Origin of the sequence: Streptomyces sp. NPDC057136 (assembly GCF_042670885.1) — a bacterium.
Classification (GTDB): Bacteria; Actinomycetota; Actinomycetes; order Streptomycetales; family Streptomycetaceae; genus Streptomyces.
In genome coordinates this window covers 56878-114548 of sequence record NZ_JBHUUV010000005.1, presented here as the reverse complement: position 1 = coordinate 114548, position 57671 = coordinate 56878, and the positions used below count along the sequence as shown (strand labels likewise).

51 protein-coding genes and 1 pseudogene (2 of these 52 only partly in view) are annotated in these 57671 nt (G+C 69.6%); 43 read left to right on the top strand and 9 right to left on the bottom strand.

Annotated elements, in window-relative coordinates:
* Positions 1-650 carry the 3' portion of a hypothetical protein gene (locus ACFT7S_RS08625; protein ID WP_382728821.1) on the top strand. Its footprint begins 607 nt before the window's first position, so the window shows 650 of its 1257 coding nt (coding positions 608-1257); its start codon lies beyond the left edge, outside the window; it ends in the stop codon at positions 648-650.
* Between the two features lie 94 nt (positions 651-744).
* Positions 745-2721 (top strand): threonine--tRNA ligase, encoded by a 1977-nt coding sequence (gene thrS / locus ACFT7S_RS08620; RefSeq protein WP_382728818.1) that lies wholly within the window; start codon positions 745-747, stop codon positions 2719-2721.
* Positions 2722-2750: 29 nt separating this feature from the next.
* On the opposite strand, the gene ACFT7S_RS08615 is transcribed toward thrS, so the two are convergent.
* Positions 2751-3428: a potassium channel family protein gene (locus ACFT7S_RS08615; RefSeq protein ID WP_382728815.1), complete on the bottom strand. Its 678-nt coding sequence runs from the start codon at positions 3426-3428 to the stop codon at positions 2751-2753.
* A gap of 66 nt (positions 3429-3494) precedes the next feature.
* On the opposite strand from ACFT7S_RS08615, the gene ACFT7S_RS08610 reads away from it, so the two are divergent.
* Entirely contained in the window at positions 3495-4067 is a 573-nt protein-coding gene (locus ACFT7S_RS08610) for an HIT family protein (protein WP_382728812.1), read from the top strand.
* Between the two features lie 54 nt (positions 4068-4121).
* On the opposite strand, the gene ACFT7S_RS08605 is transcribed toward ACFT7S_RS08610, so the two are convergent.
* Complete coding sequence (locus ACFT7S_RS08605; RefSeq protein WP_382729218.1) at positions 4122-5792, bottom strand: hypothetical protein; 1671 nt, start codon at positions 5790-5792, stop codon at positions 4122-4124.
* Positions 5793-5952: 160 nt separating this feature from the next.
* A complete protein-coding gene (locus tag ACFT7S_RS08600; protein WP_382728809.1) occupies positions 5953-8172 on the bottom strand; it encodes an elongation factor G-like protein EF-G2 in 2220 nt (739 codons plus the stop codon).
* A 288-nt stretch (positions 8173-8460) separates the two neighbouring features.
* Here ACFT7S_RS08600 and pgsA point away from each other — a divergent pair, with 288 nt between their 5' ends.
* From pgsA to ACFT7S_RS08525, 15 genes are all read left to right on the top strand, one after another.
* Positions 8461-9132 carry a phosphatidylinositol phosphate synthase gene (gene pgsA, locus ACFT7S_RS08595; protein ID WP_382728806.1) on the top strand — a complete coding sequence of 224 codons (672 nt, stop codon included), beginning with the start codon at positions 8461-8463 and terminating at the stop codon, positions 9130-9132.
* Complete coding sequence (locus ACFT7S_RS08590) at positions 9129-10052, top strand: phosphatidylinositol mannoside acyltransferase (RefSeq protein ID WP_382728803.1); 924 nt, start codon at positions 9129-9131, stop codon at positions 10050-10052. The genes pgsA and ACFT7S_RS08590 overlap by 4 nt, the downstream gene beginning before the upstream one ends.
* Complete coding sequence (locus tag ACFT7S_RS08585; protein ID WP_382728800.1) at positions 10049-11209, top strand: glycosyltransferase family 4 protein; 1161 nt, start codon at positions 10049-10051, stop codon at positions 11207-11209. The genes ACFT7S_RS08590 and ACFT7S_RS08585 overlap by 4 nt, the downstream gene beginning before the upstream one ends.
* Positions 11210-11359: 150 nt before the next feature.
* Positions 11360-11905: a hypothetical protein gene (locus ACFT7S_RS08580; RefSeq protein ID WP_185301889.1), complete on the top strand. Its 546-nt coding sequence runs from the start codon at positions 11360-11362 to the stop codon at positions 11903-11905.
* Positions 11906-12063: 158 nt separating this feature from the next.
* Complete coding sequence (pdxS, locus tag ACFT7S_RS08575) at positions 12064-12984, top strand: pyridoxal 5'-phosphate synthase lyase subunit PdxS (RefSeq protein WP_185301890.1); 921 nt, start codon at positions 12064-12066, stop codon at positions 12982-12984.
* 6 nt (positions 12985-12990) lie between these two features.
* On the top strand, positions 12991-13584 hold the full coding sequence (pdxT, locus tag ACFT7S_RS08570; protein WP_382728797.1) for a pyridoxal 5'-phosphate synthase glutaminase subunit PdxT: 594 nt from the start codon (positions 12991-12993) through the stop codon (positions 13582-13584).
* 61 nt (positions 13585-13645) lie between these two features.
* Positions 13646-14398, top strand: coding sequence for a YebC/PmpR family DNA-binding transcriptional regulator (locus ACFT7S_RS08565; RefSeq protein WP_382728794.1), 753 nt, complete (start codon positions 13646-13648; stop codon positions 14396-14398).
* Between the two features lie 132 nt (positions 14399-14530).
* Complete coding sequence (gene ruvC, locus ACFT7S_RS08560; protein WP_382728791.1) at positions 14531-15064, top strand: crossover junction endodeoxyribonuclease RuvC; 534 nt, start codon at positions 14531-14533, stop codon at positions 15062-15064.
* Positions 15061-15687 (top strand): Holliday junction branch migration protein RuvA, encoded by a 627-nt coding sequence (gene ruvA, locus ACFT7S_RS08555; RefSeq protein WP_382728788.1) that lies wholly within the window; start codon positions 15061-15063, stop codon positions 15685-15687. Before ruvC ends, ruvA begins: the two co-directional genes overlap by 4 nt.
* Positions 15688-15755: 68 nt before the next feature.
* Positions 15756-16850 (top strand): Holliday junction branch migration DNA helicase RuvB, encoded by a 1095-nt coding sequence (ruvB, locus tag ACFT7S_RS08550; RefSeq protein WP_382728785.1) that lies wholly within the window; start codon positions 15756-15758, stop codon positions 16848-16850.
* A 165-nt stretch (positions 16851-17015) separates the two neighbouring features.
* The gene (gene yajC, locus ACFT7S_RS08545; RefSeq protein ID WP_382728782.1) at positions 17016-17486 is read left to right on the top strand and encodes a preprotein translocase subunit YajC; all 471 of its coding nucleotides are present in this window, start codon (positions 17016-17018) and stop codon (positions 17484-17486) included.
* Between the two features lie 147 nt (positions 17487-17633).
* The gene (gene secD, locus ACFT7S_RS08540) at positions 17634-19379 is read left to right on the top strand and encodes a protein translocase subunit SecD (RefSeq protein ID WP_382728779.1); all 1746 of its coding nucleotides are present in this window, start codon (positions 17634-17636) and stop codon (positions 19377-19379) included.
* A 1-nt stretch (position 19380) separates the two neighbouring features.
* Complete coding sequence (gene secF, locus ACFT7S_RS08535; protein ID WP_382728776.1) at positions 19381-20493, top strand: protein translocase subunit SecF; 1113 nt, start codon at positions 19381-19383, stop codon at positions 20491-20493.
* Positions 20490-21041 (top strand): adenine phosphoribosyltransferase, encoded by a 552-nt coding sequence (locus ACFT7S_RS08530; protein WP_382728773.1) that lies wholly within the window; start codon positions 20490-20492, stop codon positions 21039-21041. The genes secF and ACFT7S_RS08530 overlap by 4 nt, the downstream gene beginning before the upstream one ends.
* A 172-nt stretch (positions 21042-21213) precedes the next feature.
* Positions 21214-23889, top strand: coding sequence for a RelA/SpoT family protein (locus tag ACFT7S_RS08525; RefSeq protein WP_382728770.1), 2676 nt, complete (start codon positions 21214-21216; stop codon positions 23887-23889).
* A gap of 108 nt (positions 23890-23997) precedes the next feature.
* Here the strand turns inward: ACFT7S_RS08525 and ACFT7S_RS08520 are convergent, their stop codons facing one another.
* Together ACFT7S_RS08520 and ACFT7S_RS08515 are read right to left on the bottom strand one after the other, a co-directional pair.
* Positions 23998-25227: a DUF349 domain-containing protein gene (locus tag ACFT7S_RS08520; protein WP_382728768.1), complete on the bottom strand. Its 1230-nt coding sequence runs from the start codon at positions 25225-25227 to the stop codon at positions 23998-24000.
* A 190-nt stretch (positions 25228-25417) separates the two neighbouring features.
* Positions 25418-26203 carry a peptidylprolyl isomerase gene (locus ACFT7S_RS08515; RefSeq protein ID WP_382728765.1) on the bottom strand — a complete coding sequence of 262 codons (786 nt, stop codon included), beginning with the start codon at positions 26201-26203 and terminating at the stop codon, positions 25418-25420.
* Between the two features lie 148 nt (positions 26204-26351).
* Here ACFT7S_RS08515 and ACFT7S_RS08510 point away from each other — a divergent pair, with 148 nt between their 5' ends.
* A complete protein-coding gene (locus tag ACFT7S_RS08510) occupies positions 26352-27038 on the top strand; it encodes an MBL fold metallo-hydrolase (RefSeq protein WP_362840153.1) in 687 nt (228 codons plus the stop codon).
* Positions 27039-27052: 14 nt separating this feature from the next.
* A complete protein-coding gene (gene hisS / locus ACFT7S_RS08505) occupies positions 27053-28327 on the top strand; it encodes a histidine--tRNA ligase (RefSeq protein WP_382728761.1) in 1275 nt (424 codons plus the stop codon).
* Positions 28328-28439: 112 nt separating this feature from the next.
* Here the strand turns inward: hisS and ACFT7S_RS08500 are convergent.
* Positions 28440-28839 (bottom strand): annotated as a pseudogene (locus ACFT7S_RS08500) (ATP-binding cassette domain-containing protein); the annotation flags it as partial.
* Positions 28840-28974: 135 nt separating this feature from the next.
* Between ACFT7S_RS08500 and ACFT7S_RS08495 the strand changes: the two are divergent.
* Both ACFT7S_RS08495 and ACFT7S_RS08490 read left to right on the top strand, forming a co-directional pair.
* Complete coding sequence (locus tag ACFT7S_RS08495) at positions 28975-29610, top strand: vitamin K epoxide reductase family protein (protein ID WP_382728758.1); 636 nt, start codon at positions 28975-28977, stop codon at positions 29608-29610.
* Positions 29611-29654: 44 nt separating this feature from the next.
* Positions 29655-31040 carry a replication-associated recombination protein A gene (locus tag ACFT7S_RS08490; RefSeq protein WP_382728755.1) on the top strand — a complete coding sequence of 462 codons (1386 nt, stop codon included), beginning with the start codon at positions 29655-29657 and terminating at the stop codon, positions 31038-31040.
* A 31-nt stretch (positions 31041-31071) separates the two neighbouring features.
* Here the strand turns inward: ACFT7S_RS08490 and ACFT7S_RS08485 are convergent, their stop codons facing one another.
* Entirely contained in the window at positions 31072-31773 is a 702-nt protein-coding gene (locus ACFT7S_RS08485; protein ID WP_382728753.1) for a DUF2470 domain-containing protein, read from the bottom strand.
* 193 nt (positions 31774-31966) lie between these two features.
* Between ACFT7S_RS08485 and rpsD the strand changes: the two genes are divergently transcribed.
* Entirely contained in the window at positions 31967-32581 is a 615-nt protein-coding gene (gene rpsD / locus ACFT7S_RS08480; protein ID WP_018960518.1) for a 30S ribosomal protein S4, read from the top strand.
* Positions 32582-32595: 14 nt separating this feature from the next.
* Here the strand turns inward: rpsD and ACFT7S_RS08475 are convergent, their stop codons facing one another.
* Positions 32596-34797: an ATP-binding protein gene (locus tag ACFT7S_RS08475; RefSeq protein WP_382728749.1), complete on the bottom strand. Its 2202-nt coding sequence runs from the start codon at positions 34795-34797 to the stop codon at positions 32596-32598.
* Between the two features lie 218 nt (positions 34798-35015).
* Between ACFT7S_RS08475 and ACFT7S_RS08470 the strand changes: the two genes are divergently transcribed.
* The 13 genes from ACFT7S_RS08470 (at position 35016) to nusB (ending at position 48175) form a co-directional block, all read left to right on the top strand.
* Entirely contained in the window at positions 35016-35465 is a 450-nt protein-coding gene (locus ACFT7S_RS08470; RefSeq protein ID WP_382729216.1) for a DUF948 domain-containing protein, read from the top strand.
* A 7-nt stretch (positions 35466-35472) separates the two neighbouring features.
* The gene (locus ACFT7S_RS08465; RefSeq protein ID WP_382728747.1) at positions 35473-35826 is read left to right on the top strand and encodes a DUF6167 family protein; all 354 of its coding nucleotides are present in this window, start codon (positions 35473-35475) and stop codon (positions 35824-35826) included.
* Positions 35826-38495, top strand: coding sequence for an alanine--tRNA ligase (alaS, locus tag ACFT7S_RS08460; RefSeq protein WP_382728744.1), 2670 nt, complete (start codon positions 35826-35828; stop codon positions 38493-38495). Before ACFT7S_RS08465 ends, alaS begins: the two co-directional genes overlap by 1 nt.
* A gap of 8 nt (positions 38496-38503) precedes the next feature.
* On the top strand, positions 38504-38977 hold the full coding sequence (ruvX, locus tag ACFT7S_RS08455) for a Holliday junction resolvase RuvX (RefSeq protein ID WP_382729215.1): 474 nt from the start codon (positions 38504-38506) through the stop codon (positions 38975-38977).
* A gap of 95 nt (positions 38978-39072) precedes the next feature.
* Positions 39073-40758: an endolytic transglycosylase MltG gene (mltG, locus tag ACFT7S_RS08450; RefSeq protein WP_382728742.1), complete on the top strand. Its 1686-nt coding sequence runs from the start codon at positions 39073-39075 to the stop codon at positions 40756-40758.
* Positions 40755-41582 carry a shikimate dehydrogenase gene (locus ACFT7S_RS08445; RefSeq protein WP_382728740.1) on the top strand — a complete coding sequence of 276 codons (828 nt, stop codon included), beginning with the start codon at positions 40755-40757 and terminating at the stop codon, positions 41580-41582. The genes mltG and ACFT7S_RS08445 overlap by 4 nt, the downstream gene beginning before the upstream one ends.
* A 146-nt stretch (positions 41583-41728) precedes the next feature.
* Positions 41729-42913: a chorismate synthase gene (aroC, locus tag ACFT7S_RS08440; protein ID WP_382728737.1), complete on the top strand. Its 1185-nt coding sequence runs from the start codon at positions 41729-41731 to the stop codon at positions 42911-42913.
* Positions 42910-44559, top strand: coding sequence for a 3-dehydroquinate synthase (aroB, locus tag ACFT7S_RS08435; protein ID WP_382728735.1), 1650 nt, complete (start codon positions 42910-42912; stop codon positions 44557-44559). The genes aroC and aroB overlap by 4 nt, the downstream gene beginning before the upstream one ends.
* Positions 44556-44996, top strand: coding sequence for a type II 3-dehydroquinate dehydratase (aroQ, locus tag ACFT7S_RS08430; RefSeq protein ID WP_173311290.1), 441 nt, complete (start codon positions 44556-44558; stop codon positions 44994-44996). Before aroB ends, aroQ begins: the two co-directional genes overlap by 4 nt.
* A 127-nt stretch (positions 44997-45123) precedes the next feature.
* Complete coding sequence (locus ACFT7S_RS08425; RefSeq protein ID WP_382728732.1) at positions 45124-45948, top strand: Pro-rich N-terminal domain-containing protein; 825 nt, start codon at positions 45124-45126, stop codon at positions 45946-45948.
* Between the two features lie 70 nt (positions 45949-46018).
* Positions 46019-47125, top strand: coding sequence for a M24 family metallopeptidase (locus ACFT7S_RS08420; protein ID WP_382728729.1), 1107 nt, complete (start codon positions 46019-46021; stop codon positions 47123-47125).
* 49 nt (positions 47126-47174) lie between these two features.
* Entirely contained in the window at positions 47175-47741 is a 567-nt protein-coding gene (gene efp / locus ACFT7S_RS08415) for an elongation factor P (protein ID WP_205021949.1), read from the top strand.
* Between the two features lie 2 nt (positions 47742-47743).
* Positions 47744-48175 (top strand): transcription antitermination factor NusB, encoded by a 432-nt coding sequence (nusB, locus tag ACFT7S_RS08410; protein ID WP_382728725.1) that lies wholly within the window; start codon positions 47744-47746, stop codon positions 48173-48175.
* A gap of 572 nt (positions 48176-48747) precedes the next feature.
* Here nusB and bldD read toward each other — a convergent pair.
* Entirely contained in the window at positions 48748-49245 is a 498-nt protein-coding gene (gene bldD / locus ACFT7S_RS08405) for a transcriptional regulator BldD (protein ID WP_328909047.1), read from the bottom strand.
* Between the two features lie 221 nt (positions 49246-49466).
* On the opposite strand from bldD, the gene pyrR reads away from it, so the two are divergent.
* From pyrR to ACFT7S_RS08370, 7 genes are all read left to right on the top strand, one after another.
* A complete protein-coding gene (gene pyrR, locus ACFT7S_RS08400) occupies positions 49467-50051 on the top strand; it encodes a bifunctional pyr operon transcriptional regulator/uracil phosphoribosyltransferase PyrR (protein ID WP_382728722.1) in 585 nt (194 codons plus the stop codon).
* A 94-nt stretch (positions 50052-50145) separates the two neighbouring features.
* Entirely contained in the window at positions 50146-51123 is a 978-nt protein-coding gene (locus ACFT7S_RS08395) for an aspartate carbamoyltransferase catalytic subunit (protein ID WP_382728719.1), read from the top strand.
* Positions 51124-51125: 2 nt separating this feature from the next.
* Positions 51126-52412 carry a dihydroorotase gene (locus tag ACFT7S_RS08390; protein ID WP_382728716.1) on the top strand — a complete coding sequence of 429 codons (1287 nt, stop codon included), beginning with the start codon at positions 51126-51128 and terminating at the stop codon, positions 52410-52412.
* Positions 52409-52987 carry a hypothetical protein gene (locus ACFT7S_RS08385; protein ID WP_382728714.1) on the top strand — a complete coding sequence of 193 codons (579 nt, stop codon included), beginning with the start codon at positions 52409-52411 and terminating at the stop codon, positions 52985-52987. The genes ACFT7S_RS08390 and ACFT7S_RS08385 overlap by 4 nt, the downstream gene beginning before the upstream one ends.
* On the top strand, positions 52984-54120 hold the full coding sequence (carA, locus tag ACFT7S_RS08380) for a glutamine-hydrolyzing carbamoyl-phosphate synthase small subunit (RefSeq protein WP_382728711.1): 1137 nt from the start codon (positions 52984-52986) through the stop codon (positions 54118-54120). Before ACFT7S_RS08385 ends, carA begins: the two co-directional genes overlap by 4 nt.
* Positions 54113-57421, top strand: a complete 3309-nt coding sequence (gene carB, locus ACFT7S_RS08375; RefSeq protein WP_382728709.1) for a carbamoyl-phosphate synthase large subunit — start codon at positions 54113-54115, stop codon at positions 57419-57421. The genes carA and carB overlap by 8 nt, the downstream gene beginning before the upstream one ends.
* Before the next feature lie 122 nt (positions 57422-57543).
* Positions 57544-57671: the 5' portion of a quinone-dependent dihydroorotate dehydrogenase gene (locus tag ACFT7S_RS08370; RefSeq protein WP_382729213.1), read on the top strand. The gene runs 982 nt beyond the window's last position; 128 of the gene's 1110 nt are visible here — the first part of the coding sequence; its start codon is at positions 57544-57546; its stop codon lies off the right edge, out of view.

Here is a 57671-nt window from a genome sequence, read left to right as displayed (position 1 = left end):
CCTCGGGGCGAGCCGTCGCCGTACAGCTCTACCAGGCCCTGCACGCCACCAGAGAGGCCATCGACTACCAGCGGGCCACCGGGGGCATGGATGCCTTCGACGCCGCTGTCGCCGCGGGCGTCAGCCGGGAACTGACCGAGGCGGTCATCACCCTGGTCCGGGGCTCCGAAGGAGCCAGGATCGCCCTGGAGTGGGCGCCTGCCGCCGGTACGCCCGAGGGCTGCCCCGCCCGCCCCGAAACCGTGGAATTCTCACCCGGAGACCTGCCGGCCCTGCGCCGGGCGGGCGCCCGCTACCTCCAGGACGAGCCCGCCGTCCCGGTGCGGATCACCGGCGCCGTCGTCCGGATGCGCCGCTCCGGGCCGCGCGGCGCCGGGATCGTACGGCTGAGCGTGCTGGCGGGCGCGGAGGTCGCCCACGTACGGCTGGAGCTCGACGAGGAGGCGTACCGCATCGCGGGCCATGCCCATCTGGTCGGGCTGCCGATCCGGGTGGAGGGGCGGCTGGAGAGCCGGGGCGGCTTCCGGCGCCTCACCGGTGCCTCGCAGGTGGCTCCCGTCCAGGTCGACGAGACGGAGCGGGACCGGCTGATGAAGTCGCTCCAGGAGAACCTGGACTTCTTCGAGGAGGCGTGCATGGGGGAGGAGTAGCGGTATCCCTTTCGCTAAGGGGGCCCCTGGCTCGGTACGATTCGACTTGCGCGCGCGATACGAAGCGCCGCACCCCCTCAGTCAGGAGAGACCGGTGTCAGACGTCCGTGTGATCATCCAACGCGATTCCGAGCGGGAAGAGCGCGTGGTGACGACGGGGACTACGGCGGCCGAGCTCTTCCCCGGTCAGCGCACCGTCGTTGCCGCGCGTGTCGAGGGCGAGCTGAAGGACCTCGCGTACGAGCTCAGGGACGGCGAGACCGTCGAGCCCGTCGAGATCTCCTCCGAGGACGGCCTGAACATCCTGCGGCACTCCACGGCGCACGTCATGGCGCAGGCCGTGCAGGAGCTGCACCCCGACGCCAAGCTGGGCATCGGCCCGCCGGTCAAGGACGGCTTCTACTACGACTTCGACGTCGAGAAGCCGTTCACGCCCGAGGACCTCAAGGCCGTCGAGAAGAAGATGCAGGAGATCCAGAAGCGGGGTCAGCGCTTCTCCCGCCGGGTCGTCACCGACGAGGCCGCCCGCGAGGAGCTCGCCGACGAGCCGTACAAGCTGGAGCTCATCGGCATCAAGGGCTCGGCGTCCTCGGACGACGGCGCGGACGTCGAGGTGGGCGGCGGCGAGCTGACCATCTACGACAACCTGGACCCGAAGACCGGCGAGCTGTGCTGGAAGGACCTCTGCCGGGGTCCGCACCTGCCCACCACCCGGTTCATCCCGGCGTTCAAGCTGATGCGGAACGCCGCGGCGTACTGGCGCGGCAGCGAGAAGAACCCGATGCTCCAGCGCATCTACGGCACCGCGTGGCCCACCAAGGACGAGCTCAAGGCGCACCTGGAGTTCCTTGAGGAGGCCGCCAAGCGCGACCACCGCAAGCTCGGCAACGAGCTGGACCTCTTCTCCTTCCCCGACGAGATCGGCCCCGGCCTCGCGGTCTTCCACCCCAAGGGCGGCGTCATCCGCCGGGCCATGGAGGACTACTCGCGGCGCCGCCACGAGGAGGAGGGCTACGAGTTCGTCTACAGCCCCCACGCCACCAAGGGCAAGCTCTTCGAGAAGTCCGGCCACCTGGACTGGTACGCCGAAGGCATGTACCCGCCCATGCAGCTCGACGACGGGGTGGACTACTACCTCAAGCCGATGAACTGCCCGATGCACAACCTGATCTTCGATGCCCGTGGCCGTTCGTACCGCGAACTGCCGCTGCGTCTCTTCGAGTTCGGCACGGTGTACCGGTACGAGAAGTCGGGTGTCGTCCACGGTCTGACCCGCTCGCGCGGCTTCACGCAGGACGACGCGCATATCTACTGCACCAAGGAGCAGATGGCGGAGGAGCTCGACAGGACGCTCACCTTCGTCCTGAACCTGCTCCGTGACTACGGTCTGACCGACTTCTACCTGGAGCTCTCCACCAAGGACCCGGAGAAGTTCGTCGGCTCGGACGAGGTCTGGGAAGAGGCCACCGAGACGCTGCGCCAGGTCGCCGAGAAGCAGAACCTGCCGCTCGTTCCCGACCCCGGCGGCGCCGCGTTCTACGGCCCCAAGATCTCCGTGCAGTGCAAGGACGCCATCGGCCGCACCTGGCAGATGTCGACGGTGCAGCTCGACTTCAACCTGCCGGAGCGCTTCGACCTGGAGTACACCGGCCCCGACGGCACCAAGCAGCGCCCGGTCATGATCCACCGCGCCCTGTTCGGCTCCATCGAGCGCTTCTTCGCAGTGCTCCTGGAGCACTACGCGGGTGCGTTCCCGGTGTGGCTGGCCCCCGTCCAGGCGGTCGGCATCCCGATCGGCGACGCGCACATCCCGTACCTCCAGGAGTTCGCGGCCAAGGCGCGCAAGCAGGGGCTGCGCGTCGACGTCGACGCTTCTTCGGACCGGATGCAGAAGAAGATCCGCAACCACCAGAAGGCCAAGGTTCCGTTCATGATCATCGCGGGTGATGAGGACATGGCCAACGGTGCCGTCTCCTTCCGCTACCGCGACGGTTCGCAGGAGAACGGCATCCCGGTCGAGGACGCCATCGCCAAGATCGCGAAGGCCGTCGAAGACCGCGTGCAGGTCTGATCCGCACACCGTGAGAGGCCCCTGGAGCGCTAACCGCGCTCCGGGGGCCTCTTCTCGTCCTCCCGCGTGAACACCTGCAACAGCCACGAGGAGAACGACCCCGTCACCGCCCCCAGCAGCGCAAGACCGCAGACCATCAGCAGGGCCGCGATCATCCGGCCGCCCGTTGTGACCGGGGTGGCGTCCCCGTAACCCACCGTCGTGAGGGTCGCGCACGCCCACCAGGCCGCGTCGCCGAAGGTACGGATCGTGGCGCCTGGCGCGCCGTGCTCCTGGTGGTAGACGGCGAGCGCGGCGGAGAATCCGAGCAGCACCGCCGACATGCCGGCGTACGTCATCACGCGTGCGTACAGGTCCAGCCGCGGGCGGTCCCGTCGGCCCTGGACCGCGGTGTAGACCCGGACCACCCGTAGGGGGCGCAGGAGCGGGAGTACGAGCACCACCGTGTCCAGCCAGTGGGTGTGGACGAATCGGAGGCCGAGGCCGCTCAGCCGGAGCCGCACCGCGTAATCCACGAGGAAGAGCAGCCAGGTGGCGCCGACCAGGGCGAGGGCGAGATCGCGCCAAGGTTGGGCGTCGTGGGGGGCGAGAACGCGGACCGCGTACCCGGCGAGGAAGAGCAGCGAGGCTGCGAAGAGGGGTACTTCGGCGCGTTTCTCCCAGTGTGTCAGCCTGCCGGGAGCGGAGTCGGTGGGGCGGTCGCTCATGGCCACAGCATTGCGGGCCGCTGTCGGGCCGGGCCCCGGCGACACGCGTCGCGGGGCCGAAGCAATATGCTGATCGGCATGACGAGTGAGCCGGAGCAGCAGATCGGAGTGGGAACGCCCGACGCGTTCCAGCGCTTGTGGACGCCCCACCGGATGGCTTACATCCAGGGGGAGAACAAGCCCAGCGGTCCGGGGGCCGAGGACGGCTGTCCGTTCTGTGTGATCCCCGCAAAATCGGACGAGGACGGGCTGATCGTGGCGCGCGGTGAGCGCGTCTACGCCGTGCTGAACCTCTATCCGTACACCGGTGGCCATCTGATGGTCGTCCCGTACCGGCATGTCGCCGACTACACGGACCTGGATGCCGCGGAGACCGCCGAGCTGGCCGACTTCACCAAGCGTGCGATGGTCGCGCTGCGGGCGGCCTCAGGGGCGCACGGCTTCAATATCGGGATGAACCAGGGCGCGGTGGCGGGTGCGGGTATCGCCGCCCATCTGCATCAGCATCTGGTACCGCGCTGGGGCGGGGACACCAACTTCATGCCGGTGGTCGGTCATACGAAGGTGCTGCCGCAGCTGCTCGGCGACACCCGCGCGATGCTCGCGGGCGCCTGGCCCGCCGTGCCGCCGGCTGTCTGACCCGAGGACGAACCGGCAACCGGGCGGGCCCGGTGCACCACTGCGGTCCCAGCCCTACGCGTCGTACACGTCGGCCTTCCTCGGGGCCACGTCCTGCACGAGTCCGCTGAGGATCATGGAGCGGTTGTCGAAGCGTTCGGTGTCGACGCCGTTCTCCTCCAGGACCCGGATCGCCGCGGCGTGCACGGCGCGCAGGACGGGGGCGGCTGCGCGCAGGGCGTCGTCCGCCATGAACCGGTGGTTCCACGGCTGCGCCGCCCAGGCGTGGCGGAGGCCGAAGGGCTCGGGGAGGACGATCTTGCCGCCCAGGTAGTCGAGGAGCGGCGGGTACCAGGTCAAGGGAGCGCGCAGGGCGAGCCTGACGACTTCGTGGGCCTTGACGAGCGGCAGGGCGATCTTGCGGGTCTCCCAGAACCTGACCGCTTTCTTGACCGTCTTGGTCTCGGCCTCCGGCTTGGTGAGGAAGAGCCCGTGTACCGGTCCCAGCGCGTGGCCGGTGACTTCGATGCGCAGGGTCTCGTGGAGCACGGTCACGGTGATCATCATGGTGATGACCAGCTGGCCGTCCCAGAGGGTGAACTGGACACCCAGGTAGTGCCGGTCGCCGCTGCCGAACTGCTGGTGGTTGCAGATGCGCTGTATCTCGTGCGGCTTGACCTGGAAGGTGGCGACGTCCTCGCCGTCGGGGCGGGAGACCGAGTCCGCGTTCTCGCCGACGGGGGAGACGATCCAGTGCTTCACGGACGGGGTGGGGAAGCCGCCGGTGTTGAGCGGGCCGCGCTCCAGCATCTTCAGCTGGTCGTGGATGACCCGTATCAGGTCCCAACTGCGGAACTGGTGGATCTCCTTGGCCGGGTCCTTGGCGACGAGGTTCTCGGCGAGCTGCCAGCTGCCCCAGCGGGTGCCCATGCCGAGGACGCCCTTGGGGCCCGCGTAGAAGACGGCGTTGGACTGCTGCTCGGCGGAGAGCTTCTCCAGCCCCTGGCGGAGCGCTTCGCGAGCGGTCTCGTTCGGGTTCTTGGGTACGGAGTCGGGGATCTTCGCGATGACTCCGGCGCCGGACAGGAGCCCTTCCCAGCGGGAGCGCATGTCCTTGGCGGAGGTCTCCGCGATCCGCTTGGCGAGGAGCCAGCCGATGACGGGCGCGATGATCATCCCGCGCAGATAGAGCGCGAGCATTCCGGTGACCGGAAGCTTTATGAGGAGAAGCAGGGCGCCGATGCCGAAGACGGCGAGCAGGACGCCGCCCAGGGCCCGGAAGGCGGCGTCCTTCGACTTGTTGAGGGAGTCGCGCAGCCGGAACGCGATGACCCAGAGCAGCAGGCCGGGGAGGAACGCGAAGCCGAACACCGCGGTGACGAGGGTCAGTTTGCTGTCCCGCGCCTTGCGGAGGCCGGTCGCGGACAGGCAGTGTTCGACGACGGTCTGCGGGTCGGTGCCGAACGACTGGATGAGCGCCTTGCGGTCGCCGCCCAGCATGCGTTCCTGGACGGCGCGGGAGAACGCCTCGCCGAGATTCGGTTTGAAGTAGGCGGACTTGAAGAGCTTGGAGTCGCCCTCTTTCACTTCCGACTTGTGCCACTCGTTATTGGCCTTGAGGATTTCCTCCACCGGGGTGTCGCGGTACGCGGCCGAGGCGAGGGCATTGGTCGCCACCGCCTGTCCGGCCGAACCCTGGAGCGGGATCTGCGCTCCGGGAGAGAAATCGAATCCGTCGTTGGCCACTGCCGCCCCCACTCGCCGCACGGTCTGCCCTTGGCGCCTTTCCCAACTACCGTACGCGGCACACCTTCTGAGCTGGGCCCACAGCGTATCGTTCTGACCGGATCGGCGTCCCCTGCCGTGCGGACGGGCGTGCCTACGCGTGGCGTCGTGTCGGCCGTGGTCAGTCCGGTACCCCTTCCCGTTCCTCACGGACGCGGTCGGCGAGTTGCGGCGGCATCGCTTCGTGACGGGCGTAGGAGCGGTCGAAGCGTCCGGTGCCATGTGCGAGGGACCGCAGGTCGACGGCGTACCGGCCGATCTCCAGCTCGGGCACTTCGGCCCGTACGACGGTGCGTCCGCCCGGTGCCTGCTCGGTGCCCACGACTCGTCCGCGCCGGCCTGACAGGTCGCTCATGACGGCTCCCACGTAGTCGTCGGGGATCAGCACACTGACCTCGGCCACCGGTTCGAGCAGTTGGATACGGGTGTCCGCCGCCGCTTCGCGCAGGGCCAGCGCCGCCGCTGTCTGGAAGGCCGCGTCGGAGGAGTCCACCGAGTGGGCCTTTCCGTCGAGCAGGGTGATGCGTACGTCGACGAGGGGGTGGCCCGAGGCGACTCCCCGGGCGGCCTGGGCGCGTACGCCCTTCTCGACGGACGGGATGAACTGGCGCGGTACGGCTCCGCCGACGACCTTGTCGACGAATTCGATGCCCGCGCCGGGCGGCAGCGGCTCCACCTCGATCTCGCAGATGGCGTACTGGCCGTGGCCGCCGGACTGTTTGACGTGCCGGCCGCGCCCGGTGCACCGGGTGGCGAACGTCTCGCGCAGGGGGACGCGGTGGGGGACCGCGTCGACCTGGACGCCGTAGTGGCTGCGCAGCCGTTCCAGGGCGACGTCCCGGTGCGCCTCGCCCATGCACCACAGGACGACCTGGTGGGTGTCCTGGTTCTGTTCGAGGCGCATCGTCGGGTCCTCGGCGACCAGCCGCGCCAGGCCCTGCGAGAGCTTGTCCTCGTCCGCCTTGCTGTGGGCCCGGATGGCGACCGGCAGCAGTGGATCGGGCATGGTCCACGGCTCCATGAGCAGCGGACCATCCGTGGCGGAGAGGGTGTCCCCGGTCTCGGCCGCGCCGAGCCTGGCGACGCAGGCGAGGTCTCCCGCGATGCACCGGGTGAGGGGCCGCTGCTGCTTCCCGAAGGGCGAGGTGAGCGCGCCCACCCGGATCTCGGCCTCGTGGGCAGGGCGCTCCCCGTGTCCCGGATCGGTGAGCCCGTGGCCGCAGATGTGCACCGTGTCGTCGGGGCGCAGAGTGCCGGCGAAGACGCGTACGAGGGACATCCGGCCGACGTACGGGTCGGATGCCGTTTTGACGACCTCGGCGACCAGGGGGCCCTGCGGATCGCAGACGGGGGCGGGGCGTGGTGCGCCCTGCGGGGTGGTGACGGCGGGAAGTATGCGCTCAAGCGGGGTGGGGAAGCCGCCGGTGATGAGCTCCAGGAGTTCGACGGTTCCGACGCCCTGGCGGGCGCCGTCGGCGGCGGGGGCGGCGGTGAGGACGGGGTGGAAGACGCCGCGTGCGACGGCGCGCTCCAGATCGTCGACGAGGGTCTTGATGTCGATGTCGCCGCCACCGAGGTAGTGGTCCATGAGGGTCTCGTCCTCGCTCTCGGCGATGATCCCTTCGATGAGCCGGTTGCGGGCGTCCCTGAGCGGTTCCCGCTCACCGTCGGCCGGCGGGGTCTCCTGCCGTTCGCCGGAGGAGTAGTCGAAGATCCGCTGCGAGAGCAGCCCGGTGAGCCCGGTGAGGGGCGCGTGGCCGTCCGGGGCCTGGGGGCCGCGTACCGGCAGATAGAGGGGGACCACGGCGTCGGGGTCGTCGCCGCCGAAGAGTTCGGCGCAGACCCGGGTCATGCCGTCGAAGGAGGTGCGGGCGGTGTCGAGGTGGGTGACGACGATGGCCCGCGGCATTCCGACGGCCGCGCACTCCTCCCACACGGCGCGGGTCGTGCCCTCGACTGCGTCCGCCTCCTGGGCGGCCGAGACGACGAAAAGGGCCGCGTCCGCCGCTCGCAGACCGGCCCTGAGTTCCCCGACGAAGTCCGCGTAGCCGGGGGTGTCCAGCAGATTGATCTTGTAACCGTTCCATTCGACGGGGACCAGCGAGAGCTGTACGGAGCGTTGCCTGTGGTGCTCGATCTCGTCGTAGTCGGAGATGGTCCCGCCGTCCTCGACCCGGCCGGCCCGGTTGACGGCCCCTGCCGTCAGCGCGAGTGCTTCGACCAGGGTGGTCTTGCCGGATCCGCTGTGGCCGACCAGCACCACATTGCGTATGGAGGTGGGCCGGTCGGCCGTCGCCGCCCTGCCGGCGGCCCCGGTGTGAGTGTGTGCCCTGTCGCCCATGATGTGTGCCTCCCGGTGGAGTGCGCGGTGCGCGGGGAGCGCTGCGCGGTGAGGGGAGATAGGTGTGCACGGGCACGGGGGAGCCGTCGCGGCGGCTTCGTCGACGCCCGCGGGTAATTCCGAGCTTTCCACTCACTTCGGGCGGCGTCCATACGTCGTACGTGAGCGGCCGGGACAGCAACACACTCCCGGAGCGGGTGCCCGTCCGGTGGACCACACACGTCGTGACTACGATGGGCCAGCCGGTGGCCGCAGTGGCCGCACGGCCCGCCGAACCTCGGGAAGGCCATGCTGAACAAGTACGCGCGTGCATTTTTTACGCGTGTCCTCACACCGTTCGCCGCTCTGCTGCTCCGACTCGGGGTCAGCCCCGACGCGGTCACGCTCATCGGCACGGCCGGAGTGATGGCAGGTGCGCTGGTCTTTTTCCCGATGGGAGAATTCTTCTGGGGCACGATCGTCATCACGATCTTCGTCTTCTCGGACCTCGTCGACGGCAATATGGCCCGGCAGGCGGGGATCTCCAGTCGCTGGGGCGCGTTCCTCGACTCGACGCTGGACCGAGTCGCCGACGGGGCGATCTTCGCCGGCTTCGCGCTCTGGTACGCGGGCAGCGGTGACGACAACGTGCTGTGCGCGGTGGCGATCTTCTGCCTGGCCAGCGGCCAGGTCGTCTCGTACACGAAGGCACGCGGAGAATCGATCGGTCTGCCGGTCGCGGTCAACGGTCTGGTGGAGCGCGCCGAGCGCCTGGTGATCTCGCTGGTAGCGGCCGGGCTCGCCGGTCTGCACACCTTCGGCGTCCCCGGGATCGAGATCCTGCTGCCGATCGCGCTGTGGATCGTCGCCGTGGGCAGCCTGGTGACGCTCATCCAGCGTGTGGTGACCGTGCGCCGGGAGTCCGCGGAGGCCGATGCGGCCGCCGCGTCGGCGGAGCAGGGGAGCGAGGCCGCCCAGTGAGCGGCACCGACGACGGTCTGCGGGAACGGCTGACGGACGGGCTGTACGGGCTCGGCTGGGGCGCGGTCAAGAAACTCCCCGAGCCCGCGGCGCGGGCGCTCTTCCGCACCATCGCCGACCAGGTGTGGAAGCGGCGCGGCAAGAGTGTGCTGCGGCTGGAGTCGAATCTGGCGCGGGTGGTGCCCGACGCGGACGCGGCCCGTCTCGCCGAGCTGTCCAAGGCCGGTATGCGCTCGTACATGCGCTACTGGCAGGAGTCCTTCCGGCTGCCGACGTGGACCCCCCGGCGGATCAAGGACAGCATCGACCTGCGGGAGGTCCACCGTCTGACGGAGGGCCTCGACGCCGGGAGCGGCGTCATCCTGGCCCTTCCCCATCTGGGGAACTGGGACCTCGCGGGTGCCTGGGTCACCACGGACCTCAAGATCGGCTTCACCACCGTCGCCGAACGCCTCAAGCCCGAATCGCTCTACGACCGGTTCGTCGCCTACCGCGAGGGCCTCGGCATGGAGGTCCTGCCGCACAACGGCGGCGCGGCCTTCGGCACACTGGCGCGGCGGCTGCGGGCCGGTGGCCTCGTCTGCCTGGTCGCCGACCGTGATCTGTCGTCGTCCGGTGTCGAGGTGACGTTCTTCGGCGACACCGCGCGGATGCCGGCAGGGCCGGCGCTGCTGGCCCAGCAGACCGGGGCGCTCCTGCTCCCCGTCACACTCTGGTACGACGGCACCCCGGTCATGAAGGCGCGCATCCACCCGCCCGTCGAGGAGCCCAAAACGGGGGACCGCGCCGAGAAGACGTCGGTGATGACACAGGCGCTGGCCGATGCCTTCGCCGTCGGAATCGCCGAGCATCCGGAGGACTGGCACATGCTCCAGCGCCTCTGGATCTCCGATCTGGACCCCCGAGGGGAACAGCCGTGAAGATCGGCATTGTCTGCCCGTACTCCTGGGACGTACCGGGTGGCGTGCAGTTCCACATCCGTGACCTCGCCGAACATCTGATCCGCCTCGGCCATCAGGTCTCCGTGCTGGCGCCCGCGGACGACGAGACACCGCTGCCGCCGTACGTGGTCTCGGCGGGCCGGGCCGTCCCCGTCCCGTACAACGGGTCCGTCGCGCGGCTGAACTTCGGCTTCCTGTCGGCCGCGCGGGTACGCAGGTGGCTGCACGACGGCACGTTCGACGTGATCCACATCCACGAGCCCACCTCACCCTCGCTGGGGCTGCTCGCGTGCTGGGCGGCGCAGGGGCCGATCGTTGCCACGTTCCACACGTCCAATCCGCGCTCGCGGGCGATGATCGCCGCCTATCCGATCCTTCAGCCGGCGCTGGAGAAGATCCGTGCGCGGATCGCGGTGAGCGAGTACGCGCGCCGGACCCTCGTCGAGCATCTGGGCGGCGACGCGGTCGTCATTCCCAACGGTGTCGACGTGGACTTCTTCGCCCGGGCGGAGCCCAAGGCCGAGTGGCAGGGCGGGACGATCGGGTTCATCGGGCGTATCGACGAGCCGCGGAAGGGTCTTCCGGTCCTGATGAGGGCCCTGCCCGCGATCCTCGCCGCCCGCCCGGAGACCAGGCTGCTGGTCGCGGGGCGCGGTGACGAGGAGGAAGCGGTCGCCTCCCTGCCCAAGGAACTGCGTGACCGCGTGGAATTCCTCGGCATGGTGAGCGACGAGGACAAGGCGCGGCTGCTGCGCAGCGTCGATGTGTACGTCGCGCCCAACACCGGGGGCGAGAGCTTCGGCATCATCCTGGTCGAGGCGCTGTCGGCGGCGGCACCGGTGCTCGCGAGCGATCTGGACGCGTTCGCGCAGGTGCTGGACCAGGGCTCGGCGGGTGAGCTCTTCGCCAACGAGGACGCGGACGCGCTGGCCTCGGCCGCGATCCGCCTCCTGGGCGACCCGGAGCGGCGTGCCGGGCTCCGTGAGCGGGGCAGCGCGCATGTGCGCCGCTTCGACTGGACGACGGTGGGTGCGGACATCCTGGCGGTGTACGAGACGGTGGCGGACGGGGCCGCGTCGGTGGCTGCGGACGAGCGCACGGGGCTGCGGGCACGCTTCGGGCTGGCCCGGGACTGAGGGCTTCGCCGGATATCCGGTCGCTGGGACCAACTCCCGGTGTGGCGTGGCCTGTTCATCGGCCCCGGCCGCCGGGAGTGACGCCGGTCCGTCCGCCGCCGGGTGGAGAGCGGCCGGTGTGCGGCCCGCGCGACGGTAGCCTTGCGGCCCGTGACCGAAACCCTCATCTGGATCGCCGTCGCGCTGGTCGCGATCGGCCTGTACCTCAGCTGGACCGCCGGAAGGCTGGACCGGCTGCACGCACGGATCGACGCGGCCCGTGCCGCGCTCGACGCCCAACTGCTGCGCCGCGCCTCGGTCACGCAGGAACTGGCCACGTCCGGTGTCCTCGACCCGGCCGCCTCCATCGTCCTGTACGAGGCCGCGCACGCCGCCCGGCAGGCCGAGGAGGAGCAGCGGGAGGTCACCGAGAGCGAACTGAGCACCGCGCTGCGCGCCGTCTTCGGTGAAACGGCCCAGGTGGACGCCGTGAAGGAGATCCCCGGCGGAGTCGAGGCGGCGGCCGAACTGGCTGCCGCGGTGCGCCGGGTGCCGATGGCACGGCGGTTCCACAACGATGCGGTGCGCGCGGCCCGTGCACTGCGCAGACACCGTACGGTGCGCCTGTTCCGGCTGGCCGGACACGCGCCGTTCCCCCTCGCGTTCGAGATGGACGACGAGCCGCCGGTGGCGCTCGCCGACCGCCCCGGCACCTGAGAGCGGACCGCCCCGGCACTTGAGGTCGGGCCGTTCCGGCATCTGAGAGCGGGGCCAAAACGATCCACGGGGTACTTATTGGCCCTTGCTGTGGACTGCTCCCGGGGCGTTTGCTCAGCCTTGCACCAGTCAGCGTCTTCTCCGAGTGAGGTCGATCCGTGTCCACGCTTCCCAGCACCCAGCAGCCCACCGACTCCCCGGCCATCGGCACCAGCCGCGTCAAGCGCGGTATGGCCGAGCAGCTCAAGGGCGGCGTGATCATGGACGTCGTCAACGCCGAGCAGGCGAAGATCGCCGAGGATGCGGGCGCCGTGGCCGTCATGGCCCTGGAGCGGGTGCCCGCCGACATCCGCAAGGACGGCGGCGTGGCCCGGATGTCCGACCCGAACATGATCGAAGAGATCATCGAGGCCGTCTCCATCCCGGTCATGGCCAAGTCGCGCATCGGCCACTTCGTCGAGGCCCAGGTCCTGCAGTCCCTCGGTGTCGACTACATCGACGAGTCCGAGGTCCTGACCCCGGCCGACGAGGTCAACCACAGCGACAAGTTCGCCTTCACGACCCCCTTCGTCTGTGGCGCCACCAACCTGGGCGAGGCCCTGCGCCGCATCGCAGAGGGCGCGGCCATGATCCGCTCGAAGGGCGAGGCCGGCACCGGCAACGTCGTCGAGGCCGTCCGCCACCTGCGTCAGATCAAGAACGAGATCGCTCGCCTGCGCGGCTACGACAACAACGAGCTGTACGCCGCCGCCAAGGAGCTCCGCGCCCCGTACGAGCTGGTCAAGGAGGTCGCCGAGCTCGGCAAGCTGCCCGTCGTCCTCTTCTCCGCAGGTGGCGTCGCCACCCCCGCCGACGCCGCGCTGATGCGCCAGCTCGGCGCCGAGGGCGTCTTCGTCGGCTCCGGCATCTTCAAGTCCGGCGACCCCGCCAAGCGCGCCGCCGCGATCGTGAAGGCCACCACCTTCTACGACGACCCGAAGATCATCGCGGACGCCTCCCGCAACCTGGGCGAGGCCATGGTCGGCATCAACTGCGACACCCTGCCCGAGGCCGAGCGCTACGCCAACCGTGGCTGGTAGTCACTGATGAGCGACACCCCTGTGATCGGAGTCCTGGCTCTCCAGGGCGACGTACGGGAACACCTGATCGCCCTGGCCTCGGCTGACGCCCTGGCCAGGCCGGTCCGGCGTCCCGAGGAGCTCGCCGAGGTCGACGGTCTCGTCATACCCGGCGGCGAATCCACCACCATGTCCAAGCTCGCCGTGCTCTTCGGCATGCTGGACCCGCTGCGCGAGCGCGTACGCGCCGGAATGCCGGTCTACGGCACCTGTGCCGGCATGATCCTGCTCGCCGACAAGATCCTCGACCCGCGCTCGGGCCAGGAAACCGTCGGCGGCATCGACATGATCGTGCGCCGCAACGCCTTCGGACGGCAGAACGAATCGTTCGAGGCGGCCGTCGACGTCGACGGAATCGCGGACGGGCCGGTCGAAGGCGTGTTCATCCGGGCACCCTGGGTCGAATCCGTCGGGGCGCAGGCCGAGGTCATCGCCGAACACGGTGGTCACATTGTCGCGGTACGGCAGGGAAACGCCCTTGCCACGTCATTCCACCCGGAACTGACCGGAGACCACCGGGTTCACGCACTCTTCGTCGACATGGTGCGCGCAGTCCTCTGACTCGACCCCGGTAGGATCTCTCGGGTTCGGATCGATTTTGGTGACGCGAAGGAGAAGGCAGATGTCCGGCCACTCTAAATGGGCTACGACGAAGCACAAGAAGGCCGTGATTGATGCCAAGCGCGGCAAGCTCTTCGCGAAGCTGATCAAGAACATCGAGGTCGCGGCCCGTTCCGGCGGTGTCGACCTCGAAGGCAACCCGACGCTCGTCGACGCCATCCAGAAGGCGAAGAAGAGCTCCGTCCCGAACAAGAACATCGACTCCGCGGTCAAGCGCGGTGGTGGTCTCGAAGCGGGCGGCGCCGACTACGAGACGATCATGTACGAGGGCTACGGGCCGAACGGTGTCGCGGTGCTCATCGAGTGCCTCACCGACAACCGGAACCGTGCCGCGTCCGACGTACGGGTCGCCATGACCCGCAACGGCGGTTCGATGGCCGACCCGGGTTCGGTCTCGTACCTCTTCAACCGCAAGGGCGTCGTGATCGTCCCCAAGGGTGAGCTGTCCGAGGACGACGTCCTCGGTGCCGTGCTCGACGCGGGTGCCGAGGAGGTCAACGACCTCGGTGAGACGTTCGAGGTCGTCAGCGAGGCAACCGACATGGTCGCGGTCCGCACCGCGCTCCAGGACGCCGGCATCGACTACGACTCCGCCGAGGCCAACTTCCTGCCCACCATGCAGGTCGACCTCGAGGAAGAGGGCGCACGCAAGATCTTCAAGCTCATCGACGCGCTGGAGGACAGCGACGACGTGCAGAACGTCTTCGCCAACTTCGACGTCTCGGACGAGGTCATGGAGAAGGTCGACGCCTGATATCCGGGCAGTCGCCGCACAGGCGGAGCCGACGGGCCGACGGGGACACACCCCGTCGGCCCGTCGCATTGTCAGTGCGAGCCGATAGCCTGCGGGAACAGTTGACCGATCGGTGAGGGGAGGGGGCGCTTCATGCGTGTACTCGGCGTGGACCCGGGGCTGACCCGGTGCGGGGTCGGAGTCGTCGAAGGCGTCGCGGGACGCCCCCTGACGATGATCGGTGTCGGTGTCGTCCGCACCTCTGCCGACGCGGAGCTCGGCCACCGGCTGGTCGCCATCGAGCGCGGCATCGAGGAGTGGCTCGACACGCACCGGCCCGAATTCGTCGCCGTGGAGCGGGTGTTCAGCCAGCACAATGTGCGTACGGTGATGGGCACCGCCCAGGCCAGCGCGGTCGCCATGCTCTGCGCCTCGCGGCGCGGCATCCCCGTGGCCCTGCACACCCCCAGTGAGGTCAAGGCCGCCGTCACCGGCTCCGGACGTGCCGACAAGGATCAGGTCGGCGCCATGGTGACCCGGCTCCTGCGGCTCGACGCGCCACCCAAACCGGCCGATGCCGCCGACGCCCTCGCGCTCGCCATCTGCCACATCTGGCGGGCCCCCGCGCAGAACCGCCTCCAGCAGGCCGTCGCCGCCCATCGCACCCTGAAAGGCCGTACCGCATGATCGCCTTCGTCTCAGGCCCGGTGGCCGCCCTCGCCCCTACCACGGCCGTGATCGAGGTCGGCGGCATCGGCATGGCCGTCCAGTGCACCCCCCACATCCTCGCCGGCCTGCGGATCGGCAAGGAGGCCAAGCTCGCGACCTCCCTCGTCGTACGGGAGGACTCGCTCACGCTCTACGGCTTCGCCGACGACGACGAGCGCCAGGTCTTCGAACTGCTTCAGACCGCCAGCGGCGTCGGCCCGCGGCTCGCCCAGGCCATGCTCGCCACCCACAGCCCCGACGCCCTGCGCATCGCCGTCGCCACCGGCGACGAGAAGGCGCTCACCGCCGTCTCCGGCATCGGCAAGAAGGGTGCCCAGAAGCTGCTCCTGGATCTGAAGGACAGACTCGGGGAGCCGGTCGGCGCCCACATCGGACAGCAGGGCATCGGCACCCCGGTCACCTCGGGCTGGCGCGATCAGCTCCAGGCCGCGCTGATCGGACTCGGGTACGCGACCCGCGAGGCCGACGAGGCGGTCGCCGCCGTGGCGCCGCAGGCCGAGGCCGCGATCGCGGAGGGCGCCCAGCCGCCCGTACCGCAGCTGCTGCGCGCCGCCCTGCAGACGCTCAACCGCGCACGCTGAACCCAAGCACCACACCGGTCCGGCACCGCACGGCCCGGCACCGAGACACCCGAGGCGGGACTGACCGAATGAACTGGGACGAGACCGGACCCGACACCGACGAGCGTCCGCACCTCGTCGACGGCCAGCTGGACGACCGGCTGGTCGACGCCGGGGCCGACGGCGAGGACACCGCGGTCGAAGCGGCGCTGCGCCCCAAGGACCTCGACGAGTTCGTCGGCCAGGAGAAGGTCCGTGAGCAGCTCGACCTGGTCCTCAAGGCCGCCCGCGCCCGCGGAGCCACCGCCGACCACGTCCTGCTGTCCGGCGCCCCCGGCCTCGGCAAGACCACCCTGTCCATGATCATCGCGGCTGAGATGAACGCCCCGATCCGCATCACCTCGGGCCCCGCCATCCAGCACGCGGGCGACCTCGCGGCGATCCTCTCCTCCCTCCAGGAGGGCGAGGTCCTCTTCCTCGACGAGATCCACCGCATGTCACGGCCCGCCGAAGAGATGCTCTACATGGCCATGGAGGACTTCCGGGTCGACGTCATCGTCGGCAAGGGCCCCGGCGCCACGGCGATCCCCCTGGAACTGCCGCCCTTCACCCTGGTCGGCGCCACCACCCGCGCCGGCCTGCTGCCGCCCCCGCTGCGCGACCGCTTCGGTTTCACCGGGCACATGGAGTTCTACGCCCCCGCCGAGCTGGAGCGCGTCATCCACCGCTCCGCCCGCCTCCTCGACGTCGAGATCGACGTGGTCGGCGCCGCGGAGATCGCCGGGCGCTCCCGGGGCACGCCCCGTATCGCCAACCGGCTGCTGCGCCGGGTCCGGGACTACGCCCAGGTCAAGGCCGACGGCCGGATCGACCAGGACATCGCCGCCGCGGCCCTCAGGGTCTACGAGGTCGACGCCCGTGGCCTGGACCGCCTGGACCGCGCGGTGCTCGGCGCCCTGCTGAAACTCTTCGGCGGCGGACCCGTGGGCCTGTCCACGCTCGCCGTCGCGGTGGGGGAGGAGCGCGAGACCGTCGAAGAGGTCGCCGAGCCCTTTCTCGTACGCGAAGGACTGCTGGCGAGGACCCCGCGCGGCCGGGTCGCCACCCCCGCGGCATGGGCACATCTGGGCCTCGTTCCGCCACAGCAAGGCGGAAAGGGACAACAGGGCCTGTTCGGGGCGTGATGAATCACAGGTTGGCCCGAAGCGGAACGACGGTGCCATGCTGGGCGTTGTTCCAATGATGCGGACTCGCTTAGACTCCGCCGATGCCGCCCGTACAGGTCGGTGTACCCACCCCCGTAGACCAGGCCGCATTCCAACGCGGTCGTGCGAAGGAATTTCCGTCCCGTGAATATCGTGACTCTCCTCCCCTTCATCGTGCTCATCGGGGCCATGTTCCTGATGACCCGGTCCGCCAAGAAGAAGCAGGCGGCCGCTGCGCAGATGCGCAACGACATGCAGCCCGGCACCGGCGTCCGGACGATCGGGGGCATGTACGCCACCGTCAAGGAGCTGCACGACGACACGGTCCTCCTTGAGGTGGCGCCCGGCGTCCACGCCATCTACGCGAAGAACTCGATCGGTGCCGTCCTCGACGACGCGGAGTACAACCGCATCGTCCACGGCGACGACGAGGACCTGAAGGCCGAGGGCGCGATCGTGCCCGACGACGCTTCCTCGCTCACCACGGACTCCGACGCCGACGCCTCGGACGACGCGAAGATCGACCTGGGCAAGAAGGCCGAGGCCGAGGACGCCGAGGACAAGGACGTCGACCCGAAGGACGCCAAGGGCGACGTCGAGGGCGACACGAAGTAATTCACGATCCGGGGGCGTCGCGCGCCTACAGGTACGCGGCGTCCGACGGAGCGTGCGGTCTTCTGCGGGGGGCAGGTCCCCACATCACTTCGTGGCCGCTCGGGCGCGTACCCGGCGCGGGGCGGTTGGACAGGGAGAAACGAGAAGGTGGCAGCACCGAAGAAGGGCCGAGGGCCGGCGGGCGGTCAGAGCAGGCCGGGGCGTGCCCTGGTTCTGATCCTGATCGCCATGGTCGCGCTCGCTGGCGGGATGTTCCTGTCCGGTCACACCACACCCCGGCTGGGTATTGACCTCGCAGGCGGTACGTCGATCACGCTCAAGGCGAAGAGCCAGCCAGGCAAGCCGGACGCGATCAATCAGACCAACATGGACACCGCGGTCAGCATCATCGAACGCCGTGTCAATGGTCTGGGTGTCTCCGAGGCCGAGGTTCAGACCCAGGGCAAAGAGAACATCATCGTCAACATCCCCAAGGGGACGAACTCCAAGCAGGCCCGGGAACAGGTCGGTACAACCGCCCAGCTCTACTTCCGGCCCGTGCTCACGGTCACCGCGGGCACACCAACGCCCACGGGTTCCGAGAGCCCTTCGGCGACCGGTTCGAGCACGTCCAAGGCCACGCCCAGCGCGAAGGCAGGCGACGAGGAGACCGCTTCCGGTTCGAAGGCCACGCCCTCGTCGAGTGCCACCTCCCAGGGCCGTGCGGTCACCGACGCCCTGAAGAAGGACACGACGCCCACCCCCGGCGCGAGCACCACGGACGCCCCGGCGTCCACGGAGACGCCCGACCCGGCCACCGCCGCGCTGCAGAAGAAGTTCACCGAGCTCGACTGCACCGACGCCGCGGCCCGAGTCAAGGCCGGTGAGGGAGTCAAGCCCGAGGACCCCACGGTCGCGTGCAGCGCCGAGGGCGACGCCAAGTACATCCTCGGCCCGGCCGAGGTCTCCGGTACGGACGTCGACGACGCCAAGGCGCAGTTCGACCAGCAGCGGGGCATCTGGCTCGTCTCGATGGAGTTCACCGACAAGGGCTCCAAGAAGTTCCAGACGATCACGCAGAAGCTGTCGTCGCAGCAGTCCCCGCAGAACCAGTTCGCGATCGCGCTCGACGGCGAGGTCGTCTCGGCCCCGCAGGTGAACGAGACCCTGAGCGGCAGCGCCGAGATCTCCGGCAGCTTCACCCAGCAGTCCGCCGAGGACCTGGCCAACGTGCTCTCGTATGGTGCGCTCCCGCTCTCGTTCAGCGAAGACACGGTCACCACCGTCACCGCCGCTCTGGGTGGCGAGCAGTTGGAGGCCGGTCTGATCGCCGGTGCCATCGGTCTGGCGCTGGTCGTCATCTACCTGGTGGCCTATTACCGCGGTCTGGCGCTCATCGCGCTCTTCAGCCTCGCGGTGTCCGGAATACTGACGTACACGATCATGGCCCTGCTCGGCCCGGCGATCGGCTTCGCGCTGAACCTCCCGGCCGTCTGCGGTGCCATCGTGGCGATCGGAATCACGGCGGACTCGTTCATCGTCTACTTCGAGCGAATTCGTGACGAGATCCGTGAGGGTCGTACGCTGCGTCCGGCCATCGAGCGGGCATGGCCGCGTGCCCGGCGCACGATCCTGGTGTCCGACTTCGTGTCGTTCCTCGCCGCCGCGGTCCTCTTCCTCGTCACGGTCGGCAAGGTCCAGGGCTTCGCGTTCACGCTCGGCCTGACCACGCTGCTCGACGTCGTCGTGGTGTTCCTCTTCACCAAGCCCGTCATGACGCTGATGGGCCGCACGAAGTTCTTCTCGAGCGGTAACCCGTGGTCCGGTCTGGACCCGAAGCGGCTCGGCGCCAAGCCGCCGCTGCGCCGCTCGCGCCGTATGACCGCTCCCACCGACCACCCGAAGGAGGCCTGAGATGTCGCGACTCGGCAATCTCGGCGCCCGGCTCTACCGTGGCGAGGTCGGTTACGACTTCATCGGCAAGCGCAAGATCTGGTACGGCGTCTCGATCCTGATCACCATCACGGCCATCGTCGGCCTGGCGGTCAGCGGCCTCAACATGGGCATCGAGTTCAAGGGCGGCGCGGTCTTCACGACCGACGAGAAGCCCAAGGTCTCGGTCTCCCAGGCCCACGACAGTGCGGTGGAGGCCTCCGGTCACGAGGCGATTGTTCAGGAGCTCGGCAACGGCAACCTGCGGATCCAGATCACCGAGGTCGGCACGGAGAAGGCCGACCAGATCAAGACCCAGCTCTCCGAGGACCTCGGAGTGCCCGAGGCGAAGATCAACGCGGACCTGGTCGGCCCCAGCTGGGGTGAGCAGATCGCCAACAAGGCGTGGACCGGTCTCGGGATCTTCATGATCCTCGTGGTCGTCTACCTCGCCATCGCCTTCGAGTGGCGCATGGCCATCGCGGCCCTGGTCGCGCTGATCCACGACATCACGATCACGGTCGGCATCTATGCCCTGGTGGGCTTCGAGGTCACCCCGGGCACCGTGATCGGTCTGCTGACGATCCTCGGTTACTCCCTCTACGACACGGTCGTCGTCTTCGACAGCCTCAAGGAGGGCCAGAAGGGGATCACCAAGCAGACCCGCTGGACCTACAGCGAGGTTGCGAACCGCTCCATCAACGGCACCCTGGTCCGCTCGATCAACACCACCGTCGTCGCGCTGCTGCCCGTCGCCGGCCTGCTGTTCATCGGTGGCGGTGTCCTGGGCGCGGGCATGCTCAACGACATCTCGCTGTCGCTCTTCGTCGGCCTCGCGGCCGGTGCGTACTCCTCGATCTTCATCGCCACTCCGCTCGTCGCCGACCTCAAGGAACGCGAACCGCAGATGAAGGCGCTGAAGAAGCGGATTCTCGCCAAGCGCGCGGCAGCCGCCGCCAAGGGCGAGTCCGCCGAGGACGAGCGTGACGACGAGCCCCAGGACGACTCCCCCGAGGGTACCGAGACCGCTGGTGCCGTCGTGGGCCAGCGTGAGCAGCCCAGGGGCCACGGCCGCACCTCGGGGAACCGTCGATGACCAGCACCACGGAATCCACCCGCGACCTGCTGCTCAGCCGCATCCGCGATGTCGCCGACTATCCGAAGCCGGGCGTGATGTTCAAGGACATCACCCCGCTGCTCGCGGACCCGGTGGCCTTCACGCTGCTGACCGACACCCTCGCGGAGCTGTGCGTACGGCATGGCGCCACCAAGATCGTCGGTCTGGAGGCGCGTGGCTTCATCCTCGCGGCACCGGTCGCGGTCCGGGCGGGCCTCGGCTTCGTACCGGTCCGTAAGGCCGGAAAGCTGCCCGGAGCCACGCTCAGCCAGGCCTACGAGCTGGAGTACGGGACCGCGGAGATCGAGATCCACGCGGAGGACCTGTCGGCCGACGACCGGATCATGGTCATCGACGACGTCCTCGCCACCGGTGGCACCGCCGAGGCCTCGCTGGGGCTCATCCGGCGGGCCGGCGCCCAGGTCGCGGGCGTCGCGGTCCTCATGGAGCTCGGCTTCCTGCCGGGCCGCGCACGACTGGAACCGGCGCTGCGAGGCGCCCCGCTGGAGGCCCTGATCACCGTCTGACCGACGGCAGGACCGGCCGGCGTACGACAGCCGGACACACAGGACGGGCACCCGGGAACATCCGGGTGCCCGTCCCGCGTTGTGAGCGGTCCCACGGTCCCCGGGCGTCGATCAGCCACCGGGTCGATACCATGGGCTTTCCGGGTACCCCGGTTCCGCACGAGGAGCGCTCTTGCCAGACGAGGCCCAGCCAGTCGCCGCCCCGCAGCCCGACAAGCCCGCGGCGGACCAAGCCACGCCCGAGAAGGCGCAGCCGGCGGGCACGCCGAAGCCTGCGGCGCGAGAGTCCGCGGACAGCGGGAAGGCACCGGACCCCGCGAACGCCAAGCCGGGACCCCCCGACTCCGCCAAGCCCCCGAAGCCCGCGGCTGACGCACCGGCCGCGGCCGACGTGCCGGCCGCGCCCGCGAAGGCGGCCGGGCCCGTGAATCCCGCGCCCCCCGCAGGACAGGCGGCCAAGACCCCGGCGAAGCCCGCGGCCAAGCCCGCGGCCAAGCCCGCGGCCAAGCCCGCGGCCAAGCCCGTCGTCCCGGCCGGCGCGGTGCCCCGCTCCGGTGGATCGTCCAACCGTGTCCGGGCCCGCCTGGCCCGCCTGGGCGTCCAGCGCTCCAGCCCGTACAACCCCGTGCTCGAACCGCTGCTGCGGACCGTCCGCTCCAACGACCCCAAGATCGAGACGGCGACGCTGCGCCAGATCGAGCGCGCCTACCAGGTCGCCGAACGCTGGCACCGGGGCCAGAAACGCAAGAGCGGCGACCCGTACATCACGCACCCGCTCGCCGTCACGACGATCCTCGCCGAGCTCGGCATGGACCCTGCCACGCTGATGGCCGGGCTGCTGCACGACACGGTCGAGGACACCGAGTACGGCCTGGACACCCTGCGCAAGGACTTCGGCGACCAGGTCGCGCTGCTGGTCGACGGCGTCACCAAGCTCGACAAGGTCAAGTTCGGCGAGGCCGCGCAGGCCGAGACCGTGCGCAAGATGGTCGTCGCCATGGCGAAGGACCCCCGGGTCCTGGTCATCAAGCTCGCCGACCGCCTGCACAACATGCGCACCATGCGTTATCTCAAGCGGGAGAAGCAGGAGAAGAAGGCACGCGAGACCCTTGAGATCTACGCGCCCCTGGCTCACCGCCTGGGTATGAACACCATCAAGTGGGAGCTGGAGGACCTCGCCTTCGCGATCCTCTACCCCAAGATGTACGACGAGATCGTCCGCCTCGTCGCGGAGCGGGCGCCCAAGCGCGACGAATACCTCGCCATAGTGACCGACGAGGTCCAGTCCGACCTGCGCGCCGCCCGCATCAAGGCCACCGTCACGGGACGGCCGAAGCACTACTACAGCGTCTACCAGAAGATGATCGTGCGAGGCCGGGACTTCGCCGAGATCTACGACCTGGTGGGTATTCGTGTACTTGTCGACACGGTCCGCGACTGTTACGCGGCCCTCGGCACCGTTCACGCGCGATGGAATCCGGTACCCGGCCGGTTCAAGGACTACATCGCGATGCCGAAGTTCAACATGTACCAGTCACTGCACACCACGGTGATCGGCCCCAGCGGCAAGCCCGTCGAGCTCCAGATCCGTACGTTCGACATGCACCGCCGCGCCGAGTACGGCATCGCCGCGCACTGGAAGTACAAGCAGGAGCCCTCCGCGGGTGTCTCCAAGGTCCGTACCGACGTGCCCAAGAACACCGGCCGCGGCCAGGACGTCAACGACATGGCGTGGCTGCGCCAGCTCCTGGACTGGCAGAAGGAGACCGAGGACCCCAGCGAGTTCCTGGAGTCCCTGCGCTTCGACCTCTCCCGCAACGAGGTCTTCGTCTTCACGCCCAAGGGCGACGTCATAGCGCTGCCCGCCGGCGCCACCCCCGTCGACTTCGCGTACGCGGTCCACACGGAGGTCGGCCACCGGACGATAGGGGCACGGGTCAACGGGCGCCTCGTACCGCTCGAATCGACGCTGGACAACGGTGACCTCGTCGAGGTCTTCACCTCCAAGGCGACCGGCGCCGGACCCTCCCGGGACTGGCTCGGCTTCGTCAAGTCGCCCCGTGCCCGGAACAAGATCCGCGCCTGGTTCTCCAAGGAGCGCCGCGACGAGGCGATCGAGCAGGGCAAGGACTCCATCGCGCGCGCCATGCGCAAGCAGAATCTGCCGATCCAGCGGATTCTGACCGGCGACTCGCTGGTCACGCTCGCCCACGAGATGCGCTATCCCGACATCTCCTCGCTGTACGCGGCGATCGGCGAGGGCCATGTCGCCGCCGCCGGCGTCGTACAGAAGCTCGTCCAGGCGCTCGGCGGCGAGGACGCGGCCAACGAGGACCTTGCCGAGAGTGCCCCGCCCTCGCGCGGCCGCAGCAAGCGCCGCGCCAACGCCGACCCCGGCGTGGTCGTCAAGGGCGTCGAGGACGTCTGGGTCAAACTGGCCCGCTGCTGCACCCCCGTACCGGGCGACCCGATCATCGGCTTCGTCACCCGCGGCAGCGGCGTCTCGGTGCACCGCGCCGACTGCGTCAACGTCGACTCGCTGTCCCAGCAGCCGGAACGCATCCTCGAGGTCGAGTGGGCGCCCACCCAGTCCTCGGTCTTCCTGGTCGCCATCCAGGTCGAGGCACTGGACCGGTCCCGGCTGCTCTCCGACGTCACCCGCGTCCTGTCCGACCAGCACGTCAACATCCTGTCGGCGGCCGTCCAGACGTCCAGGGACCGGGTGGCCACCTCCCGCTTCACCTTCGAGATGGGCGACCCGAAGCACCTCGGACACGTGCTGAAGGCCGTGCGGGGCGTGGAGGGCGTCTACGACGTGTACCGGGTGACCTCGGCCCGCAGGCCATAACCCGGGAGCCACATCGCGAGAGAGGGGCTCCTGTACGCGAAGTACAGGAGCCCCTCTTTTCATGCGAGTTCGTACGAGTTCATGCGAGTTCGTACGCAGCGGCCGGAATCAGCCGCTGAATTCCTCCAGGCCCTTCAGCGCCTGGTCCAGCAGCGCCTGCCGGCCCTCCAGCTCCTTGGCCAGCTTGTCGGCCCTGGCGTTGTTGCCCGAGGTGCGCGCCGTGTCGATCTGCTTACGCAGCTTGTCCACGGCCGCCTGGAGCTGACCGGTCAGACCCTCGGCGCGCGCCCGCGCCTCCGGGTTCGAGCGGCGCCACTCGTTCTCCTCGGCCTCCTGGAGCGCACGCTCCACCGCCTGCATCCGCCCCTCGACCTTCGGGCGGGCGTCACGCGGCACGTGGCCGATGGCCTCCCAGCGCTCGTTGAGGGCACGGAAGGCGGCCCTGGCCGCCTTCAGGTCCTTCACCGGCACCAGCTTCTCGGCCTCGACGGCGAGCTCCTCCTTCAGCCCGAGGTTCTCGCCCTGCTCCGCGTCCCGCTCGGCGAACACTCCGCTGCGGGCCGCGAAGAAGACGTCCTGCGCACCGCGGAAGCGGTTCCACAGCTCGTCCTCGGACTCGCGCTGCGCGCGGCCCGCGGCCTTCCACTCGGTCATCAGGTCGCGGTACCGGGCGGCCGTCGTACCCCAGTCCGTGGACCCGGAGAGCGCCTCGGCCTCGGCGACCAGCTTCTCCTTGGCCTTTCGGGCGTCCTCGCGCTGCGCGTCCAGTGCCGCGAAGTGCGCCTTGCGACGCTTGGAGAACGCCGAACGGGCATGCGAGAAGCGGTGCCACAGCTCGTCGTCCGACTTGCGGTCGAGGCGCGGAAGCCCCTTCCACGTGTCCACCAGCGCGCGCAGCCGCTCGCCTGCCGAGCGCCACTGCTCGCTCTGCGCCAGCTCCTCGGCCTCGACGACGAGCGCCTCCTTGGCATGGCGCGCCTCGTCGGTCTGCTTCGCCTTCTGGACCTTGCGCTCCTCGCGCCGCGAGTCGACCGTCGCGACGAGCGCGTCCAGCCGGGTGCGCAGCGCGGCGAGGTCGCCGACGGCATGATGCTCGTCAACCTGCTTGCGCAGGTGATCGATTGCGGCCATCGCGTCCTTGGACGAGAGATCGGTGGTCTTCACCCGCCGTTCGAGGAGGCCGATTTCGACCACCAGGCCCTCGTACTTGCGCTCGAAGTAGGCCAGGGCCTCCTCGGGAGTCCCGGCCTGCCACGATCCGACGACCTGCTCGCCATCGGCTGTACGCACGTACACGGTGCCCGTCTCATCGACGCGGCCCCACGGGTCGCTGCTCACAGCGCCTCCTCCACCTGATACCTGCGAGGGGGTTCGCCCCCCGGGCATCGTCCACAGTTTCCTGGGGCGGGCATCGCCCGCCCTGCACAACGTCAATCTAGGCGACCGGCCACCCGGCTGTCCGCACTCAGCGCGGCCGAAATTCTCCGGTCCGGGCCACGTGGCAGGGTGTGCCGGCCGCCCGGCCGAGTCAGCCCTTGTCGACGGCGGCCTTCTCGACGGTGACGGTCTTCTTCGGCGCACCGTCCGCCGCCCCACCGGTGACGCCCGCCTCGGCGACCTTCTTGACGGCCTTCAGCCCGGCCTCGTCCATCGTGCCGAACGGCGTGTAGGTGGGCGGCAGTTTGGTGTCCTTGTACACCAGGAAGAACTGGCTGCCGCCGGTGCTCGGCTGGCCGGTGTTGGCCATCGCCACCGTGCCCGCGGGGAAGGTGACGGTGCCGTCCTTGCCCGCCTTGCCCAGTGCCGTCAGGTTCTCGTCCGGGATCGTGTAGCCGGGACCACCGGTGCCGTCGCCCTTGGGGTCGCCGCACTGGAGGACGAAAATGCCCTCCGTGGTCAGCCGGTGACACTTCGTACCGTCGAAGTACCCCTTGTCCGCGAGGGCCTTGAAGGAATTCGTCGTGTGCGGAGTCTTCGCCGCGTCCATGGTGAACGCTATGTCGCCCTGGCTGGTCTTGAGCGACATCGAGTACGTGGCGGATTTGTCGATCTTCATGGCGGGCTCCGGCGCGGCACTCTCGCTCTCGGAGGGCGATGCCGACGGGCTCGCGCTCGCCGCCGCGTCGGTCTTGTCCTTGTCGTCGTCGCCGACGGAGACGTACGCACCTGCGCCGATGACCGCCACCACGGCCAGCGCGGACGCGATGACCACGGTGAGACGCCTGGTCCTCCGGCGGGCTTCCTCCCTGCGCTGCTGCTGCCGCTCGAACTTCTCGCGGGCGAGCTGCCGCCGCCGCTGATCGCTGCTGACCACCGGTTGATCTCCTTGTACGTCGTGTGATCCGGCCTGGGTTGCCCCGTACCGTATATGGGTTAGCTGTGGGATGAGGAGCGCCGGTAGGCTCTGATCTGCTGGATCTGTCTCCACACCCTCTCCCGTCGGACGAACATTAAGGACGATCGTGCTCATTGCCGGGTTCCCCGCCGGGGCCTGGGGGACCAACTGCTACCTGGTCGCCCCCGCCGCAGGCGAGGAGTGCGTGATCATCGATCCCGGGCATCAGGCTGCCCAGGGTGTCGAGGAGACGCTGAAGAAGCATCGGCTCAAGCCCGTCGCCGTCGTCCTCACCCATGGCCACATCGACCATGTCGCCTCGGTCGTCCCCGTGTGCGGCGCCCATGACGTCCCTGCCTGGATCCACCCGGAGGACCGGTACATGATGAGCGACCCGGAGAAGGCCCTCGGCCGATCCTTCGGTATGCCTCTCATGGGCGAGCTGACCGTGGGCGAACCGGACGACGTCAAGGAACTGACCGACGGTGCCGTGCTGAAACTGGCCGGTCTGGAGTTCGGTGTCGCGCATGCGCCCGGCCATACCAAGGGGTCGGTGACGTTCAGGATGCCCGAGGCCGCGGATGTTCCGCAGGTTCTCTTCTCGGGCGACCTGCTCTTCGCCGGCTCCGTCGGACGCACCGACCTGCCCGGCGGCAGCCACGCCGAGCTGCTCGAGTCGCTGGCCCGCGTGTGCCTGCCGCTCGACGACTCGACTGTGGTGCTGTCCGGCCACGGCCCCCAGACGACCATCGGCCGCGAGCGCGCCTCCAATCCATATCTGCACGGTATGGACGCGCCCCGCCGAGGAATGTGACGAGAGAGAAACCTGTGAGTACCTTCCAGGCCCCCAAGGGCACGTACGACCTGACCCCGCCGCGCTCCGCGAAGTTCCTGGCGGTGCGTGAGGCCATCTCCGCCCCCCTGCGCAACTCCGGCTACGGCTACATCGAGACGCCCGGGTTCGAGGACGTGAACCTCTTCGCCCGCGGTGTCGGTGAGTCCACCGACATCGTGTCCAAGGAGATGTACGCCTTCGAGACCAAGGGCGGCGACAAGCTCGCACTGCGCCCCGAGGGCACCGCGTCCGTGCTGCGCGCCGCACTGGAGGCCAACCTCCACAAGGCGGGCAACCTCCCCGTCAAGCTCTGGTACTCCGGCTCGTACTACCGCTACGAGAGGCCGCAGGCGGGCCGCTACCGCCACTTCTCGCAGGTCGGCGCGGAGGCCATCGGCACCGAGGACCCGGCGCTGGACGCCGAGCTGATCATCCTGGCCGATCAGGCGTACCGCTCGCTGGGCCTCACGCAGTTCCGCATCCTGCTGAACTCGCTGGGCGACAAGGAGTGCCGCCCCGTCTACCGCGAGGCGCTCCAGGGCTTCCTCCGCGACCTGGATCTGGACGAGGAGACCCGCCGGCGCATCGAGATCAACCCGCTCCGGGTGCTCGACGACAAGCGGACCGACGTCCAGAAGCAGCTCGGCGGCGCCCCGATGCTGCGCGACTACCTCTGCGACGCCTGCAAGGCGTACCACGAGGAGGTCCGCAGCCTGCTGACGGCGGCCGGCGTGGTGTACGAGGACGACGAGAAGCTCGTCCGCGGCCTCGACTACTACACGCGGACGACCTTCGAGTTCGTCCACGACGGCCTGGGCTCGCAGTCCGCGGTGGGCGGCGGCGGCCGCTACGACGGCCTGTCCGAGATGATCGGCGGCCCCGCGCTGCCGTCCGTCGGCTGGGCTCTCGGCGTGGACCGTACGGTTCTCGCCCTGGAGGCCGAGGGCGTCGAACTGCCCATCCCCGCCACCACCAGCGTGTACGCGGTCCCGCTCGGCGAGGAGGCCCGCCGGGTGCTCTTCGGCATCGTCACGCAGCTGCGGCGCGAGGGTGTGGCGACGGACTTCGCGTTCGGCGGCCGCGGCCTGAAGGGCGCGATGAAGAGCGCGAACCGCTCGGGTGCGCGGTTCACGATCGTCGCGGGCGAGCGCGACCTGGCCGAGGGCAACGTCCAGCTCAAGGACATGGAGTCGGGCGAGCAGGAAGCGGTCGCTCTGGCGGACGTGACCGAGGCGATCCGCGGAAAGCTGAGCGCGTCGGGCGAGTGAGGCCCGAGGGAGGGGGCGGGGCCCGCGGAGGCGCCCCGCCCCACCCCTCACAGCAAGCCGTACCGCATGGCTCGCGTCACCGCCGCCAACGGGTAGCGGCCGGTGCACAGATACCAGGGCAGAGCCGGAGCGAAGAGCGCGGCGGCCGCTCCAGACCGACCAGACCGATGACGTCCCCGGCGTCGCGCGGCCGGGGGTGGTAGCGGGCGAAGTGCGTCACGGCCTCGCGGACCGTCAACTCGGCGGGCGCCGATTCATCCTGCCGGACGACACCGACCCGGGAACGATGACGGCGTCCGCGACGGCCGGGTCGGTGCCGAGGACCCGTACGTCCCTTCGTCCCTGCTCCGGTGGCCCTGGAGAATCTCGACCGTGGTGCTCTTCCCCGCCCCGTTGGGCCCGAGGATTCCGAACACCTCACCAGGCATGATCCGCAGGTCCAGACCGTCCACCGCGGTCACCGGGTCGTAGCGCTTGCGCAGTCCGCGGACTTCGACTGCGAGTTCTGTCATGGACCGAGCGTCCCGCGGAGCCGCACGTTCCGTGCCGACCGTGTGGACACACGTGTGTCCATCGAACGGTTGACGGCACAGGCGGTGCGGCACAATGACGGTGCCCAGCTGGCTACTCAGTGACGGAACGGCGATATGACGACTGCAGCGGTAGATCACCCCTCCTCGGACCAGTCGGAGGACGGTGGGAAGAGGACCATCGGGGGCAGCCGCGCGCTGGCACTGCTCCTGGTGATCACCGGTGCGGCCGGACTTCTCGCCGCCTGGGTCATCACCATCGACAAGTTCAAGCTGCTCGAAGACCCCAGCTTCACCCCGGGGTGCAGCCTCAACCCGGTCGTCGCGTGCGGCAACATCATGAAGAGCGACCAGGCGTCCGCCTTCGGATTCCCCAACCCGATGCTCGGACTCGTCACCTACGCGATGGTGATCTGCATCGGAATGGGGCTGCTGGCCGGCGCCCGCTTCCGCCCCTGGTTCTGGCTCGGCCTCAACGCGGGCACGCTGTTCGGCGTCGGCTTCTGCACCTGGCTCCAGTACCAGTCGCTCTACAACATCAATTCGCTCTGCCTGTGGTGCTGCCTGGCCTGGGTCGCCACGATCGTCATGTTCTGCTACGTCACCACGCACAACATCAAGCACCGCGTCCTGCCCGCTCCCCGCTGGCTGCGGAACAGTCTGCTGGAGTTCCACTGGGTGCCGCCGGTCCTCTGGATCGGCGTCATCGGCATGCTGATCCTGACCCGCTGGTGGGACTTCTGGACCAGCTGACGGGCCCGGCGGCACTGTCAGTGGGGTGACATAGGCTTCACAGCGTGGAGCCCGATCTCTTTACCGCAGCCGCCGAAGACCGCCAGGAGAAGGACCCGTCCGCCAGCCCGCTCGCTGTGCGGATGCGTCCCCGTACGGTCGATGAGGTCGTCGGCCAGCAGCACCTGCTCAAGCCGGGCTCACCCCTGCGCCGCCTCGTGGGCGAGGGCAGCGGGGGCCCCGCAGGACCGTCCTCGGTGATCCTCTGGGGCCCGCCGGGCACCGGCAAGACGACCTTGGCGTACGTGGTCAGCAAGGCGACGAACAAGCGCTTCGTGGAGCTCTCGGCGATCACCGCGGGCGTCAAGGAGGTCCGCGCCGTCATCGAGGGCGCGCGCCGCGCCACCGGCGGCTTCGGCAAGGAGACCGTCCTCTTCCTCGACGAGATCCACCGCTTCTCCAAGGCCCAGCAGGACTCGCTCCTCCCGGCGGTGGAGAACCGCTGGGTGACGCTGATCGCGGCCACCACCGAGAATCCGTACTTCTCGATCATCTCTCCCCTGCTCTCGCGCTCCCTGCTCCTCACCCTGGAGCCGCTGACCGACGACGACCTGCTCGCGCTGATCACCCGCGCCCTGACGGATGAGCGCGGGCTCGGCGGCGCGGTGACGCTGGCCGAGGACGCGCAGGCCCATCTGCTGCGCATCGCGGGAGGCGACGCCCGCCGGGCACTGACGGCGCTGGAGGCGGCGGCCGGTGCCGCACTGGCCACGCACGAGCAGGAGATCAGCCTCCAGACCGTCGAGGACACCGTCGACCGGGCCGCCGTGAAGTACGACCGGGACGGCGACCAGCACTACGACGTGGCGAGCGCCCTCATCAAGTCGATCCGCGGCTCCGACGTGGACGCGGCACTGCACTATCTGGCCCGGATGATCGAGGCGGGGGAGGACCCCCGTTTCATCGCCCGGCGGCTGATGATCTCCGCCAGCGAGGACATCGGTCTGGCCGACCCGACGGCACTGCCCACGGCGGTCGCGGCGGCCCAGGCCGTGGCCATGATCGGCTTCCCTGAGGCGGCGCTCACCCTCAGCCACGCCACCATCGCGCTGGCGCTGGCCCCGAAGTCCAACGCGGCGACGCTGGCGATCTCCGCCGCCCAGGAGGACGTACGGAAGGGGCTCGCGGGCCCCGTTCCGGCCCATCTGCGCGACGGTCACTACAAGGGCGCGGCCAAGCTGGGCCACGCCCAGGGCTATGTCTACCCCCATGACGTCCCGGGTGGCATCGCCGCCCAGCAGTACGCCCCGGACGCCGTGCGCGACAAGCGTTACTACACACCCACGCGATACGGCGCGGAGGCGCGCTATGCCGACGTGGCGGACCGGGTCAGGGAGCGGCTCGGCAGAGCCGGCTCCGACGGCGCGGCCGAGAGTCCGGGTCCGGCCTGACCGGCCCCGCCCGGGACCGGCCGATGGCGGGTCAGCACGACGCCGCCTCGAAGAGGGTGTACATGGCACGGCGCAGCTCGACGACGTCCCGCACGGGCTCGGGAAATTCGAAGCGCGCGTCGAAGTACGAACCCTGCTCCTCGACGAAGCGCACCCGCAGACCGAAGCGGTCGAGTGCCACCGGGACGGCGGAGGGCCGATGGGCCGCGCAGTCACAGGTCGTGCGCTCGCCCAGCAGCGCGCAGAGCATCCCCATCTGTTCGCCGTGCGCCGCGTGCAGATGCTGGAGCAGTTCCGTCTCGTGCACGACGAGCGGGTCCGGAGCGGCGTCGCGGAACGCGTCGGGCTCGACGTCCTGTGCCCCCCACAGATCATCGACGTACGCCTCGGCCATCTCCAGCCGCAGCATCATCCGGCCGGGCTGCGCCGGTCCCGGTACGGCGGTGAGCCAGCCGGAGACCCAGGCGCGGCCACGGATACGGTGGGGGACGGAGACCGGCGCGACATCAGTGAGCTCCAGTACGGCGGTGAGTTCGTCGCCCTGGGCGCGCGTCGCGGCCCGTACGGCCGGGGAGCCGGCGGGGAATTCGAGGAACAGATCACCGTCGGGACCTACGCTGCGGGAGCTGGGCACCAGGTGGTCGGGGCAGGGCACATCGAGCCCCGGTACGACCAGTGCCGCGGAGCAGGTACTCTGTACGAGAGTTCGTGTGCGCTCGGCTGCTGACGGCATCCGAGTGTTTTCAAGCCCGCTGGGACGCGGCTGACCACGATCAGATCGGCCTTCCGTCGTAGCGGCGCCCTCGTGCGCGCCGCCGCTGTCTGTGTTGTCCGTGACGTCTGTGGTGTTCCCAGGGCGAGACATGCGATCTCCTTGAGTAAGGTAAGCCTTACCTAACTTAACCTACAACGGAGGTCTGGAGAACGTGCCTAACCAGTCGCGTCCCAAGGTCAAGAAGTCGCGTGCCCTCGGCATCGCTCTGACGCCGAAGGCTGTCAAGTACTTCGAAGCTCGGCCGTACCCGCCGGGCGAGCACGGCCGTGGCCGCAAGCAGAACTCGGACTACAAGGTCCGTCTGCTCGAGAAGCAGCGCCTCCGCGCGCAGTACGACATCAGCGAGCGCCAGATGGCGCGCGCCTACGACCGTGCCAAGAAGGCCGAAGGCAAGACGGGCGAGGCGCTGGTCGTCGAGCTCGAGCGTCGCCTCGACGCCCTGGTCCTGCGTTCGGGCATCGCCCGCACCATCTACCAGGCCCGCCAGATGGTCGTTCACGGCCACATCGAGGTCAACGGTGGCAAGGTCGACAAGCCGTCGTTCCGCGTCCGTCCCGACGACGTCGTGATGGTCCGCGAGCGCAGCCGCTCCAAGGTCCCCTTCCAGGTGGCCCGCGAGGGTGGTTACGACACCGACGGTGAGACCCCGCGCTACCTCCAGGTGAACCTGAAGGCCCTGGCCTTCCGCCTGGACCGGGACCCGAACCGCAAGGAAATCCCGGTTATCTGCGACGAGCAGCTCGTCGTCGAGTACTACGCCCGCTGATCCAGGCGTAGCTCTCAACCGAGCTCGGGCCCGCCCCTCCCTGTTGTCCGGGAGGCGGCGGGCCTTCGCGTTCCCCCCGGCGCCGGAAGCATGGCGGTCCCCGCCGGACCCGGCCGGCCCTGCGCCCTGCCGGCCAGCGCCCTCGACACGGCCGCGTCCAGGCTCAGCCGCTCACCCGCACGCCGCTCCGCTTCGTACGTCTCCTCGCCGAGCTCCCCGCGGGCACGCTCCTCGCACTGGGTCCGCGGCAGCCCGTAATAGGCCGAACCGAACAGCGGCAGGCCCACCGAAGGCCAGATCCGCCCGGCGGCCCCTTGCAGTACGGCGGCCTCGGCCGCGTCCCCGTCGACCGCGGTGACCAGGGCCAGCAGCTCCAGCGTCAGCACGGTTCCGAGCAGATCGTGGAAGGTCCGGCCGATGCCCAGGCACTCCACGAGCATCCGTCGGGCGAGGCTGGTCTCCCCCCGCTGCAGGGCCGCGTACGCCAGCACGTACAGCGCGTAGGCGAGCGCCCACCGCTCCCCGTGGTCCTCGCAGATCTCCCTGACCTCTTCGCAGATCGCGACCGCGCCGTCCAGGTCACCGAGGAAGGCCACTGCCATCGCCAGCTCGACCTGGCCCATCAGCACATTGCTGTTGAGCTCACCGGCCTCCCGGTAGCGCCCCAGCGCGTCGCGCAGCAGATCCTCGGCCCGCACCATGTCGTCCGTGACGAGCGCCAGGCAGCCCATCCGGTGCACCGCGTACGCCACGGCCGCCGCGTCGCCCGCCTGCTCGGCCTCCTCCCGGCACTCGTGGAGCGCGGACACGGCACCGACCGCGTCCCCCTGGAGCACGGCCACGTACCCGAGCACCCACAGCGCCTTCAGCCGGGACGCGTCGTACGGCGATTCCTCCTCCAGTACGTGGTCCAGCCAGTGCCGCCCCTCCGTGAGCCGGCCGCAGCCGACCCAGTAGAACCAGAGGGTGCCAGCCAGATACCGGGCGAGATGGACCTCGTCGGGACTCGCCATGGAGCATTCCATCGCCCGCCGGAGATTGGGCAGTTCACTGTCGATACGGGCCGCCACCTCGCCCTGCCGCGGACTGAACCAGTCCAGCTCGCACCAGGTCGCGAGCCCCAGGAACCAGTCCCGGTGCCTGCGGCGCAGCCGCTCCGTGTCCCCGGTGGCGGTCAGCCACTCGGCGCCGTACTCGCGCACGGTGTCCAGCAGCCGGTAGCGGCAGCCGGCTGCCGAGTCCTCGCGCACCACGACGGACTGCGCGAGGAGCTCGTCGAGCACATCGAGCACCGAGTCGGCCGGCAGGTCGGGGCCGCTGCAGATGTACTCGACGGCCTCCAGGTCGAACTGCCCGGCGAAGACCGAGAGCCGTGCCCACAGCAGCCGCTGCTGCGGCGCGCACAGCTCGTGGCTCCAGCCGATGGCCGTATGGAGGGTCTGGTGGCGGGCCGGAGCGCCGCGGCTGCCGCCGGTCAGCAGCCGGAACCGGTCGTCGAGGCGAAGCAGGATCTGTTCCACCGACAGGGCGCGCAGCCGTCCCGCCGCCAGCTCGAGCGCCAGCGGAATCCCGTCGAGGCGGCGGCAGAGCTCGCGCACGGCGGCCCGGTTGTGATCCGTCAGCCGGAACTCGGGCCGCACCGAGCGGGCCCGCTCGGCGAACAGCTCCACCGCGTCCCGCTCGGACATCGGCGCGAGCGGGAAGGTCAGCTCGCCGTCCACCCGGAGGGGGCGCCGCCCGGCAGCCAGGACACGGAGCCCGGGGACGCGGCGAAGCAATTCCCGTACGAGTTCGGCTACCGCCTCGGTCATCTGGTCGAAGCCGTCGATCACGAGCAGGAGTTGACGTGCGGCAAGGTGTTCGACGAGCGTGGCGCGCGGCGGTCTGCTGGTGTGGTCGGTGAGCCCGAGCGCGTCGACCAGGGCGTGTTCGAGCACTTCCGGGTCGTGGACGGCGGAGAGCTCGGCGACCCAGACACCGTGGAAGTACCATTTCTCCAGCAGCGCGGCGACCCGGGTGACACAGCGGGTCTTGCCCGCCCCCGCCACCCCCGCGACCGTCACCAGCCTGGACTCCTCCAGCAGGCGCCCCAGTTCGGCCAGCTCGTCGTCGCGGCCCACGAATCGGTTCAGTTCCGCGGGCAGATTGCCGCGGACGGCGGCGGGGTGGGAACCCGAGTCGTCGGGTGTGGAGAAGGGGCGCTGAGGGCGTCGCATAAAACACGCAGAGTACGGGCTCGAATGCTCTCCGTACAATCTCCTTGTGGCAACCCCGGCCCCGCACACCGGTAATGCGGTACAGGGCCTGACGCCCGGCGCGATAGGCTCGTGGGACGACGATTGCCTGTGATGACAGGGGTCGCCGGCCGAGCAGAGACAAGCCCCGAACGGGGCAGGCGACAAGCAGAGAGCGGTGCACTGTGTCCGGTGGAGAGGTGGCCGGGATTCTGGTGGCCGTCTTCTGGGCGATCCTGGTTTCGTTCCTCGCCGTGGTGCTGGTGAGGCTGGCCCAGACGCTCAGGGCGACCACGAAGCTCGTGGCGGACGTGACCGAGCAGGCCGTCCCGCTGCTCGCCGACGCGTCCGCGACGGTCCGCTCCGCGCAGACCCAGCTCGACAAGGTCGACGCGATCGCGACGGACGTCCAGGAGGTCACCTCCAACGCCTCCGCGCTCTCCACCACCGTCGCATCGGCCTTCGGCGGCCCGCTCGTCAAGGTCGCCGCCTTCGGCTATGGGGTACGGCAGGCGATCGGCCGCAGGTCCGCTCCCGAAGCGGAACCGGCTCGACGGCCCTCCCGTCGTACGGTGATCGTCGGCCGTACAGTGCCATCCGCCCGAGGCAAGAAGCGGAACAGCCGAAGTTCCCGCGGACAGAAGGACTGACGCAGCGATGTTCCGCCGTACGTTCTGGTTCACCGCCGGCGCCGCAGCCGGTGTCTGGGCCACCACCAAGGTCAACCGCAAGCTCAAGCAGCTGACCCCCGAGAGCCTTGCGGCGCAGGCCGCCGACAAGGCGATCGAGACCGGTCACAAGCTCAAGGACTTCGCCCTCGACGTGCGCGAAGGCATGATCCGGCGCGAGGCCGAACTGGGCGGGGCACTGGGCCTGGAGGCACCGGTCGACCCCGAACTCCCCGTACGGCAGCACTTCGCCGTCGAAGCAGCCGACGCCGCCGGGACGGGCAAACCGGCCACACACCGCAAGCTCCCCTACAACTCGTACAACCGGAATGAGGACCACTAATGGAGTCGGCTGAAATTCGCCGCCGCTGGCTGAGCTTCTTCGAGGAGCGCGGTCACACCGTCGTCCCTTCGGCGTCGCTCATCGCGGACGACCCGACTCTGCTGCTGGTCCCCGCGGGCATGGTCCCCTTCAAGCCGTACTTCCTCGGCGAGGTCAAGCCGCCCGCCCCGCGCGTCACCAGCGTGCAGAAGTGCGTCCGCACACCGGACATCGAAGAGGTCGGCAAGACCACCCGCCACGGCACGTTCTTCCAGATGTGCGGGAACTTCTCCTTCGGGGACTACTTCAAGGAAGGGGCCATCCAGTACGCCTGGGAGGCCCTCACCAACTCCGTCGAGGACGGCGGCTTCGGACTCGACCCCGAGCGTCTGTGGATCACGGTCTACCTCGACGACGACGAGGCCGAGCAGATCTGGCGCGACAAGATCGGCGTCCCCGCCGAGCGCATCCAGCGCCTGGGCAAGAAGGACAACTTCTGGTCCATGGGCGTCCCGGGCCCCTGCGGTCCCTGCTCCGAGATCAACTACGACCGCGGCCCCGAGTTCGGCGTCGAGGGCGGCCCCGCCGTCAACGACGAGCGGTACGTGGAGATCTGGAACCTGGTCTTCATGCAGTACGAGCGGGGCGCCGGTGACGGCAAGGAGGACTTCCCGATCCTCGGCGACCTGCCGTCGAAGAACATCGACACGGGTCTCGGCCTCGAACGCCTCGCCATGATCCTGCAGGGCGTACAGAACATGTACGAGACCGACACCCTGCGCGTCGTCATGGACCAGGCCACCGAGCTCACCGGCGTGCGGTACGGCGCCGAGCACGGCACGGACGTCTCGCTCCGCGTCGTAGCCGACCACATCCGTACGTCCGTGATGCTCATCGGCGACGGAGTCACCCCCGGCAACGAGGGCCGCGGCTACGTGCTGCGCCGCATCATGCGCCGCGCCATCCGCAACATGCGGCTGATGGGCGCCACCGGTTCGGTCGCCGGTGAGCTGGTCGACGTCGTCATCAACACGATGGGGCAGCAGTACCCGGAGCTCATCACCGACCGCAAGCGCATCGAGACGGTCGCCCTCGCCGAGGAAGCCGCCTTCCTCAAGGCTCTCAAGGGTGGCACCAACATCCTCGAGACCGCTGTCACCGAGACCAAGGCCGCCGGCGGTCAGGTCCTGGCCGGCGACAAGGCGTTCCTGCTCCACGACACCTGGGGCTTCCCGATCGACCTCACCCTGGAAATGGCTGCCGAACAGGGCCTTTCCGTGGACGAGGACGGGTTCCGCCGCCTCATGCAGGAACAGCGGGACAAGGCCAAGGCCGACGCCAAGGCCAAGAAGACCGGTCACGCCGACCTCTCCGCCTACCGCGAGGTCGCCGACAACTCGGGCGCCACCGAGTTCACCGGCTACACCAGCACCGAGGGCGAGTCGACGATCGTCGGCCTGCTCGTGAACGGCGTCCCCTCGCCCGCCGCCTCCGAGGGCGACGAGGTCGAGATCGTCCTCGACCGCACACCGTTCTACGCCGAGGGCGGCGGCCAGCTCGCCGACCAGGGCCGGATCCGGCTCGACACCGGCGCCGTCGTCCGGATCCGCGACGTACAGCAGCCGGTCCCGGGCGTCTCCGTCCACAAGGGCTCGGTCCAGGTCGGTGAGGTCACGGTCGGCGCCGCCGCCTACGCCTCCATCGACAACACCCGCCGCCGCGCCATCGCCCGCGCCCACAGCGCCACGCACCTCACGCACCAGGCACTGCGCGACGCCCTCGGCCCGACGGCCGCCCAGGCCGGTTCGGAGAACTCGCCCGGCCGCTTCCGCTTCGACTTCGGCTCGCCCGCCGCCGTACCCGGCACGGTCCTCGTCGACGTCGAGCAGAAGATCAACGAGGTCCTGGCCCGCGAACTCGACGTCCAGGCCGAGGTCATGTCCATCGACGAGGCCAAGAAGCAGGGCGCCATCGCCGAGTTCGGCGAGAAGTACGGCGAGCGGGTCCGCGTCGTGACCATCGGCGACTTCTCCAAGGAGCTGTGCGGCGGTACACACGTCCACAACACGGCCCAGCTGGGTCTGGTGAAGCTGCTCGGCGAGTCGTCGATCGGTTCCGGCGTGCGCCGTATCGAGGCCCTCGTCGGTGTGGATGCGTACAACTTCCTCGCCAAGGAGCACACGGTCGTCGCCCAGCTCCAGGAGCTGGTCAAGGGCCGCTCCGAGGAGCTTCCGGAGAAGATCGCCTCCATGCTCGGCAAGCTGAAGGACGCCGAGAAGGAGATCGAGAAGTTCCGCGCGGAGAAGGTCCTCCAGGCCGCCGCCGGACTCGTCGAGTCCGCCAAGGACGTACGGGGTGTCGCTCTGGTCACCGGCCAGGTCCCGGACGGCACATCCGCCGACGACCTGCGCAAGCTCGTCCTGGACGTCCGCGGGCGCATCCAGGGAGGCCGCCCGGCCGTCGTGGCCCTGTTCACCACGGCCAACGGCCGTCCGCTGACGGTCATCGCCACCAACGAGTCCGCCCGCGAGCGGGGCCTCAAGGCCGGCGATCTGGTCCGTACGGCCGCCAAGACCCTCGGCGGCGGTGGCGGCGGCAAGCCGGACGTCGCCCAGGGCGGCGGCACGAACCCGGACGCCATCGGTGACGCCGTCGCCGCTGTCGAACGCCTCGTCACCGAGACCGCGTGACTCCGGACATGCCGCAGATGCGCCGCGGTCGCCGACTGGCGATCGATGTCGGGGATGCCCGGATCGGGGTCGCCTCGTGCGACCCCGACGGGATCCTTGCCACGCCGGTGGAGACCGTGCCGGGACGTGACGTCCCGGCCGCCCACCGGCGGCTGGGGCAGATCGTCGAGGAGTACGAGCCGATCGAGGTCATCATCGGTCTGCCGCGCTCGCTCGGCGGCGGCGAGGGGCCCGCAGCCGCCAAGGTGCGGGCGTTCGCCGAGGTGTTCGCCCGCGCGGTCGCACCCATTCCGGTGCGATTGGTGGACGAGAGGATGACCACAGTGACGGCCACTCAGGGACTGCGCGCCTCGGGCGTGAAGTCCAAGAAGGGCCGGTCTGTCATCGACCAGGCTGCCGCTGTGGTGATCCTTCAGAACGCTCTGGAGTCCGAACGGGCGTCAGGTAAAGCTCCGGGCGAGGGCGTCGAAGTGGTTGTCTGATCGCGATACGGTAACGTTCCGCGCGATGCGGCGGTGTTCGAACAAACACTGCACAGCAAAGAGGCGGAACGTCGTCTCGCGGCACTAGGGGATCGATGACTGAGTATGGCCGGGGCCCCGGCTCCGAACCGTGGCATCCCGAAGACCCCTTGTACGGGGACCAGGGATGGGGAGGCCAGCAGGCTGCCCACGGCCAGAGCCAGTACGGCGGCCAGCAGCAGCCCTACCCCCAGGACCCGTACGCCCAGCAGCAGCCGCAGCAGCCGTACCCGCAACAGCAGCAGTACGGCACTCCGCAGGACCCGTACGCCCAGCAGCAGCAGCAGCAGCCGCAGCAGCCGCAGTACAACGGCGGCTGGGACACCGGCCAGCAGGCCGGCATGCCGTACGGCGGGCAGCCCCAGGACCCGTACCAGCAGCAGCCGGGCGGCTACGGCGAACAGCACGACTACTACGGCACACCGGAGGCATACCCGCCGCCGCAGCCCCCCGGCCGCCGCGAGGCCGTGCCGGAACAGCAGGCACCGGACTGGAATCCGGACGTGCCCCAGGAAGAGACGCACCCCTTCTTCACGGGCTCCGACGAGCCGGTGGGCCGTGACGCCCGCGACGACGAGTACGACGACGAGTACGACGACGACTCCCGCGCGTCCCGCCGCGGCGGGCGCGGCGGCGGCGAACGCCGGGGCAAGGGCAAGAAGAAGAGCCGCAGCGGCTGCGCCTGCCTGATCGTCTCGGTGGTCCTCGTAGGGGGCCTCGGGGGAGCGGCCTACCTGGGCTACTCCTACTACCAGGAACAGTTCGGTGCGGCGCCCGACTATGCGGGCGACGGCTCCGGCCAGGTCGAGGTGGAGATCCCCAAGGGCGCGCTCGGCAACGAGATCGCGAACATTCTGAAGAAGAAGGGCGTCGTCAAATCCGTCGGCGCCTTCACTTCGGCACAGAACTCCAACCCTCGGGGCAAATTCATTCAGGCCGGCGTCTATCTCCTCAAGGAGGAGATGTCGGCGGACAATGCCTTGAAAATGATGCTGGACCCGAAGAGCCAGAATCCCCTTGTGATTCCCGAGGGAACCAAGAACGTCACGGTCTACGCCATGATCGACAAGCGGCTCGGGCTCAAAAAGGGCAGCACCGCGGAAATTGCCGAGACGAATGCGGAGAGTCTGGGGCTGCCGGACTGGGCCGAGGACAATCCCGAGGTCAAGGACCCGCTGGAAGGGTTCCTCTACCCGGCCGCCTACCCGGTTTCCAAGGGATCGAAGCCCGAGGACACACTGAAGCGGATGGTCTCCCGGGCCAATGAGGAGTACGGGAAGGCCGAGGTCGAGGAGAAGGCCACCAAGCTGGGTCTCAAGAATCCCTGGCAGCTCATCACGGTCGCGAGCCTCGTGCAGGTCGAGGGCAAGTACAAGCACGACTTCGACAAGGTTGCGCGGGTGGTCTACAACCGCCTCAAGCCCGGAAATACCGAAACGGTCGGCAGGCTCGAATTCGACTCCACGGTCAACTACATCAAGGGCCAGAGCACACTGGACCTCGGCCCCGTGGACGGTCTTCGGAGGATCGACGACCCCTACAACACGTACAAGATCCAGGGGCTTCCCGCCGGCCCGATCAGTAACCCCGGCGCGGACGCTCTGCACTCGGCGATGAACCCGGCAGCAGGTCCCTGGTACTACTTCGTCTCCGTGACCGAGGACAAGACGGTGTTCGCCACGACGAACGAGGAGCACGAGCGCAACCGGCGGAAGTACGAGGACGAGAAGGCCGGCCAGTGACCACCCTCCGCAGGGCAGCCGTCCTCGGCTCGCCCATCGCCCACTCGCTCTCCCCGGTCCTGCACCGGGCCGCCTACACGGAACTCGGCCTCGACCACTGGTCGTACGACCGCTTCGAGGTGGACGAGGCCGCGCTCCCCGGCTTCGTCGAGGGGCTGGACCGCTCCTGGGCCGGGCTGTCGCTGACCATGCCGCTCAAGCGCGCGATCATCCCCCTCCTGGATGAGATCAGCGGGACCGCGGCCTCGGTCGAGGCGGTCAACACCGTGGTCTTCACCGAGGACGGCCGACGCGTCGGCGACAACACCGACATCCCCGGCATGATCGCGGCCTTGCGCGAACGCGGTGTGGAGAAGGTGGAGTCGGCCGCCGTCCTCGGCGCCGGAGCCACCGCCTCCTCCGCGCTCGCCGCCCTCGCCGAAATCTGCACGGGACCGGTCACGGCCTACGTGCGTAGCAGGGAAAGGGGCGACGAGATGCGCGCCTGGGGCGAGCGCCTCGCCGTGGACGTACGGATCGCCGACTGGTCGGACGGGGCGCAGGCCATGCACGCCCCACTGGTCGTCGCCACCACGCCGGCCGGGACCACGGACGCGCTGGCCGCTGCCGTACCCGACGCTCCGGGCACGCTGTTCGACGTGCTGTACGAGCCCTGGCCGACCGCGCTCGCAGCGGCTTGGTCGGCCCGCGCGGGATCAGTCGTCGGAGGTCTCGACCTCCTCGTGCACCAGGCCGTCATACAGGTCGAGCAGATGACGGGCCGCGCTCCGGCCCCTCTCGCCGCCATGCGGAACGCGGGAGAACGGGCGCTCGCGGCCCGCTGAGGCCCCCGCAGGGTCGGCCGGGCCGTCCGTCTGCTGGACCGGCGGCCGGTTCGCACCCCCGGTCGTGGGAGGATCGGGGGCGGCGGGCCAGGGCCGCGCACCCGGTCGCGCCGTTGGATTTTCAGGCGCGAGCATGAGGAGCACCGTTGAGCAGGTTGCGCTGGCTGACCGCAGGGGAGTCGCACGGCCCCGCACTGGTGGCGACGCTGGAGGGTCTTCCCGCCGGCGTGCCGATCACCACGGAGATGGTGGCGGACGCGCTCGCCCGACGACGGCTCGGTTACGGCCGTGGCGCGCGGATGAAGTTCGAGAAGGACGAGGTCACCTTCCTGGGCGGCGTCCGGCACGGTCTCACCATGGGATCACCCGTCGCCGTCATGGTCGGCAATACCGAGTGGCCCAAGTGGGAACAGGTCATGTCGGCCGACCCGGTGGACCCCGAAGAGCTGGCCAAGCTGGCCCGTAACGCCCCGCTGACCCGTCCCCGCCCCGGCCACGCCGACCTCGCGGGGATGCAGAAGTACGGCTTCGACGAGGCCCGGCCGATCCTGGAGCGCGCCAGCGCCCGCGAGACCGCGGCCCGCGTCGCGCTCGGTGCGGTCGCCCGGTCCTACCTCAAGGAGACCGCGGGCATCGAGATCGTCAGCCACGTCGTCGAGCTGGCCGCCGCGAAGGCGCCGTACGGCGTCTACCCCACGCCCGCCGATGTCGAGAAGCTGGACGCCGACCCCGTGCGCTGCCTGGACGCCGACGCGTCGAAGGCGATGGTCGCGGAGATCGACCAGGCCCACAAGGACGGCGACACGCTCGGCGGAGTCGTCGAGGTGCTCGCGTACGGAGTGCCGGTCGGCCTCGGTTCGCACGTGCACTGGGACCGTCGTCTCGACGCCCGGCTCGCCGCCGCTCTGATGGGCATTCAGGCCATCAAGGGCGTCGAGGTCGGCGACGGCTTCGACCTGGCACGCGTGCCAGGCTCCAAGGCGCACGACGAAATCCTGGTCACCGAGGACGGCATCAAGCGCGCTTCCGGGCGCGCCGGCGGTACCGAGGGCGGTCTGACCACCGGTGAGCTCCTGCGGGTCCGGGCCGCGATGAAGCCCATCGCCACCGTGCCCCGTGCCCTCGCCACCATCGACGTCGTCACGGGTGAGCCCGCCAAGGCACACCACCAGCGCTCCGATGTCTGTGCCGTTCCGGCCGCGGGCATCGTCGCCGAGGCGATGGTCGCCCTGGTCCTGGCCGACGCGGTCGCGGAGAAGTTCGGCGGCGACAGCGTCCCCGAGACCCACCGCAACGTGCAGTCGTACCTCGACCACCTCCAGATCCGATGACTGGCCCCCTGATCGTCCTCGTCGGCCCCATGGGCGTCGGCAAGTCCACGGTCGGTGAACTGCTCGCCGAACGGCTCGGCACCACCTACCGGGACACCGACGCGGACGTCGTGGCCAGCGCGGGCAAGCCGATTCCGGAGATCTTCTACGACGAGGGCGAGGACCACTTCCGTGCGCTGGAGCGGCAGGCCGTACGGGCCGCCGTCGCCGAACACACGGGTGTCCTCTCCCTGGGCGGCGGCGCCGTCCTCGACGCGACGACCCGCGAGCTGCTCGCGGACCACACCGTCGTCTACCTCTCGATGGACGTCGACGAGGCGGTCAAGCGGGTCGGGCTCAACACCGCCAGGCCCCTGCTCGCCGTCAACCCGCGCCGGCAGTGGCGCGAGCTGATGGAAGCCCGTCGCCACCTCTACGCCGAGGTGGCCCGTACGACCGTCGCCACCGACGACCGCACCCCCGACGAGGTCGCGCAGACGATCCTCGACGCACTGGAACTGCCGGAGCGTACGGGCGACAGCCCCGTACCGCACGGCCGGGAGAACACACGCATGACGGAGCAGGGACCCACTCGCATCCAGATCGCAGGCACCGCGGGCACCGACCCGTACGAGGTACTGGTCGGCCGCCAGCTGCTCGGCGAGCTGCCCACCCTCATCGGCAACCGTGCGAAGCGGGTCGCCGTCCTGCACCCCGAGGCACTCGCCGAGACCGGCGAGGCGGTCCGCGAGGACCTCGCCTCCCAGGGGTACGAGGCCATCGCCATCCAGCTACCGAACGCCGAGGAGGCCAAGACCGTCGAGGTCGCGGCGTACTGCTGGAAGGCGCTCGGCCAGACCGGCTTCACCCGCACCGATGTCATCGTCGGCATCGGCGGCGGCGCCACCACCGACGTGGCGGGATTCGTCGCCGCCAGCTGGCTGCGCGGCGTCCGCTGGATCGCCGTACCCACCACCGTGCTCGGCATGGTCGACGCCGCGGTCGGCGGCAAGACCGGCATCAACACGGCCGAGGGCAAGAACCTCGTGGGCGCGTTCCACCCGCCCGCCGGGGTCCTCTGCGACCTCGCCGCCCTCGACTCGCTGCCGGTCAACGACTACGTGTCCGGCATGGCCGAGATCATCAAGGCCGGCTTCATCGCCGACCCGGCCATCCTCGACCTGGTCGAGGCCGATCCCGAAGGCGCCCGCACGCCCACCGGACAGCACACCGCAGAGCTCATCGAGCGGTCCATCCGGGTCAAGGCCGAGGTCGTCTCCAGCGACCTCAAGGAGTCCGGTCTCCGGGAGATCCTCAACTACGGGCACACCCTCGCCCACGCCATCGAGAAGAACGAGCGCTACAAGTGGCGCCACGGCGCGGCCGTCTCGGTCGGCATGGTCTTCGCCGCCGAGCTGGGCCGGCTCGCCGGCCGGCTCGACGACGCCACCGCCGACCGGCACCGCGCCATTCTCGAATCCGTCGGGCTGCCGCTCACCTACCGCGGCGACCAGTGGCCCAAGCTGCTGGAGAACATGAAGGTCGACAAGAAGTCCCGCGGCGACCTCCTGCGCTTCATCGTCCTCGACGGTCTGGGCAAGCCCACCGTCCTGGAGGGCCCCGACCCGGCCATCCTGCTCGCCGCCTACGGGGAGGTCTCCGCGTGACCCGCAGGGTCCTCGTGCTCAACGGACCGAACCTCGGGCGCCTCGGCTCCCGCGAACCCGATGTGTACGGCGCGACCTCCTACGCCGGGCTCATCGAAACCTGCCAGGCGCTCGGCAAGGAGCTCGGCTTCGACGTCGACGTACGCGAGACCAACGACGAGGGCCAGATGATCCGCTGGCTCCACGACGCGGCGGACGGTTCAATTCCGGTCGTTCTCAACCCGGGTGCGTTCACGCATTACTCGTACGGAATGCGGGATGCGGCCGCACAGCGGACCGCCCCGCTGATCGAGGTGCACATCTCGAATCCGTACGCACGGGAGGAATTCCGCCACACTTCGGTGGTCGCGCCGGTGGCCACCGGCACCGTTGCCGGATTCGGTATCGGCTCCTACCGCCTCGCCCTGCGGGCCCTGGCCGACGAACTCGACGTCTGATCCGTCGGCCACATCGGCCGACGGGGCACTCCGCACCGTCCCCGTCCGTTCACCTTGCGGCGGTCGGGGACGGTACGGTTGCCGTTCCACCAGCGCCAGTTGCCTGTACGAGACGGAGTGGCACCGGATGCAGCACGCAGTGGGGGCCCCGCTGCCGCCGCCCCAAGGACCCGGAAACGGACCTGCCGGCTGGACGCACCAGGCCCAGCACCCCGGCCACCCGGGCCCGCCAGGTCCGCCGCCGATACCACCCCCGCCCCCGGGCCAGGGCTGGACCGGCCCCGCGCCCCGTCACGCCCCCGTACCGACTTCCCGCGAGACGACCGGGCACGTACAGCTGCCCCCCGGCGGCCCCGTGCCGCTGCCCGCGCCGCCCGCCGAGCCCGGCACCGGCACGGCGACCCTCGCCGTGCTCCTGATCGGCCCCGCAGGCGCCGGTAAGACGACCGTGGCCAGGCTCTGGGCCGCCCGCCGCCGCGTCCCCACCGCGCACGTCTCCCTCGACGACGTCCGCGAATGGGTCTGCGCCGGCTTCGCCGACCCGCAGGCCGGGTGGAACGACCACTCCGAGGCCCAGTACCGCCTGGCCCGGCGCACCTGCGGCTTCGCCGCCCGTAACTTCCTGGCCAACGGCATCTCCTGCATCCTCGACGACGCCGTGTTCCCCGACCGCCCCGTTGTCGGCCTCGGCGGCTGGAAGCGCCATGTCGGCCCCGGACTCCTGCCCGTCGTCCTCCTGCCCGGCCTGGAGGTCGTACTGGAGCGCAACGCCGCACGCAGCGGCAACCGGCGGCTGTCCGACGAGGAGGTGGCCCGCATCCACGGCCGGATGGCCGGCTGGTACGGCTCCGGGCTGCCCATCATCGACAACTCCGGCTACGACGTGGAAACGACGGCCCGGGTCCTGGACGACGTCCTCGCACGCTCCATAGCCAGCCCCCCGGCCTGGTAATTCGCCGGCGATCCCCCCGGTCGGATGCGCTGGCCGGGCGGTCCCGAGCCCCCGCTCGTAGGCTCGGAACATGTCAGAGGTGTACGCCGTCCGCCGTGGCCTGCTCCGCGACCGGTGCGCCGCCGCGGGGTCCGCGGCCGCCCTGGTCTCCCGCCCCGCCAACGTCCGCTATCTCGCGGGCGGAGCCCCCCTCGGGGCCGTCCTGCTGCTCGGACCCGCCGAGGACGTCCTGCTCTGCCCCCGCGCCCCCACCGGCGACCCCGCCGAGGGACGCCTCGACGAGGCGCTGCGCCAGACCGTGCTCCCGGCGCCCGACGGCGACCCCGTCGTCGCCGCCGCCGATCTGGCCACCTCCCTGGACGCGGAGTCGGTCGCGGTCGAGGAACACGATCTGACGGTCGCCCGTCACCGCGCCATGGGCTCGGTCGCACCCCGGCTGCGCCTGGCCGACCTCGGCTACGCCGTGGAACAGCTGCGGATCGTCAAGGACGAGGAAGAGATCGCCTGTCTGCGGATCGCCGCCGAGATCACCGACCAGGCCCTCGGCGAGCTCCTCGAATCCATCCTGGTGGGCCGTACCGAGCGTCACCTCGCCCTGGAACTGGAACGCCGCCTCGTGGACCACGGCGCCGACGGCCCCGCCTTCGCGACCTCCGTCGCCACCGGGCCCAATTCGGGCCAAGGCCGTCACAGGCCCTCGGACCGGCGTGTGGAGGAAGGCGATTTCCTCTCCGTCTGCCTCGGCGCGAACTATCGCGGCTACCGATGCGAGATCGGCCGTACGTTTGTGATCGGGACGACTCCCGCGGACTGGCAGATCGAGCTCTACGACATCGTTTTCGCCGCTCAGCGGGCCGGACGGGAGGCCCTTCTCCCCGGCGCCGCCTACCGCGACGTGGACCACGCGGCCCGCCATCTGCTGGACTCCGCAGGCTACGGTGAGGGCCTCGCGCCCTGGACCGGGCACGGGGTCGGGCTCGAAATCGACGAGGACCCGCAGCTGGCACCGACAGCCATGGGTAAACTGGACGCTTGTGTGCCGGTCACCGTCGAACCGGGGGTCCACCTCCCGGGCCGGGGCGGTGTCCGGATCGATGACACGCTCGTCGTGCGCCCAGAGGCGGACGGCGGACCCGAGCTACTCACCATTACGACCAAGGAGCTGCTCGCGCTCTAGCGCGCATCCTCGGTCGTCCACCAGCTTCAGTCCAGGAGATTCCGCAACCGTGGCTTCCACGAACGACCTCAAGAACGGCCTGGTGCTCAAGCTCGACGGGGGCCAGCTCTGGTCCGTCGTCGAGTTTCAGCACGTCAAGCCCGGCAAGGGCCCGGCCTTCGTGCGCACCAAGCTCAAGAACGTGCTCTCCGGCAAGGTCGTCGACAAGACGTTCAACGCCGGCGTGAAGGTCGAGACGGCCACCATTGACCGCCGCGACATGCAGTTCTCGTACATGGACGGCGAGTACTTCGTCTTCATGGACATGAACACGTACGACCAGCTCATGGTCGACCGCAAGGCTGTCGGCAACGCCGCCAACTTCCTGATCGAGGGCTTCACCGCCTCCGTGGCCCAGCACGAGGGCGAGGTGCTCTACGTCGAGCTTCCCGCCGCCGTCGAGCTGACCATCCAGCACACCGACCCGGGTGTCCAGGGCGACCGCTCCACCGGTGGCAGCAAGCCCGCCACCCTGGAGACCGGTTACGAGATCGGTGTTCCGCTCTTCATCACCACCGGCGAGAAGATCAAGGTCGACACCCGCACGGGCGACTACCTCGGCCGGGTGAACAGCTAACCGTGGCTGCCCGGAACAAGGCCCGCAAGCGCGCCTTCCAGATCCTTTTCGAGGCCGACCAGCGCGGTGAGTCCGTGCAGACGGTCCTCGCGGACTGGGTGCGGCTCTCGCGGACCGACGACCGACAGCCGCCGGTCGGCGAATTCACGATGGAGCTCGTCGAGGGGTACGCGCAGTACGCGGACCGCATCGACGACCTCATCGTCACCTACGCCGTGGACTGGGAGATCGACCGCATGCCGGTCGTCGACCGGAGCATTCTGCGGCTCGGTGCGTATGAGCTGATCTGGATGGACGAGACGCCGGACGCCGTCGCGATCGACGAGGCGGTCCAGCTCGCCAAGGAGTTCTCCACCGATGACTCCCCGTCGTTCGTGAACGGGCTGCTGGCCCGCTTCAAGGACCTCAAGCCGAACCTTCGCCGGGAGCAGTAGCTTTCGGCGGCGTTCGCCACGAAGGGCCCACGGTCGCTGACTGTGGGCCCTTCGGCGTGCGCGGGTCTTGTGGCCGGGGTTCTGTCCTCAAGCGCCGGACGGGCTGTGTTGTGGTGCCGCGGTCCTTGGTTGCCCCGTTCGGGTTGGTCCGGGGCCCCCCCCGGAGTGTCTCCTCGGGCAACGAACGTTCGGCGGGAACGCATGGAAACCCGGGTATCTGTTCGTCACCCTGCGGGGACCCTCCTGCACGGCCCCGGACCGGCCGGAGCGTCAGTGCGGGCCGTGCCGCCTGGGGTATCGGGGGCCGCCGGGTACGTGTCCACGTCCCGTGCCACCGGGTCGCAGGCGCCGGCGAGACGTGGGTGGGGCCGTGCAGGAGGGTCCCCGCAGGGGCGGGCGTAGGAGCCGGGTTCGCTTGCGTGCCCGGGTGCCGCGCCCGTCCCGAGGAGACACTCCGGAGGGGCCTCACCCGACCACCCAGCGGCCAGGTGAACCCCGGGTACGGAAACACGCCCGGGTGGGCGGGAGCCATGGCCCCCGCCCACCCGGCGGTACGTTTCTGCTGCGGAGGATCAGCCCTCGTCGTGGACCGCGCGACGTGCGTCCGCGTCCAGCACGCCCCAGCTGATCAGCTGCTCTGTGAGTACGGACGGCGACTGGTCGTAGATCACGGCCAGCGTGCGCAGGTCGTCCTGGCGGATCGACAGCACCTTGCCGTTGTAGTCACCGCGCTGGCTCTGGATCGTCGCGGCGTAACGCTGCAGCGGTCCGGCCTTCTCCGGCGGGACGTGGGCGAGGCGCTCCAGGTCCAGGACGAGCTTCGGCGGCGGCTCGGCGGCCCCGCCCGGCGTCGTGCCGGGCAGCAGCTCCTGCACCGGGACGCCGTAGAAGTCGGCCAGCTCGGCGAGGCGCTGGACGGTCACGGCGCGGTCGCCGCGCTCGTACGAACCGACCACGACGGCCTTCCAGCGGCCCTGGGACTTCTCTTCCACGCCATGGAGGGAGAGGCCCTGCTGGGTGCGGATGGCGCGGAGCTTGGCCCCGAGCTGTTTTGCGTATTCGCTGGACATAAGGCTCCCCGGACGCTGGAACAGTTTGCGGCTCCGCCGCGTGGCTGGTAACTCACTGTGAGGTTACGCAGCGTTACTTGGATGCGTCAAGCTGAATGGTCCGGACCGGTACCTCCCGGGGGTGCGACCAGCGGCTCGCGCAAGCCCTGGTAACGTTGGTGACGCAATTTCGACGTCCTTTAACGTCCGTCCAGTGAGGCGGAGAAGGAGGTCCGTTTCTTATGGACACACAGCACGACGACATCGGCAATGCGGCGCGCCCCGTTCTCGAGGCTCCCGACATCGCCCGGGTACTGACCCGAATCGCCCACGAGATCGTCGAACGCGCCAAGGGCGCCGACGACGTGGTGCTCCTCGGCATCCCGACGCGAGGCGTTTTCCTCGCCCGTCGGCTCGCCGACAAGCTCGAAGAGATCACCGGCCGGAAGATGCCGGTCGGATCGCTCGACATCACGATGTACCGAGACGACCTGAGGATGCGCCCCGCGCGTGCTCTGGCCCGCACCGACATCCCCGGTGAGGGCATCGAGGGCAGGCTGGTCGTCCTGGTCGACGACGTGCTCTTCTCCGGCCGCACGATCCGCGCCGCACTCGACGCGCTCGGCGACATCGGACGCCCCCGCGCCGTACAGCTCGCGGTACTCGTCGACCGCGGTCACCGAGAACTTCCCATCCGGGCCGATTACGTCGGCAAGAACCTCCCCACGTCGCTGCGGGAGACGGTCAAGGTCCAGCTCGCCGAGGAGGACGGCCGCGACGCCGTGCTGCTCGGTGTCCAGCAGACGGCCCCGGCGGTCGAGCAGTAGCTGCCCGGCCCGTACGCCGCCAGTCAGGCCGTACAGCAGCTTTCGCACGCCCGCCTGCCTGAACCCTCCCTTCAGCAACCCGGAGAACCCCCAGATGAAGCGTCACCTCATCTCGGCCGCCGACCTCACCCGCGACGACGCCGTTCAGATCCTCGACACAGCCGAGGAAATGGCCCGGGTCGCGGACCGGCCGATCAAGAAGCTCCCCACCCTGCGCGGACGTACCGTCGTCAACCTGTTCTTCGAGGACTCGACGCGTACCCGCATCTCCTTCGAAGCCGCCGCCAAGCGGCTCTCCGCCGATGTCATCAACTTCTCCGCGAAGGGTTCGTCCGTCTCCAAGGGCGAGTCGCTCAAGGACACCGCCCTGACGCTGGAGGCGATGGGCGCGGACGCCGTCGTCATCCGGCACGGCGCCTCGGGCGCCCCGTACCGGCTGGCCACCTCCGGCTGGATCGACGGAGCCGTCGTCAACGCGGGTGACGGCACCCACGAGCACCCCACCCAGGCCCTGCTGGACGCCTTCACGATGCGCCGCAGGCTGGTCGGAGCCGACGCCGGTCTCGGCAAGGACCTCGAAGGCCGCCGCATCACGATCGTCGGCGACATCCTGCACAGCCGGGTGGCCCGCTCCAACGTCCATCTGCTCACCACCCTCGGCGCCCACGTCACGCTGGTCGCCCCGCCGACCCTCGTCCCGGTCGGCGTCGAGCAGTGGCCGTGCGACGTCAGCTACAGCCTCGACGAGGTGCTGCCGGAGTCGGACGCGGTGATGATGCTTCGTGTGCAGCGTGAACGGATGAACGCCGCCTACTTCCCGACCGAGCGCGAATACTCCCGCCGCTACGGCCTGGACGGCTCGCGCATGGCCAAGATGCCCGAGCACGCCATCGTCATGCACCCCGGGCCGATGGTCCGCGGCATGGAGATCACCGCCGACGTGGCCGACTCCGACCGCTGCACGGTCGTCGAGCAGGTCGCCAACGGTGTCTCGATCCGTATGGCCGTGCTCTACCTGCTGCTCGGCGGCAACGAGTCCGCCACCCCCGCCCGTACCGAGGAGAACAAGTAATCATGAGCAAGATCCTTATTCGCGGCGCGAAGATCCTCGGTGGCGAGCCGCAGGACGTCCTGATCGACGGCGAGACCATCGAGCGGGTGGGCACGGACATCGAGGCCGGCGACGCCACCGTCGTCGAGGCGGCGGGCCAGATCCTGCTGCCCGGTCTGGTCGACCTGCACACCCATCTGCGTGAGCCCGGCCGCGAGGACTCCGAGACCGTCCTCACCGGCACGAAGGCCGCCGCGGTGGGCGGCTTCACCGCCGTGCACGCCATGGCCAACACCTTCCCGGTCGCCGACACCGCGGGCGTCGTCGAGCAGGTCTGGCGGCTCGGCAAGGAGTCCGGCTACTGCGACGTACAGCCCATCGGCGCCGTCACCGTCGGCCTGGAGGGCAAGAAGCTCGCCGAGCTCGGCGCGATGCACGACTCCGCCGCCGGAGTGAAGGTCTTCTCCGACGACGGCAAGTGCGTCGACGACGCCGTGATCATGCGGCGCGCGCTGGAGTACGTGAAGGCGTTCGACGGGGTCGTCGCCCAGCACGCCCAGGAGCCCCGCCTCACCGAGGGCGCCCAGATGAACGAGGGCATCGTCTCTGCTGAACTGGGTCTCGGCGGCTGGCCCTCCGTCGCCGAGGAGTCGATCATCGCCCGCGATGTCCTCCTCGCCGCCCATGTCGACTCCCGGGTGCACATCTGCCACCTGTCGACCGCCGGTTCCGTCGAGATCGTCCGCTGGGCCAAGTCCAAGGGCTGGAACGTCACCGCCGAGGTCACTCCGCACCACCTGCTCCTCACCGACGAACTCGTACGGTCGTACAACCCGGTCTACAAGGTGAACCCGCCGCTGCGCACCGAGGCCGACGTGATGGCCCTGCGCGAGGCGCTGGCCGACGGCACCATCGACTGCGTCGCCACGGACCACGCCCCGCACCCGCACGAGGACAAGGACTGCGAGTGGGCCGCGGCCGCCATGGGCATGGTGGGCCTGGAGACCGCGCTCTCCGTCGTCCAGCAGACGATGGTCGACACCGGTCTCATCGACTGGGCGGGTGTAGCCGACCGCATGTCGTTCCGTCCGGCGGCGATCGGCCGGCTCGACGGCCACGGCCGGCCCGTCTCGGCAGGCGAGCCCGCCAACCTGACCCTCGTCGATCCGGCATACCGTGGACTCGTGGACCCCGCGGGCTTCGCGTCCCGCAGCCGCAACACTCCGTACGAGGGTCGCGAGCTGCCGGGCCGAGTGACCCACACCTTCCTGCGGGGCCGTGCCACGGTCGTCGACGGGAAGCTCGCGTGACAACACTGACCCCCCTGTACCTGCTGGCCGCCGATCAGAAGTCGGCCGAGGTGACCGACTGGTCCGCCCGGATCAGCTGGGTCCTCGGACTGGCCGTCTTCATCGCCCTCGTCTACTGGCTGATGCGCCAGGGATGGAAGTGGCGGGGACAGCTCCAGTCCGACCTGCCCGAGCTGCCCGCCACCCCCGAGGGGTTCGCGGACGGCGAGAAGCTGCTCACGCTCTCCGGCCGCTACCACGCCTCGACGACCGCCGGGCAGTGGCTCGACCGGATCGTCGCCCACGGGCTCGGCACCCGCAGCCGCGTCGAGCTCACGCTCGGCGAGCAGGGACTCGACGTCGTACGCCCCGGAGCAGCGGACTTCTTCGTACCGGCCGACGCACTGCGCGAGGCCCGGCTCGACAAGGCGCTCGCCGGCAAGGTCCTCCCCGAGGGCGGCCTGCTCGTCATCACCTGGGCGCACGGCGACAAGCTGATCGACTCCGGCTTCCGCTCCGACCACGCGGCCGAACACCGGGCCTGGGTCGACGCCATCAACCACCTGAACCGCACTACGGAAGGCACCGCACGATGACGATCTCCACCCGGGGAGCCGCCAAAGCTCCCGCCGTACTCGTCCTGGAGGACGGCCGCTCCTTCCGCGGCCGCGCCTACGGGGCCGTGGGGGAGACCTTCGGCGAGGCGGTGTTCTCCACCGGCATGACCGGCTACCAGGAGACGCTGACCGACCCCTCGTACCACCGCCAGGTCGTCGTGATGACCTCCCCGCACGTCGGCAACACCGGTGTGAACGACGAGGACCCCGAGTCGAAGCAGATCTGGGTCGCCGGTTACGTCGTACGCGACCCCGCCCGGGTGCCCTCCAACTGGCGCTCGCGGCGCTCGCTCGACGAGGAGCTCGTGAGCCAGGGCATCGTCGGCATCAGTGGCATCGACACCCGCGCGCTCACCCGCCATCTGCGCGAGCGCGGCGCGATGCGCGTCGGTATCTTCTCCGGCAACGCGATCGCCGACGAGGGGATGCTGCTCGCCAAGGTGCGCCAGGCCCCCGAGATGGCCGGCGCGAGCCTGTCGGACGAGGTGACCACCACGGAGGTGTACGTCGTCCCCGCGATCGGCGAGAAGAAGTTCACCGTCGCCGCCCTGGACCTGGGCATCAAGGGGATGACGCCGCACCGGATGGCCGAGCGCGGCATCGAGGTGCACGTCCTGCCCGCGACGGCGACCGTCGAGGACGTCTACGCCGTGAACCCCGACGGGTTCTTCCTGTCCAACGGGCCCGGCGACCCCTCCACCGTCGACCTCACCGTCGTCCAGGCCGTTCTGGCGCGGAAGACCCCGCTCTTCGGCATCTGCTTCGGCAACCAGATCCTGGGCCGCGCCCTCGGCTTCGGCACGTACAAGCTGAAGTACGGCCACCGCGGCATCAACCAGCCCGTGCAGGACCGCACGACCGGCAAGGTCGAGGTCACCGCGCACAACCACGGCTTCGCCGTCGACGCGCCGCTCGACAAGATCTCCGAGACGCCGTTCGGCCGCGCCGAGGTCTCCCACGTCTGCCTGAACGACCAGGTTGTCGAGGGCCTTCAGCTCCTCGACCAGCCGGCGTTCAGCGTCCAGTACCACCCCGAAGCAGCCGCCGGCCCGCACGACGCCGCGTACCTCTTCGACCGCTTCGTTTCCCTGATGGAGGGCCAGCGTGCCTAAGCGCTCCGATATCCAGTCCGTCCTGGTCATCGGCTCCGGCCCGATCGTTATCGGGCAGGCCGCCGAATTCGACTACTCCGGCACCCAGGCCTGCCGCGTCCTCAAGGCCGAGGGCCTGCGCGTCATCCTGGTGAACTCCAACCCGGCGACGATCATGACCGACCCGGAGATCGCCGACGCCACGTACGTCGAGCCGATCACCCCCGAGTTCGTCGAGAAGATCATCGCCAAGGAGCGCCCGGACGCGCTGCTCCCGACGCTGGGCGGCCAGACCGCGCTCAACACCGCGATCTCCATGCACGAGAACGGTGTCCTGGAGAAGTACGGCGTCGAGCTGATCGGCGCCAACGTCGAGGCCATCAACAAGGGCGAGGACCGCGACCTCTTCAAGGGCGTCGTCGAGGCCGTCAAGGCGAAGATCGGCTACGGCGAGTCCGCCCGCTCGGTCATCTGCCACTCCATGGACGACATCATCAAGGGCGTCGACACCCTCGGCGGCTACCCCGTCGTCGTCCGCCCCTCCTTCACCATGGGCGGCGCCGGCTCCGGTTTCGCGCACAACGAGGAGGAGCTGCGCCGGATCGCCGGACAGGGCCTCACGCTCTCCCCGACCACCGAGGTGCTCCTGGAGGAGTCCATCCTTGGCTGGAAGGAGTACGAGCTGGAGCTGATGCGCGACAGACACGACAACGTCGTGGTCGTCTGCTCCATCGAGAACTTCGACCCGATGGGCGTGCACACCGGTGACTCGATCACCGTCGCCCCGTCGATGACCCTCACCGACCGTGAGTACCAGCGGCTCCGTGACATCGGCATCGCGATCATCCGCGAGGTCGGCGTCGACACCGGCGGCTGCAACATCCAGTTCGCCATCGACCCGGTCGACGGCCGCGTCATCGTGATCGAGATGAACCCCCGGGTCTCGCGCTCCTCGGCGCTCGCGTCGAAGGCCACCGGCTTCCCGATCGCCAAGATCGCCGCGAAGCTGGCCGTCGGCTACACGCTCGACGAGATCCCCAACGACATCACCGAGAAGACCCCGGCCTCCTTCGAGCCGACGCTCGACTACGTCGTGGTCAAGGCTCCGCGCTTCGCCTTCGAGAAGTTCCCCTCCGCCGACTCCACCCTCACCACCACCATGAAGTCGGTGGGCGAGGCCATGGCGATCGGCCGGAACTTCACCGAGGCGCTGCAGAAGGCACTGCGCTCCCTGGAGAAGAAGGGCTCGCAGTTCACCTTCGTCGGCGAGCCCGGCGACAAGGCCGAGCTGCTGGCCGAGGCGGTCCGCCCGACCGACGGCCGGATCAACACCGTCATGCAGGCGATCCGCGCCGGCGCCACCCAGGAAGAGGTCTTCGACGCCACGAAGATCGACCCCTGGTTCGTCGACCAGCTCTTCCTGATCAAGGAGATCGCGGACGAGCTGGCCGCCGCCGAGCGGCTCGACGTCGATCTGCTCGCCGAGGCCAAGCGGCACGGTTTCTCCGACGTGCAGATCGCCGAGATCCGCGGCCTGCGCGAGGACGTCGTACGTGAGGTCCGGCACGCGCTCGGCATCCGTCCGGTCTACAAGACGGTCGACACCTGCGCCGCCGAGTTCGCCGCGAACACGCCGTACTTCTACTCCTCGTACGACGAGGAGAGCGAGGTCGCGTCCCGCACCAAGCCCGCGGTGATCATCCTGGGCTCGGGTCCCAACCGTATCGGCCAGGGCATCGAGTTCGACTACTCCTGCGTCCACGCCTCCTTCGCCCTGAGCGACGCGGGCTACGAGACCGTGATGGTCAACTGCAACCCGGAGACCGTCTCCACCGACTACGACACCTCCGACCGTCTGTACTTCGAGCCGCTGACGCTCGAGGACGTGCTGGAGATCGTGCACGCGGAGTCCCTCGCGGGCCCGATCGCCGGTGTCATCGTCCAGCTCGGCGGCCAGACCCCGCTGGGCTTGGCGCAGGCGCTCAAGGACAACGGTGTGCCCATCGTCGGTACGCCCCCGGAGGCGATCCACGCCGCCGAGGACCGCGGCGCCTTCGGCCGCGTCCTGGCCGAGGCCGGTCTGCCCGCCCCGAAGCACGGCACCGCCACCACCTTCTCCGAGGCCAAGGCCATCGCCGACGAGATCGGCTACCCGGTCCTCGTGCGCCCGTCGTACGTACTCGGCGGCCGTGGCATGGAGATCGTCTACGACGAGACCCGCCTCTCCTCGTACATCGCGGAGTCCACCGAGATCAGCCCCACCCGGCCGGTCCTGGTCGACCGCTTCCTCGACGACGCGATCGAGATCGACGTCGACGCGCTCTACGACGGCACCGAGCTCTACCTCGGCGGCGTCATGGAGCACATCGAGGAGGCCGGTATCCACTCCGGCGACTCCGCCTGCGCACTGCCCCCGATCACGCTCGGCGGCTACGACATCAAGCGGCTGCGCGCCTCCACCGAGGGCATCGCCAAGGGCGTCGGCGTACGCGGCCTGATCAACATTCAGTTCGCGCTCTCCGGCGACATCCTGTACGTCCTGGAAGCCAACCCGCGTGCCTCCCGTACCGTCCCCTTCACCTCGAAGGCGACCGCGGTCCCGCTCGCCAAGGCCGCCGCCCGGATCTCGCTCGGCGCGACCATCGCCGAGCTCCGCGAGGAGGGCCTGCTCCCGAAGACCGGCGACGGCGGCACCCTGCCGCTCGACGCGCCGATCTCCGTCAAGGAGGCCGTCATGCCGTGGTCGCGCTTCCGCGACATCCACGGCGCGGGCGTCGACACCGTCCTCGGCCCGGAGATGCGCTCGACGGGCGAAGTCATGGGCATCGACTCGGTCTTCGGTACGGCGTACGCCAAGTCGCAGGCCGGCGCGTACGGTCCGCTGCCCACCGAGGGACGCGCGTTCATCTCCGTCGCCAACCGCGACAAGCGCTCGATGATCTTCCCGGCCCGCGAACTGGTCGCCCACGGCTTCGAGTTGCTCGCCACGTCCGGTACGGCCGAGGTGCTCAAGCGCAACGGCATCAACGCCAAGGTCGTGCGCAAGCAGTCCGAGGGCGAGGGCCCGAACGGCGAGCGGACCATCGTCCAGCTCATCCACGACGGCGAGGTCGACCTCATCGTCAACACGCCGTACGGGACCGGCGGCCGGCTCGACGGCTACGAGATCCGCACCGCGGCGGTGGCCCGGTCCGTGCCCTGCCTGACGACGGTGCAGGCGCTCGCCGCCGCCGTCCAGGGCATCGACGCGCTCAACCACGGTGATGTCGGCGTACGTTCCCTCCAGGAACACGCGGAGCATCTGACAGCGGCCCGCGACTAAGAGGTCCGGCACTTGGGGGGTGGGAGAAGGAGCCCCGCGACGCCGCCCCCAAGTGCCGGACCTTCTATGCCCAGATGGGGGACACCGGAAACGGTGTCCCCCTCTTCATGAGGACACCTCTGATGTACAAACTCTTCTTCCAGCTGGTCTTCAAGCGCACGGACCCGGAGCAGGCGCATTACCTCGCCTTCCGCTGGATCCGCCTGGCCGCCCGCGTCCCCGTGCTGCGCACCTTCGTCGCCGCCGTGCT

Bases quoted from the DNA above. Each gene is read 5' to 3' on its own strand.
- ACFT7S_RS08465 (WP_382728747.1), top strand. From the start codon at position 35,473: ATGTTCCGCCGTACGTTCTGGTTCACCGCCGGCGCCGCAGCCGGTGTC.
- secF (WP_382728776.1), top strand. From the start codon at position 19,381: ATGTCGCGACTCGGCAATCTCGGCGCCCGGCTCTACCGTGGCGAGGTC.
- aroB (WP_382728735.1), top strand. From the start codon at position 42,910: ATGACTGGCCCCCTGATCGTCCTCGTCGGCCCCATGGGCGTCGGCAAG.
- carA (WP_382728711.1), top strand. From the start codon at position 52,984: ATGACGATCTCCACCCGGGGAGCCGCCAAAGCTCCCGCCGTACTCGTC.
- ruvC (WP_382728791.1), top strand. From the start codon at position 14,531: ATGCGTGTACTCGGCGTGGACCCGGGGCTGACCCGGTGCGGGGTCGGA.
- ACFT7S_RS08615 (WP_382728815.1), bottom strand. From the start codon at position 3,428: ATGAGCGACCGCCCCACCGACTCCGCTCCCGGCAGGCTGACACACTGG.
- bldD (WP_328909047.1), bottom strand. From the start codon at position 49,245: ATGTCCAGCGAATACGCAAAACAGCTCGGGGCCAAGCTCCGCGCCATC.
- ACFT7S_RS08530 (WP_382728773.1), top strand. From the start codon at position 20,490: ATGACCAGCACCACGGAATCCACCCGCGACCTGCTGCTCAGCCGCATC.
- mltG (WP_382728742.1), top strand. From the start codon at position 39,073: ATGACTGAGTATGGCCGGGGCCCCGGCTCCGAACCGTGGCATCCCGAA.
- ACFT7S_RS08600 (WP_382728809.1), bottom strand. From the start codon at position 8,172: ATGGGCGACAGGGCACACACTCACACCGGGGCCGCCGGCAGGGCGGCG.
- ACFT7S_RS08565 (WP_382728794.1), top strand. From the start codon at position 13,646: ATGTCCGGCCACTCTAAATGGGCTACGACGAAGCACAAGAAGGCCGTG.
- ruvB (WP_382728785.1), top strand. From the start codon at position 15,756: ATGAACTGGGACGAGACCGGACCCGACACCGACGAGCGTCCGCACCTC.
- pgsA (WP_382728806.1), top strand. From the start codon at position 8,461: ATGCTGAACAAGTACGCGCGTGCATTTTTTACGCGTGTCCTCACACCG.
- ruvX (WP_382729215.1), top strand. From the start codon at position 38,504: ATGCCGCAGATGCGCCGCGGTCGCCGACTGGCGATCGATGTCGGGGAT.
- ACFT7S_RS08425 (WP_382728732.1), top strand. From the start codon at position 45,124: ATGCAGCACGCAGTGGGGGCCCCGCTGCCGCCGCCCCAAGGACCCGGA.
- ACFT7S_RS08485 (WP_382728753.1), bottom strand. From the start codon at position 31,773: ATGCCGTCAGCAGCCGAGCGCACACGAACTCTCGTACAGAGTACCTGC.
- ACFT7S_RS08475 (WP_382728749.1), bottom strand. From the start codon at position 34,797: ATGCGACGCCCTCAGCGCCCCTTCTCCACACCCGACGACTCGGGTTCC.
- ACFT7S_RS08390 (WP_382728716.1), top strand. From the start codon at position 51,126: ATGAGCAAGATCCTTATTCGCGGCGCGAAGATCCTCGGTGGCGAGCCG.
- ruvA (WP_382728788.1), top strand. From the start codon at position 15,061: ATGATCGCCTTCGTCTCAGGCCCGGTGGCCGCCCTCGCCCCTACCACG.
- alaS (WP_382728744.1), top strand. From the start codon at position 35,826: ATGGAGTCGGCTGAAATTCGCCGCCGCTGGCTGAGCTTCTTCGAGGAG.
- ACFT7S_RS08610 (WP_382728812.1), top strand. From the start codon at position 3,495: ATGCTGATCGGCATGACGAGTGAGCCGGAGCAGCAGATCGGAGTGGGA.
- pyrR (WP_382728722.1), top strand. From the start codon at position 49,467: ATGGACACACAGCACGACGACATCGGCAATGCGGCGCGCCCCGTTCTC.
- pdxT (WP_382728797.1), top strand. From the start codon at position 12,991: ATGAGCGACACCCCTGTGATCGGAGTCCTGGCTCTCCAGGGCGACGTA.
- ACFT7S_RS08495 (WP_382728758.1), top strand. From the start codon at position 28,975: ATGACGACTGCAGCGGTAGATCACCCCTCCTCGGACCAGTCGGAGGAC.
- ACFT7S_RS08420 (WP_382728729.1), top strand. From the start codon at position 46,019: ATGTCAGAGGTGTACGCCGTCCGCCGTGGCCTGCTCCGCGACCGGTGC.
- ACFT7S_RS08395 (WP_382728719.1), top strand. From the start codon at position 50,146: ATGAAGCGTCACCTCATCTCGGCCGCCGACCTCACCCGCGACGACGCC.